Origin of the sequence: Arthrobacter sp. NPDC080031, from assembly GCF_040702485.1 — a bacterium.
Taxonomy (GTDB): domain Bacteria; phylum Actinomycetota; class Actinomycetes; order Actinomycetales; family Micrococcaceae; genus Arthrobacter.
Map to the genome: position 1 here is coordinate 110,877 of NZ_JBFBLA010000010.1, position 57,671 is coordinate 168,547.

Below are 57,671 nucleotides of genomic sequence, written 5' to 3' on the forward strand. Positions count from 1 at the left end.
AGGTCGGACTCGGCGTCGGAGTCGCGGTCGGACTCGGCGTCGGAGTCGCGGTCGGACTCGGCGTCGGAGTCGCGGTCGGACTCGGCGTCGGAGTCGGAGTTGGGCTCGGGGTGGCTGAGACTGCGGCGTAGCTGAGCGAACCGATTTTAGTCTCGTTCCCCACGGTGACTGAGACGGGCACGGCTGCGGCTTCGGTGGTGACTTGGCCGGAGTAGAGCGGTTTGTTCGGGTAGGCCGTGGTCTTCACGAGGTAGTGGCCAGTTGTCAGGCCTCCGATGGAGAAGTTTCCATTGCTGTCCGTGCTCCCGTCGCGGGTGACGAGGTTCCCGGCCGTGGTGTACGCCTGGATCTGCTTGTTGGCCAGCGGCTGACCGGTCGTACCAAGGAGCGTGCCGCTGATCGTTCCACCCGCGGCCAGGGTTGCGTTCAGGTTAGGGGTAGTCTGACCTGCAGTGACCGACACTGGCGTGCCTGCACCGATGCCGGTGGACTCAGGGACGCCCTTGTAGAACTGGGCCTCGGCGGTTGAGTAGCCGCTGGCTCGGTTGAATGCAACCTTGTATGTTCCTGTTCCCAAGCCCTGGACGCTGTACGTCCCATCGGAGCTTGTGCCGGATTCCTTGACGGTCTTTCCACTGGAGTCGATGACCTGCACGTCATAATAGCCAGCCGTTGCCGCGGGACTGGAAACCTTCCCGCTGACGGTTCCACCGAGAGCCATGGTGGCGTTGATCCCGGATACAGCCTGCCCGGTTGTCAGGGTGAGAGCCTTGGAGGTGCCCTGGCTTGGCTGGTTGCTGTACCACTGGTCCAGGGCTCCGCTGTAACCGCCGGAGAACTCGATGTTGTAGGTCCCCGCGGAGAGCCCCACTATCTTGTAGGTACCGTCGGAACCGACCCAAGCGTACCCATTGCTGTTGCTGGTGGATCCTTGGGCGGGAACTGCCGTGACCTCGATTCCTCTTTGGTTTACGCCGGCGGGCACGGTGACGGTGCCCGAAATGGAGGCGCCCATCAACATGGTGGCGTTGATCCCCGTGACGGCCTGGCCGATTGTCAGGGTGACGGCCTTGGAGGTGCTCTGGCTGGGCTGGTTGCTGTACCACTGGGTAAGGGCTCCGCTGTCATTTCCGGAGAACTCGATGTTGTAGGTCCCCGGGGAGAGCCCCACTATCTTGTAGGTCCCGTCGGGGCCGACTGTGGCGTAGCCGGCGTACCCGTAGCCGGCGGTGCTGGAGCCTTGGGGGGAAACCGCCATCACCGAGATCTGTGTCGGGTTGATTCCGGTGGGGACGGTGACGGTACCTGAAACGGTGGCGCCCAGTGCCATGGTGGCGTTGATCCCGGTCACTGCCTGGCCGGTTGTCAGGGTAAGGGCCTGGGAAGTGCTCTGGTCCGGCTGGTTGCTGTACCACTGGGTAAGGGCTCCGCTGTCATTGCCGGAGAACTCGATGTTGTAGGCACCCGCAGGCAGCCCAGTGATCTTGTATGTCCCATCCGCGGCGACCTGGGCGTGCCCGTAGCCTGTGGTGGCGGAGCCCTGCGCGGGAACTGCCGTCACGTAGGTCCGTGTCGGGTCGACGCCGGCCGGGACCGTGACGGTACCCGAAACGGTGGCGCCCAGGGCCATGGTGGCGTTGATCCCGGTCACTGCCTGGCCGGTTGTCAGGGTAAGGGCCTTCGAGGTGCTCTGGTCCGGCTGGTTGCTGTACCACTGGGTAAGGGCTCCGGTGTCATTGCCGGAGAACTCGATGTTGTAGGCACCCGCGGGCAGCCCCGTGATCTTGTATGTCCCGTCCGCGGCGACCTGGGCATACCCGTAGCCGGCGGTGGCGGAGCCCTGCGCGGGAACTGCCGTCACGTAGGTCCGTGTCGGGTCGACACCGGCCGGGACCGTGACGGTACCCGAAACGGTGGCCCCCAGCGCCATGGTGGCGTTGATCCCCGTGACGGCCTGCCCAGCTGCGACGGTGAGGGCCTGAGAAGTGCTCTGGCTCGGCTGGTTGCTGTACCACTGGGTGAGGGTTCCGCTGGAGCCGGCGGTGAACTCGATGTTGTAGGCACCCGCGGGCAGCCCCGTGATCTTGTATGTCCCGTCCGCGGCGACCTGGGCGTACCCGTAGCCTGCGGTGGTGGAGCCCTGCGCGGGAACTGCCGTCACGTAGGTCTGTGTCGGGTCAACGCCGGCCGGGACCGTGACGGTACCCGAAACGGTGGCCCCCAGCGCCATGGTGGCGTTGATCCCGGTCACTGCCTGCCCAGCTGCGAGGGTGAAGGTCTGGGAAGTGCTCTGGCTCGGCTGGTTGCTGTACCACTGGGTGAGGGCTCCACTGGAGCCGCCGGAGAACTCGATGTTGTAGGCACCCGCGGGAAGCCCCTGGATCTTGTACGTCCCGTCCGAGTGAGCCCAGGTGTACCCGTTTTCGGGGGTGTTGGACCCTTGGGCGGGAATTGCCGTCACCATGATCTGGGTTGGGTCAACTCCGGCCGGGGGAATGATGGTGCCTGAGACGGAGGCTCCCAGGGCCATCGTGGCGTTGACGCCCGTTACAGGGTGGCCGGCGGTAAGGGTGAAAGTCTGGGAGCTGCTCTGGTTCGGCTGGTTGCTGTACCACTGGGTGAGGGCTCCGCTGGAGCCACTGGAGAACTTGATGTTGTAGGCACCCGCGGGAAGCCCTTGGATTGTGTAGGTGCCATTGGCCGTGACCTGGGTAGAGGCGGAGCCTGCGGTACTCGAGCCCGCTGCCGGTACCGCCGTCACCGTGACCTGGGTCGGGTCCACACCGGCCGGGACGCTGACGGATCCGGAGGCCGAGGTGCCCAGTCCCATGGTGGCGTTGATCCCGGTCACAGCCTGCCGGGTCGCGAGCGTGAGGACTTGGGAGGTGCCCTGGTTAGGCTGGTTGGTGTACCACTGGTTGGCAGCTCCGCTTGAGCCACCCATGAATTCGATGGCGTAGGAGCCCTCGGGAAGACCAATGATCTTGTAACTGCCGTCGGCCGCCACCTGGGCTGTGCCGTAGCTGTAGGTTCCGCCGGAACTTGCGGCGAACGCCCCCACTTTGATCTGGGTTGGGTCCACTCCGGTGGGGACGGTGACGGTGCCGGAGACGGAGGCGCCGACAAGCATGGTGGCGTTGATCCCGGTCACTGCCTGCCCTGCGGTAAGGGTGAAAGTCTGGGAGCCGCTCTGGGTTGGCTGGTTGCTGTACCACTGGTCGGTAGCTCCGGTGGAACCACCTTGGAACTGGACATTGTAGGAACCCGCGGGAAGACCGGTGATCTTGTAGGTCCCGTCTGGGGCGACCGAGGCGTACCTGTACTCAGCGGTCGCGGAAGTTTGAGTGGGGACCGCAGTTACATAGGTCTGTGTCGGGTCAACGCCGGCCGGAACGGTGACTGTACCGGTGATTGAGGCGGCGCTGACGAGGTTCGCGTTGATGCCATTCACGGTCTGGCCCAGGGTGACGGGAACGGGCGGGGATGATGTCCGGCCGTGTCCTCCGTACCACTGGCTTGCAACGCTTGGAATGCTGCTTTGGAACTGGAGGACGTACGAATCGCCGTTTAGCCCGCCCAGACGGTATGTCCCATCGGAGTTGACCTGGACCCACGCAGAAGACACGGAGTAATTCGTGACATCCACTGCCGCGACCGAGATCTGCGTCAGGTCGCTGCCGGCAGGAGCGCTGACGGTACCGGTGATGGCGCCTCCAACGGTCATGGCGGCATTGACGTTCGCCACGTTCTGACCGTCACCGAGGCTGACCTGCTGCGCGGTATACGCCGAACCCGACCCGTTGAACCACTGCTGAGCCAGGCCGGCCGGCTGACCGTAGAAAGAAACGATGTAGGTCCCCGCCGAGACCCCGCTGATGGTATAGCTTCCATCGGCCCCTGCATTGACGGTCATATCCTGGTAGGAACCCGAACCGGCGATGGGAGAGGCATCGACACGCACCTGGGTGGCATCAGTTCCCGCTGGCACGGTGATTTTTCCGCTGATCGACCCGGGCGTGGCTGCCACTGCAGGCAGGGCGCCGGCGAGGATGATCATGGTCAGTAAAATGCCGAGGAATGAGATCCTCCGCTGCCGACGTCGCGTCGTTTGTTGGTCCATTTTCAGGGCCTTCCGTTACATAGTGACGGAAAGCCCGTCCCCCAATCGAGCGTCCGCAGAGCCGCGAACGAGAGGAGCGTATCACCTGCGTTACCGCTTTGATACTATTCAGCTCTCATATGAACTTATTTGGAAATACAAAGTCTTGGAGGACGTGGGTGGCGATTCCAGGACCACGAGCCATATCCCAGCTGTCCTCGCCCTTGGCTCTATCTCTGGTCGTTGCTTCGGTGCTCGTCTTCCTGCCTGGGGGATTGTTCCGCTTCGCGTGGCCGAAAGTCCTCATCCTGGTCGCCGCAGTCATCCCGGCAGCGTTAGCCAAGGCACAGGGCCGGCTTCCTGGCAGGTTCCTCATCGCGCTCGGCGTCGGGGCGGGCATCTTTGGGCTCGCCGTGCTCGAATCTCCGGACCCCGTGGGGGCCTTCTTCGGGCGGTGGCCCCGGTACGAGGGGCTTCCGATGCTGGTCGTGTACGGGGCGATGCTCTTCCTTGGGGCCAAGCTGCTGGGCGGCCCGGAGAACGAGGAGAATGCCAGCGCCCGCCTGCTGTGGCACCGTCTTCTCGCCGTTGCGTCCCTGATCGTCTTCGCCATCGGAGTCTTGGAGGCCTGTGGCCTGCGGCCCTTGGGCGGAGGTGCGGATGTCCGCCCGGGGGCCACCCTTGGCAACGCCACCGATGAGGGACTCTTCGGTGTCCTTGCCTTCGGCGCGTTGCTTGGACCCTCGTTTGCCGCGAAAAGCTGGTTCACGAGATGCGGCTGTGCGGCCGCCGCTGCTGTTGCCGTCCTGTCGGGGTCCCGAGCTGCTCTGCTCGGGCTGCTGGTCGTGCTGGTGGTGGCAGAACTCTCGGGAGCGCGCACGGGCCGGCGCTACAGCTGGCGCTCTCTGGCCTGGATCGCCGGGTCGGTGGTCGCGGTCGCCGCACTCGTAGCGCTCATCCCCGCCTCCAGCGACAGGCTGCTGACCACCGGCACGGTCAACGGCAGATGGCTCCTCTGGCAGGAGAGCCTGCAGCTCATAGCGGAGCACTTGTGGACCGGTGTGGGGCCGAGCGGATTCGTCGACGCCATCCCTGCGCACCACGACGCGGCCTGGGGGGCCCAGGTCGGCACCGGATTCCCGCCGGATTCCCCCCACATGTGGATCCTCCAGGCACTGGCCGCCGGAGGTATCCCCCTTCTCCTCGCTGCTGCCGTCCTGACAATATCGGTGGTGGCCCTTGGCGTGATCCGGCTCCGGCGGACCGACACTGTAGGGCAGCGACGGTTCCTCGGCTCTTGCCTGGCCGCAGTCGCAGCCTACGGGCTCTGCCTCCTGACTGCCTTCACGTCCCCGGGAACGACACCGCTGGCACTCTTTATGACCGGTGCGCTCATCTCGGTCCCCGCTGCTCCCGGCAGCGCACCGGCTCTGGGGAAGAGCGGGTCCTTGGCTGTGTGGAGGCGGCCCGGGCGGGTGGTCCCAGCAGTCGCTGCTGCTGTCGTCCTGCTGGTGCTGGCCCTTCCCGCCACGGTGGCCGAATGGCCCATGCGGGCCGGAACTGACGCGGCCGCCCAGGGAAGAATCGACGAGGCTGACCGGCAATTCGCTCTTGCCACCGCGTTACGGCCCTGGGACAGCGACACAGCCCTCCTCGCTGCTGAGGCGTTCGCAGGCAGGGCCGCGGACGGAGACCCGGCGGCCGCCAGCATGAGCATGAAATGGGCCCAATCCTCCCTTGCGCGAACCCCGGAATCGCTCGAAGCCGGCCTGGCCATGGCCATCGGGCAGCTGAACACCGGAGACCTTCTGGGAGCGAAACAAAGGCTCGACGAGATGCTCGCCAGAACACCCGTCGCCAGCGACCTCCATCTTCAGCGAGGCATCGCGGAGTTTGGCTTAGGCCAGCCCGCTTCTTCCATAGAGGACCTCCAAACCGCCGCCGCCCAGGACCCCCAATCCCCGTTGCCCTGGAACGTCCTGGCTAAGGTCTACAACCGCCTCGGGGACCAACCCCGCTCCCAAACAGCCCAACAACACGCAGACCGGCTGGCCTCTGAATGACCCGCGACCGACTGCTCGCACCGACCCCGGCACCATGACCCCGCGGGACCAAACCAGCAGGGGAAGCCAAAAACAACAGCTCCCAGTCAGGCAGGCGCAGTTCATGACGTCCAGAGCAGCCCCCGGTGATACACACCCCCACGGCCCCACCCAGACGTTACACTCAACACGGGGCTTGGCCCGACCCCGAAAAATGACTGATAGGGTTCGGCATCAAGGCCGCCCCTCACAATCCTCGTCGAAACAGGGGCAGCAAACGCTCAAGGGGGAAATAGCTTGAAGAAGGAAATCCTGGCTGTAGCCGGCGCCATGCTCGTCCTGACGGGATGCTCGACGCCCGCGACCACTGCAACTCCAGCAGCGGCCAACGTAGCATCAACGACCCCGCCGTCAAGCGGGCCGACGCCGGGAACCGCCGCACTAACACTCTTGGAAACGTGCATGGCAGTGAACAAGGCCCTGAACCCCCCGGCAGGCGAAACGGACACCCCCGGCTACTGGGCCAGCGTCCGAGACCAGCTCCGACCGCTGGGTGAGGACCAGAAGACCGCCCCCCTTCTAAAAGCAGACATACAAGGGGCCATCGTCTACACCACCATCCGAGCCAACACCTGGGCCCCCAAAGACATCTGGCAGAAGAACCCCGCGAACCAAGGGGTCGCAGACCTGGGTACACGCTCGATAAACAATCTCGACAGCAAATGCCCTGGCGGAAGAAACAGAAACCCGTGACGATCGCATCCGAGTTGAAAGACATAGGGGTGTCCCGGTAGTTATTGGTGCCGTTTTGACCGCATTACTTGCTTTGCCAGCAATGCAGTCAAAGATGGCAAATGTGGCTGAGGTACGTTTCGAGGACCTTCCGGGCAAGGTGCATGTGGTGGCGGTGTCGAGTATTTAGCCGGCTGCTCCCGTATGGTGATGTCGACTACCTGCCTTTGAGGGACCGAGCCGCATCGTTTCCGGGCTCATGGCTGCACCCAACAATGCCCTGCGCACCCGTGCCGGTGAAGTTCGGTCTGCATGATGCGCGGCAAGCGCCTGCAAAGTCAGGAAGCGTCCATACCTTCAGGAACCCTTATTTACTACTGGTAGATTGTCGTCCGGCAGGAGTATTTGTGGATTTGTCCCAAGGTAATCCGGCCGTCGGGGGATGAAATGTTGGTGACGACTCTTTGTGCCCTTTTCCTGTGGCACTACGAGAACGGACATCAATTACATGCGAGTTGGTATGACAACATTCCCCCGGACCGGAGACGGCCCGTCGGGGAGCACACGGCGTCGGAAGAAACCCGGCTCCATGGTGGCGGTTTCAGCGGCATTGGGGGCCGTCCTCGCGTCCGCGTCCGGCCTCTCACTGGCCCCGTCCGCCCGAGCAGATACCCCTCCCACACCCACCATCGCAGCGATCATCCCGGTCGGCGCGGGCCCGGCGGACCTCAAACTCAATCCGGCCGGCACCCGCGCCTACGTCTCCAGCACCGGTTCCTCGACGCTTTCCGTGATCGACACCGCCACGAAGGCCGTTGTGGCAACGATTCCTACCTCGCCATCGCCCCGTTCCATCGCCGTGAACCGGGCCGGCACGCGGGTCTACGTTGAAAGCGAAGACCCGAACCATGACGGCACAGTCACCGTCATCGACGCCACGACCAACACTGCCGCAGGAACATTCAAGGTCGGCCCGTACCCGGGAACGATGGCAACCAGCAAGGACGGCAAGACGCTCTACATAGGCCACCTTTTCGGAATGTCCATAGTGGACACGAGCACAAACACCGTCACCGCGGACATTGACCTTCCAGGGGTGCCGCGGGACGCCCTGATGAACGAGGCCGGCACCCGCCTGTACGCGAGCATGGTGAATGGCAACAGCGGCAATGTCCTGGTCATCGACACCTCAACCAATTCGCTGACCGCCGACATCGCCCTCACGGGCGCGCCCGGAAACATCGCACTGGATCCCTCCGGAACCCGCCTCTACGTCGGTGGAGGCGTGTGGAACGGTTTCGCTATCATCGATACCGCAACCAACACTGTGGCCCGGACCGTTCAATATGCAACGCTGGGCGCCAATAGCGACAAAATTGCCCTGGATTCGAGCGGGAAGCACCTCTACACCTGGACCGGTGGGTTCGATCTGCGGGAACGCCACACCATTACCTCCATCCAGGACGTGGATCCTGCCACCGGCAAGAGCAACCTCCCAGGAAATCTAGCCGAACTAACAGTCATGACCGGCATGGCGGGAAACATTGTGGCGAGCCCGGACGGGTCGGCCCTTTACGCACCCGGCACTGATTACAACACCGTGACCGTGATAGCGCTGCCCCCGGCAGCCTCCGGCTTCGCCGATATCGGCCCAAACAGCCCGTTCACCAAAGAGATCCAGTGGCTTACCACCAAGGGGATCACCACAGGGTGGACCGAACCCAACGGAACGAAAACGTTCCGACCCCTGGGCTCGGTGAACAGGGACGCCATGGCCGCGTTCATGTACCGGATGGCAGGCAGCCCCCCGTTCACAGCACCCGCCCAGTCTCCGTTCACCGACGTAGCCACGACCAACCAGTTCTACAAAGAAATCACCTGGCTCGCGAACCAAGGAATATCCACCGGCTGGACAGAGCCCGACGGCTCAAAGACCTACAGGCCCCTGGAACCGGTCAACCGGGACGCCATGGCAGCGTTCCTCTACCGCTTTGCCCACACCCCCGCCTTCACACCCACCACCACGTTCACCGACATCAGCCCGGACAACCCGTTCAAAACAGAAATAAGCTGGCTGGCGTCCACCGGCATCAGCACAGGATGGGATGAAGGAAACGGCATCAAAACCTTCCGCCCGCTCCAGCCGGTGGCCCGCAACGCCATGGCCGCCTTCATGTACCGCTTCAACACGACATACCCCGGCAGCTAGCACCCAAGCCGGGAGTGCCTGGATAACGGTGTGTGGAGAGACGGCCGGGTCAGAGTCCGCGAACACGACGCATTTTCGCCCCGGCAAGCCGGGGAGGGTGGCCGAAAACGGACACCGGGCCTGCGCCGGCACCATCGACGCCGTCACCCCCGACGCGTCCATCCTCCGGGTGCGGTTGACCGGCGTCGCCCCGCGCCGCATGTTCCTTCACACCGACCCCGTGGACATCCGATCCGCCCGCTCAAGCCCCACAGCCGTCAGTCCGGTTCAAACTCACGACGCGCCCTGCCGAACCGGAGTCCCCGCAATATCCTGAGCAGGGCGACGAGCCTGGTGCGGTGGCCGCCCCAACCCCTCACTGACCCGGTCGCGGTCAAGCGGGTCAGACAAAGGACCACCGCGGGCAAGCCGCGGTGGTCCTTTGTGGATTCGCGGGGATCCTTCTCTGGGTTGGCGCCACGCCCCCCATAAACCCGTGGCGACAACCCGGCAAGATACCCCTGGTCTCGTGTTCGCTAAATGCCAAACGATATGAAACTATCAGTCAGAGCGGATTAAATCCAAACCATGGCCTAACCGATGTCACCGTTCTGGAAACGACGGGAAATCTGCGAGCGACGGGACAACCTTGTCAGTTCCTCGGACCAATAAGTCCGCTAGGCTCCAGGATGTGCCCTCCACCTGGACCATCCTGATCTCACTCCACGCGCTGGCGCCAGCTACTCACTGATCTTCGGCGCCGTAAACCTGATCCGACGGACCAAGGGCGGCAAACTTCCATCGCATCGTGGGCAGAATCTGGGCCGCAGCCATGTACGTAGTGGTCCCGACCTCTTTCGGCATCCGCACTATCGATGGCGGTTTCAACTGGCTCCACGGCTTATCTGTGCTGACATTCTGCGCGCTTACCGCAGGCCTGTGGGCCGCACATAAAAGGAACATCCGGGCACACCGCAGCTTCATGACCGGCAGCTACTTCGGCCTGATCGGCTCCTTCGTCGGTGTGCTGGCCGTCCCGACGCGCCGTATTCCCCAACTCGCCATCAACGACTTTCCATTGCTGGCCCTCCTCATTCTCGTCCTCCTCGTTACAGCCGCACTCACGGTCACCGGCGGGGTCCAGATCAGCAAGTCCCGGACAGGCAACAAAACGCGCGCAAGCACCCGCTGAGCAGATCAACGGTCAACTCTTGCCCTTCAACCGAAGGTCCATCTGCGTGTCGACCCTCGCGAAACCCAAAGCACACTTGGACCGCTCGGGGCCTCCAGCGGACAGGACCATACCGAGAACTGTTCGGATGGGATATCGCCAACCGGTCTCGTAACTCACTCGGATACACCGATTCAACCCGAAGAATCCGAGACATCATTACGGGAATCGCCTGCCGCTGGCTATGTCAACCTGGTTCCTGAATCAAACTGCCATATTCATGCCGCCACGGAACATAGTTGATTCCGGGAAAATTGGTAGAAAACCGGAATAGCCGGCAGCAGGGCCAGCTATTCCGCTCTAAGGCCGTGCTCGCTCAGCCGCCGGCCCCTGCTAGGAAGCTGACCCCTCCAACTCGTGAGGGACAGAAACCTGCCCCAACCACTCCCTGGCGTCCTGAACGGAGGTGAAGTATCCATGCGGGCACTCCTGATTCCGCAGTAAAGCCCCGGCCATCACCCGGTCGACCACCGTGTCCCCGACCAGAGCGACGGCGGAGACAAACCGCGTCTCCAACAGCGTCTCCCTCGCCGCGGGACTCATGCGCACGTCCACGACTTCAACCAGTATGGGCTGAAGGCTAGCTCCGGTCACTCCCAGCACGGCCGCGACGACCGCATCAGCGTCCGCCGACGACACGTTGGAACCAGGTGCCCACCGCAGGTGGAAGATACCGTCCGTGCCCATTTTCAAAGTTGCGTTTGCGCAGGTCAGCGCGATTTCCAGCATGATTGCCCCCATCGGTCCTCAGACTGAGGCTAGCGGACTGCACGACATAAAAGTGGGTTATGGAACAAGTATGCGGCCAGAATCCCATGGGAAAGGACACGAAGACTTTCCGGGACTGCCCACAGTCGTTCCCGCACCGCATCCAACCCGGCTGCGTTCCGGGACCAAACGTGCGCCGGCTAGACGCCCGGACCGACGGCCCCACGGAGACCGAGGCCGGCCGCAGGGGACGCGACTGTTTCAGACTTCATCGTCCGGGCCACCATGCGCAAGGCGAAGCGCCTCAAAACGCGGACGGCCGTCTCCCTTGCCGCTTGGCCCCGGTTCCAAGACGGTTAGCATGAATGGCCCCTTGCGTGGCGCTGAATGGGGTGGAACCGGCTCTAGGCCTGGACGTCGGGCCGGGGTGCGGTATCGAGCAACCGGCCGATCCGGTCCAGGACCCTCAGGTCCTGGGCGGATTCAATGCCAGAACGCAGCAACTCAATCGAGGCAGCGGAGGACAAATGGCTGACACCAAAGGAGATTTGCGCACAGCTCCAAATCCCCGAGCAGACCTTCTACCAGTGGCGCGCGAAGAGAAGCGTCTCCCGGCGTCATCGATTTCTTCATTCGTAACGTCGCCGACTACACGGGACCATCTACGGCGAGGACCTGCGGAGCGGTGCTTTCCTGGATGTTCAAAATTGCCCTCCGACACGACGCCGTGTCCGTCAATCCCGTCCTTGGCCTGTCCATCCCAAGGACGCAAATGGCCAAGCCTCAAGCACTGGACGCTGCACAATTCCAAGAGCTCCGGGCCAAGTTGATCGCTTGGGAAAAGGAACCTTGCCCTGGGCCGGACCCGGACGCAAGAGCTCCACGAAATGGTCGATTTCCTCATTAGTACCGGGGTTAGACCTGGCGAACTCCTCGCGTTGCGCTGGGACGACCTCGACTTGGAATCCAATCCACCCACGATCTTCGTCAATGCAACGGTCATCAGGACGAGCAACGGGGGCGTCACCATCCAGAACCATCCGAAATCCCAGCATGGCATTCGCAGGTCTCCATGACGGCCAAGCACTACGTCGAGGAGTACAAAGAAGCTCTGGACACGCGCGCAGTCCTCGACGCGTTCAGGCCCCAGCCTGGTCCGTCGATGAGCTGAAAATCGCCCTCGCGGAGGCCGTTCCTGAAACTCAAAATGGTGAGTTTATGGTGAGTTAAGTCCGAATGAGCCCAGTTTGACGACCCCGCGGGAATAAAACCGCAGGTCAAACCCCCATTGAGAGCCCCCTGTCGGATTCGAACCGACGACCCCCGCTTTAGGCTCAGACACCTCAGCGCACCTGGAATCGGCGGTTTTCGCCCGGATTCTCGGGGTTTTTACAGTCAACGATGGGCGATGATTTGTCATTGGTTGCCGCTGATTAAGGTGAGTTAAAGGTGAGTCGGTTGCAATCACGGCCCCAGTAATGCCCGACCGCCGCGCGTCCGAAACCCCTCACAGCCGCTACTTCCTCCTGTCCGCCGAGAGGGATTCCGCAGCCTCGCCGGTTGGTCATTCATGGCTGACGATCTCCGATGCCGCATGCCGCCGGCTGGGCCTTAGGAACTTTTCGTCCAGCGAGTTTCAAGTGCTGAAGTGTAAGGCGAACGATCGTTACCGTACCCCATCCGACAATGGCTTAGCGCTACTTTTCGGCGCATTGGTCCCGGACCCCCTGATCTTGGGGATCGTCTCGTGCGAGAGTTCCGTGCCGAGGGTCGATTCCAGATGATGGGCGATCTCACGGACCGTCATCCCGTCGGCGTACAGGCTGATGATCATGTCATCCAGGCCGCCGATGCGGAGTGAACAACCCGTCACGGTCCCGTGGGACGGCCATGTCCACGTCACCGGCGGACGTGCCGAGGGTCTTCGGGTACGATCGGTTGCGCGCGTTCGGCAGGAAACGCCCGACCGGGTCTCCCTTGTCATACCCCAGATGCCCGGACAGCTCGGCCTGCAGCCCTCGTTCCAGCGAGGCCTTGATCAGCTGCTGGATAAAGCCGTCCCTGCCATCCGGCTCCAGCTGACCCGAATCTATCTGGGCCATCAGCTCATCAAAGGCGCCGGACGCCTTCAAAGCATCCATGCTCCCCGGTGCCTGCCCCGAACGAATACTACGCCCTGTCGCTGCTCTTCCTCACGCCATTAGCTCTGGTGATCACCCAGCTGGCCCACCCCTCAGAGCCCGGTCCCCTCCTCCTCGACCGCGGCCTTGAAACACTGATTGGCGCTCTAGCGGGCATCGCAGTGGTACTGGCCACACACGAGCCCGCGACCCTGGTGCCTAGCGCGGACGAGACATAGGACTAAGGGGACGCAGGCCCATTCGCCTGCGTCCCCCACAGGTACTTCATCTTTTGCGACCGCCGCGGCTAACACCGCGCACCTGCGACAGCCATACTCCATGGTGTTTAGCGGACGGTTATCTGGGCCACGGGGATCCGGTTGAGAGCAAGGTAAATGGCAACGCTGGAAACGACTCCGATGGGCCATGAAAACGGTGCGATGCTGCTCAGGCCTGGGATGATGGACACAGCGATCGTGATAATTCCAGCAGCAACGAGCGCCGTGACGGCCTTACTGTTGTATCCCTTGTTGTAGACGTACCGGCCGCGGGGAGACAAGTCGAAAAGACTTTCCGTATCGATTTTCTGTTTGTTGACGACGTAGTAGTCGGTCATGATGACTCCAAAGAGGGGCCCCATCAGCGCACCTACACCGCCGATGAACTGGTTGATCAGGACCGGGTTGGAGAAGAGGTTCCACGGTGTAATAACGATGGCCAGAACAGCGATTACGATTCCGGCTCGGTGGAAGGTAAACGTCTTTGGCCAGACGTTTATCATGTCGTAAACGGGTGATACGAAGTTCAGAATGATGTTGATGCCGGCCGTGGCGATTCCAATGGCGATGATGGCAACGAGCAGGATAAACACGCTGTCGATGTCGGCGAGCAATGCGATGGGGTCGTAGATGGCCTTTCCGTATACCTTCACCGACGCGAGGGCGATAACAACGGTGATGACGCAAAACGCTACGCCGTTGACGAGGAGCCCCCGGGCATTTCCCTTGCGTACGTCTCTCTCCGTAGGGGAGTTGCGCGTAAAGTCAGCGAAGTTCAGGATCGGGCCCGCGAAATATGCCACCGTGAGGAAGACGCCTGCCAGCATGGCCATCGTCTGTGCACCGAGTGGGTTTTGCGGGAGGGTGCTGTACGAGAAGTCGACTTGCCAGCCCGCCCTGTTGAGGACCCAGACCGCAAGAGCAATCATGGCTACCCAGATTGCCGGGCCTGCGAAGTCGGACAGCCGGCGGACAGCTTCCATGCCGCGCAGCAGGACGAGGAGCTGAAGGGCGGAGAGAACGAGGAAGCAAATCCAGCCGAGCGCCGAGAGGCCGAGGAAGTTGCTTTCACTGAGTCCCTTTGCAGCCGGAACCATTTTCAGCAGCAGCAGCATTCCCGCGGTCGATGCGAGGTAGGTTTGAATGCCGTACCAGGCAATCGCGACGATTGCCCTCAGTACCGCAGGGATGTTCGCTCCTAACACGCCGAAGCTGGCCCGAGCAAACACCGGAAATGGCACTTTCACCCGTTGTCCCGCGATGCCGCTGAGGTTGGCGGCGAAGAAGAGAATGACTGCGCCCACGGACAGGGAGACCATCATTTGCCAGCCGCTGAGGCCCAGGGTGAACAGGCCGATCGCCATCGTGTAGCCGCCCAGGCTGTGCCAGGAGGACATCCACCAGGCAAAAATGTTCCTGGTTTTCCACGTTCCGGTTGCGCTTTCCGGCGCGAGTTCGGCGTTAAAAAGGCGGGGGTGTCTTTCGGGCTTTAGTGCGGTGGGCTCAACCACGACTCCTGGGCCTGATTGGGATGTTGTCATGAGTACTCCTCTGTGGTTCCGCACATGTGCGGATCAAGGCTTTGGGGCAGCTTTCGCTGGCAGTTTGCGTTAGGGAAGGAAAAGGAATCAGGGGATGCGTGGGATAAAACGGCCCCGGCCGCTTTTGCCGACGTACTCGCCATTGCTGGCGATCAATTCGCCGCGCGAATAGACCGCGTCCATGGACCCCGGAAGGGTGAATCCTTCGTAGAGGGTGTAGTCCATGTTCTGCTTCTGCGTCCCGGCAGAGATGCGTGTGGTTCCCTTGGGGTCCAGAATGATGATGTCGGCATCGGCACCGGGTGTGATCTCGCCTTTTCGGGGATGCAGACCAAAGGTTTTCGCCGGGTTCAGCGCGGTTACTTCGACGTACTTCTCAAGTGTCATCCGGTTCTGTGCAACGCCGAGCCCGTACATCACGGACATTCGGTGTTCTACGCCGGGACCGCCGTTGGGTATTGACCGGAAATCATCGCCACCAAGACGCCGCTTCTCGTCAAAGCAGAACGGGCAGTGGTCGGAACTGACCACGCTGAGAGCACCCGTGTTGAGACCGCGCCAGAGCGCGTCGCGGTGCCGCTGTGTACGCAAAGGCGGCGTGAGAACGGCCTTGGCCGGTTCGAAGCCCGGCTGGTCGTAGATGGCGCGGTCCAGGGTGAGGTAGTGCGTGCACGTTTCCGCGCCGATTGGCCATCCCTCCGACTGAGCCCGGGCGACAGCCTCGACGGCGCCGTCGGTTGAGAGGTGGACAAAGTACAGAGGAACCTCTGCCATCTTCGAGATGCGAATTGCCCGCTCAACTGCTTCGATTTCGGTCGCAGGCGGCCGCGCCAGCTCATGATTGCCTGGCCCAACCTGGCCGTTCTCCACCAGATCGCGCGCCATGCGGTCGATGACGTCACCATTTTCCGCGTGAACGCAGAGTTTTGCTCCATACTTACCGGCCGTGCGAAGAATGTCGTACATTTCGCCGTCGTTCACCATAAGGCTGCCCCGGTAGGCCATGAAGATCTTGAAGCTGCTTACCCCTTCCTGGGTGAGCTCCCCCATGTGCGACTCAAATCCCGAGTAGAGATTGGTGATGCACATGTGGAAGCCGTAGTCGACGACTGCTTTCCCCTTGGCTTTTTCACGATGTTTCTCAAGGGAAGTGGCCAGATCTTCACCGGGCAGCTGCTGTGCGAAGTCAATGAGCGTTGTCGTGCCCCCGGTTGCGGCCGCAACGGTGCCGGAGACGAAGTCATCGGCCGTCGTTGTGCCCATGAGCGGGGAGTCGATGTGCGTGTGCACGTCCACGCCGCCGGGCAGCAAGAACTTTCCGCTGCAATCCACACGGGTGACGCTCTCTGGCAAATACTCATCGAGATCTCCGATGGCATCAATTTTTTCGTCTTTTATGAGTACGTCGGTCAGCTGCCGACCGCTTGCGCCGACAACTGTCGCGCCGCTTAGAAGCAAATAGCTCAATTCTTACGCCTTCCTGGGGATGGGGAAGTGAAACCCCTGCGGTTCTCTTGAGGCAGATCCTGGAACATCAGGTCGCCGGGACGGGCAGCGGTTCGCCGCGTCCTGTGCGGCTTACGATCAGCCCGTACTCTTCCGGCCTGCGGTGAGCGGCAAAATTGAACACGCTCTCCTGATACATGCGGCACATGTCGATGTCGACTTCTCCGAAGATGATCTCGTCACCCTCTGTAAACGCCTTTGCAACGACCTCGCCGCTGGGCGCGACCAGTGCGGAGCCGCCGATGAGATGATGTTCATCTTCAAAACCCGATTTGCCGGCGGCCGCTACCCAGACCGAATTCTGATAGGCGCCGGCCTGGAGGGAAAGGAGGTGGGAAAACATCTTGGCGTGGGGTTCCTCCTGCCATCCGGGTACGGAGTCCGGGGTGTTGTAGCCGAGGAGGACCAGGTCCGCGCCTTGCAGGGCAAGTACCCGATACACTTCGGGCCAGCGGCGATCATTGCACAGACACATCCCAATCTTGATGCCGTCAAAGTCGAACACACCGAAGCCGAGATCACCGACTTCGAAGTACCGCTTCTCCAGGTGCTGGTTCGGCTGATTTTCCACGAAATCCTTGTGGCCCGGCAGGTGGACTTTGCGGTACTTGCCGATGATTTCCCCGGATCGGTCTACCAGGATCGAGGCGTTGAAGCGCTGGCCAGACTCGGTCCGTTCGGCATAACCCAGGTAAAAACCGATTCCCAGTTCCTTGGCCCTGTCAAAAAGGGGCTGCACGTCGGCGTTCGGCATGGAGGCTTCGAAGTAGCTTTCGGCTTCCGTCTCGGAGTCGAACCAGTACCGTGGGAAAAAGGTCGTCAAGGTGAGTTCGGGAAATACGACGAGCGCCGCTTGCCTCTTGGCCGCTTGTTCGAGCAGGCCGATCAGGCGCTCGACGACCTCCGTGCGCGTTTCGTCCTTGCCGATGCCGCCTACCTGGGCGATCGCGATGCCGATTTTCTTAGTCATTCGTTGTGCTTCCTTTTCTATTATTGGCCCTGATAGGTCGATGAATGGTGCGGCTGTCAGCCGTAGACACCTGCAAGCACGGGATCAAGCGAGTCCGAGTCCTTGGAAGCGAGTGCCGCAAAGGTGACCGTCTTGCTTGTTGTGACCCCATAGTTGAGGCAGAGTTCCGCGAGCGGTATGGCACAGGCGACCCCGTCAACGACGGGCAAGCCCAAAGATTCTTGGAGTTCTTTATCAAGGGGCCCCATGCCGGCGCATCCCAGGACGATCGCCTCAGCGCCATCGTCGCGAATGGCAGCGCGGGCTTCGGCCTCGATCATTGCCCGCGCCCTCCCCCAGTCCTCCTCGATATCGAGAACCCCCAACTCCACTCCCCGTACCGAGGCGCATTTACTTTCGAGGCCGGCCCGCCGCACCACCTCGTGCACATGGTGGACTCCTCGTTTCAATACGGTGATGACCGAAAACTTCGGGGCGAGCAATGACGCGACGTGCATGGCAGCCTCCGCAATTCCGATGACCGGCACGTCCAGCAGCTCTTTGAGGGCTTCGACGCCCGGGTCGTAAAAGCATGCGACGACAACGGCGTCAAACTCTCCGGCTCGGGAGAGCACGGCGTCGAACATGTGATAGCTGGCGATGATGTCCTCGGCGAAACTTTCGATCGACGGCGCACCCCGCTCAGGTGAGATCGTCACCACCTGGGACGCCGGCGAAGCAGCCGCCTTCGCCACCAGTCCGATCTCATGCGTCATCTTGGCGCTGGTATTAGGGTTCACGACGAGAATCCGCAATTTCTGTCCTCAGCTTTTTATCCGGTGACGGAGTGGGGCACTCCGTCACCGCAAACGTTTGCAACTTTAGTCAGTGAGCCTAAGGGGCGGAGCGCCACATATCCAGAGTTTCGCCATATATTTACCGCCCAGAAATACGATGTTACATCGCGGAAACATGCGCTACCGAGGCCGTCGAGCGGGGCGGTTGCGGCGGAAGACGCTGCAGGCAGGGCTCGCGGCTCACTTGCAAACGTTTGCGATATGCTCACACTTATATGACAAAACGCCCCGCGCCGGCGGTCTCCGGCCAGACAATGGGTGCTCTCCGGAGCCCAACACAGATGAGGTGACCAACCAGTGAAGAGTCCTGAGCCCGTTTTGGAGCGCATCCAGAACCAATTGCTTGCTCTTGCAAGATTTTCCGACGACGCCAGACCGGGCTGGACACGCCAGGTATTCACGCCGGTGTACCGTGCGGAACGAGACTGGATGCTTCGCCAGTTCTCAGAGGCCGGCCTCAGCGACGTCCATACTGACGTGGCTGGAAACATCGTCGGCGTTCTCGTCGGACGGAACCCGCTGGCTGCTCCCATCGTCATCGGATCCCACACCGACACTGTGGACGGAGGCGGGCGATTCGACGGGATCGTGGGGGTATTGGGAAGCCTGGAGATCATCCGTCTAATCCGGGAAAACGGGATGCATCTCTACCGTTCCCTCGTCGTCATGGACTTCCTGGGTGAGGAGCCCAACAATTTCGGAATCGGCTGTCTGGGCAGCAGGGCACTCGTGGGTCAGCTGAAACCGGAGGACCTCGAGCGTAAAAACTTCGAGGGAGCTACGCTCGGCCAGGCCTATGAGCGCTTCGGGCTAGACCCTGGTGCCATGCTCGGCGCTACCGTTAGGCCAGGTTCCTGGCATTCATACGTGGAGCTGCACATCGAGCAGGGCAGCGAGCTTGAGAAGGCGGGCAAAGACATCGGCGTCGTGACGGGTATCGCCGGCATTCAGCGTCTGCTTTTGGACTTTCGGGGCCGGCCGGACCATGCAGGTACCCGGCGAATGGAGGAACGCAGCGACGCCCTTGTGGCCGCGGCAGAGGCTGTGCTCGCGATCCGCCATGAAACCTGCGGAGCGCCGGCCGGGTCGGTCGGAACGACGACCCATTTGATCTCACAACAGGACTCCCTCAACGTCGTACCAGGCAGGGTGGAGCTGAGGGGAGAGATCAGAAGTACCAGCCAGGACTGGCTTACGACGGCCGAACGGCGCTTGACGGCTCAGATCCGCGCCAGTGCTGCCCAATATGGTGTTGACGTGGAGGCGATGTGGTGGCCGGACAACGAAGTCGCGCTGGCAGATCGAACCATCCAGGATGTCATCTCCCGTTCCGCCGAGTCGCTCGGCTTCAGCTGGGAAGCAATTCCCAGTGGCGCCACACACGATGCCGCGCATCTGAGCCACATCTCGCCGATGGGGATGGTGTTCGTTCCCTCGCAGGCCGGACGCAGTCATTGTCCCGAGGAATGGACGGACCTCATCGACATCGGCCGCGGCATACAGACCTTCTTCGCGTTGATACAGGAACTCGATCGAACCGAGATCACCCGGTAGGCACTCTCACCCCGCCCGCGCTCTCACATTTCGGGGTGCCTTGCCTCCGGAATTCAGGAATCAGGCTTGCATCGCCTAACGAGGCGTCCACAACGAGGTCGACTCCCGGACGCGCAGCTGGGGAGATATCTTGATGGAATGAACCTCTTCGCCCTGCATCCGTGAAAGCAAGGTGGAGAAACTCAATTCACCAATCTTGCCAAGCGGAGAATGGATTGTAGTCAACGGCACGGGCAGCTGCGCGGCCAGCTCGACGTCGTTGTAACCGACGACGGCGACGTCTTCGCCGACGCGCAAACCGGCGTGGCGCAAGGCTGCCATTACCCCGACGGCTGTGAAGTCGTTTGAGGCGAAGATCGCCGTGGGGGTTTCTGCGAGGCCCAAGAGGCGATCGGCGGCTTCCCTGCCGGAAGCAAGGCTGAACCCTGCTTCGATAATATTCGCCGGAGGGATCTCGATGCCCGCACGCCGAAAAGCGAGGAGGAAGCCCTCAAGGCGATCCCTGCCGGTACTCACGGCGAGATCGCCGCTAATAACCGCCACCTTCTTGTGCCCGCAATCAATGAGGTACTCGCCCGCCAGACGACCGCCTTCGACATCATCGACGGAAACCGACAATTCTCCAGGCAACGTGCGGATGGCCAAAAGGTAAGGGATCTGTTTCTTCTTGAGGATACGAGTCACCTCACTTCCCAGCCGGGCGTCCTGGACAATAATTCCCTCCACCCGCCTATTCAGCAGCGTGGCGAGGCACGTTAACTGCAGAGCGCTTTGATCACGCGAGATGGACACCACAGTGTTATACCCCGCGCTTACGGCCGCCTTGTCGATTCCCTCGTAAATAGAGGCATGGACAACATCAGTGAACCGAGGGACCAAGACCCCGATTGTCCGGGCTTTGCCGGTTCTGAGCGCCGAGGCGTAACCGTCTTGCTGATACCCAAGGGAGTCGGCAATCTCTCGGATTGCGGTCGTGGTTTTGCTCTTTGTCGGGCGCCTCGGTTCCTTAAGCGCCCGCGACACGGTGGAAATGTGCACTCCAGCCCGACTTGCAATCTCCTTCAAAGTCAGCCTGGGTCCATCGTCAAGTAACGACATGGCTCCCTTCGGAACTTATTGGGGAGCGGCATGCCCCCAGCCGGTTGCGGCCTATAGTCCGCTCTTGATACAGGGCGAACCACCCAGCCTAGTTGTGCTTTCACAATAGCCCAACGACTCACAGTCGTGTTGACCGGCCGCTTCCAAGTCTGAAACGCGGGCGGGAACGTCAAGTCGCTGATGCATTCGCCCCCAATTAAGTTTCCACTGGGCGGGAAGCCCCTTTGGTCGTAGTCGATCGACCTCCACGCGCTCACCGTAGCCACAGTCTGCACCGCCGATCATGAGTGGAGAGTACTTGTTTGTTGCTTGAGGATGTCCTTGGTCAGGCCGTCTCAGTGGTCCTTAATCCGGTTGGCATTCGCAGACATCGATCGATTTGACGTCTATAGGAGCAACAGGGGCACGGCAAAACCTATCTCCTCGCAGGTGATTGAGGCTGGATTGGGGGCGTTGTAGGCTCTCGACCAACCGAGGGGTGCCTGGTATGGCTAAAAGCTAAACGCTGGACCTTGCGTCACGGCTCCGAAGGAATGGCCGCCCGGACACCCCGCGATGGCACGACCGCTCATTGAGAAAAGCGACCCGATCGCAATGTAAGGACACGACGGCGTGGCCATCCGTTTGGGCCCCACAACAGGACACCGCGATGGAGGGATACATGCCTGAACTCTGGGCCGGCATCGACGCCGGGAAAGCTCATCACCACAGGGTACTGATCGACGATGAAGGAAACCGGCTGCTCTCCCGCAATGTAGCCAACGACGAAGCCGCACTCACCGAACTTCTCACCGACGTCCAGTCCCTCGCGGCAGCCCGGGAAATCCTCTGGGCCACCGATCTGAACCGAGGCGGCGCCGCGCTCCTGATCGGCCTGCTCGAAGCCCCCAACCAGACACTGATCTACATCCCAGGAAGAACCGTCTACCACGCCGCCCGCACCTACCGGGGCGACGGCAAAACAGATGTCTCCGACGCTGCCTGGCTGGCCGATCTGGGAACCCAAGGGCTGGTGAGGGCCTCCTTCCTGCCCCCGCCGCCGATCCGTGAACTGCGGGACCTGACCCGGGCGAGGACCATCATCACCAGTGAATGCACCCTGGAAATCCAGCGGCTGGAGAAGCTGCTCGAGGACGCGTGCATCGAGCTGTCCTGGGTGGCCTCGGACATCACCGGGCTCTCCGGGCGCCTGATGTTGCAGGGCCTGATCGAGGGGCAGAACGACCCAGCCGTCCTGGCCGAGCTGGCCCACGGACGGATGCGAGCGAAGATCCCCGAGCTGGCCGCAGCGCTCACCGGCAGGTTCAGCGACCGCCACCGCTACATGGCGGAACTGTATCTGCACCGCATCGACGCCCACACTGCCGACATCGATGCCCTCAGCGCCAGGATCGAGGAGGCGACCGCACCCTTTCGTCTCGCTCTCCCGTCGCTCCCTTTTCTACTTTTTCGAGAATGAAGAACTCCACTTGGGTGAGCGTATACGCGCCCTGAGAACGCGCAGAGCGCTGGAGCTCCTCCTGCAGGCAGACGCTCAAAAAATCACCTACTCAGAAATTGCGACATCGTGCGGATTCACCAACGTCCAAAGCATGCGCCGTGCGGTCAAAGAGTTCACCGGGATGAACGTGAGGGAGATCCACCGATCCGAGACCGTAGTTCGTGCTGCCCTGCAACAGCTGCGGGAGTCGCTGATCCCCTAGCGCCTGAGCAAACAAGCATTGACAGGTGCCATGCTGCATCGGCTGGATCGTCTTGTATCTGGAGACCTTACGGACATGGCCTCAGCACATGAGGGGCAGCCGCAGACTACCTCCGGACATCGCTGTGGTCCGATTCGCCATTGGACCGATCATTTGTGGCCCTGTCAGGCCTGCCGGGGCCGCACACGTGAGGCGCAACGCCGTTTGTCGCCATCCAACAACAGTGCCTGCGCGGGGAAGGAGCATTTCACGTTGCGATCTCTCGAAGTCCTTACCGGCTTGCGGTCGAACTCTGTACTGGGGCGCGCATTGTTGAGGCGCCGCGGTGCACGACGTACTCCCTGACGCATCCACAGCTGTGGGAGCTTCTGGGTGTCTAGAATCTGTGGGTTTTCGCCCGGATTCCGGTCGTGCCAGTTCGAGCGCGGCCTCGGAGAAGGTCATCCCTGTCGGGCGGAAAAGGACTTCTTTCACTCGCTTCAGATAGGTGCGTGCGTGGGACTCCCACCACTGTTCCGGGTCTTCGGCAAATTTGAAGCCTGTAGGCAGTTCCATGACGATTCCCATCGTCAGGGTGCATCCTGTTGGCGTCGGTTCAAGCGTGTAGGTGGATCGGCTGTTTGTCTTGTCGGGTGTGACAGGCCTTGTCGCGGCCCATCTAGGGGTCTCCTCACCAATGACTTCGATGATGGACACGGTGCCGTCGCGTCCGATGATGCATTGCTGTTCTCCTACACCGGTTGGTGTTCCGGGGACGGTGAAGGCGCGCTGGGCGTCTGAGAGCAGGATGGCGCTCTCGGCGGCCCGTATGAGCGCCCACACCGTTTCGGGGTCGTGATCAAAGGTCTCTGTCGTTTGCGCGCTGTACGTCCATAAGTTCTTGCGACCGTCAGGTTCGGCCTGCGCGTCTGGCGTTAATTCATAGTCGTTAGCCGGTCCATCAGGGGGATGCGGCGCTCCCGTGTTCACGCAGCAAAGCGCTGGAGTGGCGCGAGACCGACGGGTTCTCACCCGCCAGCTGGTTACGACCGTACAGCGATCGAGGTCCCGCCGTCCCAGTCGAGCGCGGAACATTGTCTTTTCGCCGAATTCGCGCTCGATGGGCTCTCCGGCACTCATGTCGGACATTAGTTTCCCTGCGGGGGCGCGGACCCGATGTCGTGCCGGGCCGCACGCCGTTGACGACGGACTGCCAGGGAATCTTCGCTGTTTGTCGTTCTGATGTTCGATCATCGCTGGGCGGGTCCTCCGCTCAACCAGGGCGTTTCGCGCCGACCTCAATCCAAAACTTCGCTCGGCGCTCCGCTTATTTCCTCACGAACTTTTGAATCGTTGCCGGTTCCCCAAGTTGCACTCCGGCCCCTCCTGCCCAGCAGCGGTCCCCGTATCAGAACGACGCCGAAGCCTAACGACCACGACCGACGCCGCCCCTGCAAGAGAAAGACCATGGAAACGCTCAGCAGCAAAACCCCCGCCGATGTCCTCAGCTTCATCGGCCACACCCTAGGCTTCTGGCCCCAGAAAAGCCTCGTGTGCATTAGCCTGGACACCAACCACATCGGCGTGACGCTCCGCGTGGACCTCCCCAAGCACGACGGCGGCGAACGCGCTTATGCGCGAACAGTCGCCCGGACATTAGGCTGTTCCGGGCCGATGAACGAGTTTTCACTGCCATGCTCGATGGGCGGCGGGCGCAGATGCTCGCACGCAGCCTCACGACAGAGACCATCAAGCAGCGCTGCCAGCTTCCGGAACGCTTTCAGCGCTTCACGGGTAAATTTCCGTGGCAATAGGCGCCCGGTCGACGTTGATGACTCCCTGGCCGACCTGCGTTCGGGCGAGAAACCGATCAGCCTGAAGACGTTGCGCTCGTAAAGCAAGGCCGTGGCAATCTTCTGCTCCTACCTGACGCACCCTGGCTATGGGTGGGGCGAGTTCTGCGAACAGACTTTCGGCGATATCTCGAGCCAGATCTGCTTCGAGTGGAACATGCCACGGCACACCACTGATGATGCCGTCCTGGCCAAGAAGCGCTCGTTCACCAAGGCGAAACTGCATCGGCTTTTCGGCTACATCGATGACCTTGGCGACTGGGAATACGCCGCCGGCAGCAAACAGACGAGGAGGACTACATCGACTAAGTCCATCCTGCATATTCCTACGAAAATTGACCCCTCCCGAGAAATCAGGACTGGATGGTTCAACTTAGATGAGACAGGACGGGTAGGCCGGTGCCGGCCTGGCGCCCCTTAGACGAGGCCTGATTCCGAGATGAGCTGCGCACGGCCTTCTTCGAGTCGGTACGCTACGGCAATCACGGCCGTGGAGGAATCGCTCACAGCGGAGGCAATCACTTGGGAGCTTTCCAGCAACCGGTCCACAGTCTGCTTGGCGTGTTCGACGACCATGTCGTTAACGTCCGTTTTATCTTCCCGGAGGGACGTCAGCACCGAGGGGGTAATGCGTTCGACAAGATCCCGGATGAACCGCGGGGGCATCTGTCCGGTCTCCACTGCGTCCTTGGTGGCGGTCACGGCGCCGCAGCTGTCGTGTCCCAGGACAACGATCAGCGGGACATTGAGCACCGAAACGCTGTACTCGAGGGATCCGAGGACCGCGTCGTCGAGCACATGCCCGGCTGTGCGGACCACGAAGGCGTCACCGAGGCCAAGGTCGAAGATGATCTCCGCGGCCAGGCGGGAGTCTGAGCAGCCGAAGATGACTGCAAAGGGATTTTGGGTGTTCACCAGTTCGCTGCGCCGCGACGCGCCCTGGTTCGGGTGAAGTGCGCCTCCGGAGACGAAACGCGCGTTGCCTTCACGCAGGCGATGCCATGCCTCCGACGGGCTGATCGGATTAGTCACCCTACTTACTTTACGACGCCGCGCAGACGTGCATGGACACTGTCCCGCGCAGGGAGCCGCCAGCCGAGACCACGTCGTCACCGGCGGGACGGCAAGCAACTTGGCCCTCGTCCCAGCAGAAGGCCTGCAGCCCCACGCGCCGCTGATGAGATAGATTCGAATAGTGCCAAGCCTGCCGGAGACCGCCTCCCTTTAGAAGAAAAACGACCCGGACCATGTTGAGGCGCTGGCCCGGGGTTTGTCCGTGCTGAAGACCTTCAGCGCGCGGGCCATCTGGGACTCCCTGTACGTCGAGGCTCGGACCATGGCCACCGTCGTCCTCGGACACGTTGACCTCCATGTGGGACAACTCCATTGAGCCGGTAGCTCTAAGGACCGATCTCGATCGCCCAACCTGATGCTCTGTAGGCAGCGGCCGTTTGCGGATCTAGTCGACTGTCAGTAATGACCTTTTCAATTCGTCCGGGCGGGACCATCTGTATGAGGGCTGTTGTCCCGAATTTGGAGGCGTCAATCACGGCGATACTCCGACTGGCCCTTTCAACTGCGGTCGTCGCTACATCAGCCAGGTCCCGCTGGGTCGTGACGAGTCCTGCGCTTGGTGTAATTCCTGCGGCCGAGACCACGGCCATTGAAAAGGACAGCTTTGACAAGAATTCAACTGTCCATGGGCCGGTCACGGCTTTGAGGGACGGGTTGAGGTCGCCGGGCGCCATGATGATATGCAGGAGTGCAGAGATTGATTCGTAGGCGATCGCCGGTGAGTTTGTCACGATCGTGAGTCGGCGTTGTTCTTTCTCGAGCTCCCGTGCAACGGCCAATGCTGTAGTGGATGAGTCGAGGAAGACCGTGGCACCGTCTTCAATTTCAGACGTTGCGCGCTGCGCGATTTCCTTTTTGGCCTCCGCCGATTGCTGGAGGCGGAGGGTGAAGTCGGTACGGATGGAGTGGTCGGTTGAGGGCGGGCGCCTGGCGCCGCCCCGGACCCGTTCAATGGCGCCGGTCCCGGCCAGGTATTCGAGGTCGCGGTGCACCGTCGCCGGGGCGACACCCAGCTCGTCGATGAGGGTTCCCAGCGGGAGATATTCGGCGCTCTGAAGCATGTCCAAGATTTTGTTGCGCCTGCCGAAAGTGTCCACGGAATATACCTTAGGATCGCTCGGGCTGATTGACATCTTTGACAGTCCGAGGTCGGCCGTGATCCGGGCAGCCTTCAGCGTACTTGTCATGCCCGTTCCTGGAGCAGTGGACGCCTCCCGAGGCCGGTGCGGGCCATGAGACCGAGAAATCTTTCCGCTGCGAGCTTTCCGAAGGCTGCATCGTTGATGTCCATGTCCGCGCGCTCGACCGGGATGGACGCTGGGAGGTTGTGCTCGAGGGATTCGATAAGGCGGAGGTCGGCTTGCGGGTCCGCGATGGGTCCGTCCATAACGCCTATGAGGGAGAATCCTTTGGTTGGCGCGAGGACCGCGGTGGGTGCGGTTGCGGTGCGAATTCTGTTGGCAATGATCTTGCCCAGTTCCTTCATTTCATCGGTTTGGATGCGGACCAGGGTGGCTACTGGGTTATGCCTGTACATGGGGCGTTGGCTATAGGCGGGTTCGACGGTATTGATCGGGCCTTGGTTGAAGAAATCGGCCGCTCCGGGCACGACAAGGAGGGGTATGTCTGATTCGGGAGCGGCGGTCATCCTCCGATCGTCGGTGCTGTGGATCCCGTTGAACATGCTGTTGGCCGGCTCTGACAGTGTGAAATCTATGACTCCCGCCAGGACCTTTTCGCGTGCGAGGGCATCCATGGCGGGTCCGCCCACCCCATTGGCGTGGAAGATGATGGGCTCGTAGCCGGCATCTTCGAGGATCCGGACGAGGACCATCGCGCCGGGAGTTGTTTGTCCAAGCATCGTGACGCCCACCGCAGGGCGGTCGCTGTGCGGGGTTTTGCCCGCCCAGGTGGCCATTCCAACGATCGCTGCCGCGGCGTTGTCGAAAATGCTGCGCGCGATGGCGTTGAGTCCAAGGATGTCGATGACTGAATGCATGACGGTCACATCGGAACTGCCCATGAAGGGACCGAATTCTCTGCGCCCCGATGCGCTGGGCGACACAATGAATTTCGGCACGCCCACAGGTAGTGCCTGCATAGCCGCGGCACCCATCAGGCCGCCCTCAGCTCCGCCGAGACAGAGCACACCGTGCAGCTTCCCTGCCTGGTAGAGGTCGCGGGCGATGGCCGCGAGTCCGACTTCCATCAGTTCCACCGCTGCGGACCTGCTTCCGGCCTGCTGCACTTCGCCGAGGGTTTTTCCTGCCGCAGTTGCCACGGCTGTGCGGTCGATGTCTGCAGGGATCGTCGGCGTGCCCAGTATGCCGCTGTCGATGACCAGGGCACGGGCGCCGAGGCCGATAATCTTGTCGCGGACGTAGGCAATCTCATTGCTCTTGGTGTCCAGTGTTCCGATGACGGCGATGACGGGCACGTGCGGCATGGCTATTTGTCCTTTCCTGAAAGCGCGATTTCAATTGTCCATCCGGCGTGCTTGTATTTGTCGCGTGTTTCTGCCGTGAGACGGTCATCTGTGACCACGACGTCTATCTGATCGTGCGTGGCCAACTGGATTAGCGCCTGGCCGCCGAACTTGGTGGCGTCGACGAGAGCCACGCGCTTGTCGGCCCGGTTCAGGACGGCGGAGGCAATGTCCGCCAGTTCCCGGTAGCCGGTAAGTAGGCCCCGGTCCACCATGATCCCTGCGGCGGACAGGAACGCTGCCGAAAAACTGAGCTGTTCCAGGAACTCGACCGTCCACCGGCCGCTGATGCACTTCATTGGCTGGTTGATTTCTCCGGGGGTGGCGATGACATGGATGTTGCTGGTGTTCATTTCGTACAGAATGGCCGGGGAGTTGGTCACCAGAGTCAGCGCCGCAGGGGGCCGCTGCTGGAGGACCCGGGCCAGAGCCAGACATGTGGTCGAGGAATCAAGGAAGATCGTCGAGCCCTCCGGGATGCTATCCCGCGCATGCTCAGCCATTGCGGTCTTCGCTTCTGCCGATTCGTTCAGGCGCAGGGAGAATTCGGCATGGACGCTGTGGTTAGCCGCTTCGCGTTTGCGGGCTCCGCCTCTTATACGTTCCACAGCGCCAATTTGCTCGAGGTGCTCCAGGTCCCTGTGGATTGTTACCGGCGCGACGCCCAGCTCGTGGCTGAGCGCGCGCAGGTTTACAACTCCATCACGTTCGATGGATTCCAGGATGGTGGATCTTCGGGTGAAAGTGTTCACCTCAAGCACCTAGAGCCGTGTTCCTACCCAGAAGCCTGACTGCGTCGCCTGGAACAACCGGCCGCCCTTGGCGCGCGCGCCCGCGTTTGTCACTTTTAGTCCTTCAGGGAGGCTCCAGGACGATTCGTCGGCAATCCAGTCCGGCGCCCAAAGCTTCGAACCCCCGGCTGGTTCATCGTCATCGAAGACAACACCCATGCCCGTCAGTAGTTTGACCGTATGTGCGGACAACAGGGGGTTCATGTCATAGCCGGGGTCCTTGCCGTAGGTGACCACAGTGGTTCTGCGGCCCTCTTGGGCGGCGTAGGCGGCAGCATTCAGACCGATTTCATTGGATCCGAGGACCACGATGTCCCCTTCCGGAAGCTCCCCTGTCTCCAGTGCTGCAACGGCGTCGAATGCACCGGCGGGCGGTTCGCTGGGAACGGCTCCGGTCGCAAGAATGACCTCGTCCGCTCCCTGGAGTGCCGGATGCTCAGGAGAAGCCCAGGACTTCAGTTGTATATCGACCCCGAGATGCTCCAGTTCGGCTTCGAAGTACTTGACGTAGGCTTCCATTTCGGTGTGCTTGAAGTCGACGTTGGCCGCCGTGAGCACCTGGCCGCCGATCCGGGAACGGCCTTCAAGGAGGGTTACCTCGTGGCCGCGGTGGGCGGCGACTCGTGCCGCCTCGAAACCTGCCGGGCCCCCGCCAACAACGACGACGCGCTTTTTGCGCGGCTGAATCGAGAGCAGTTGCGGCAGCCTGCCTTCATTGCCGAGTTCGGGATTGATGACGCAGTGCACCCTCCATCCCTTGAACAGGAAGCCACCGACGCATTCGTTGCAAGCTATGCAGCGGCGAACCCTGTCCGGTTCTCCGTTGCGCGTCTTGGTCACGAGTTCGGGGTCGGTCAGCTGGGTGCGGGCCAGGGCAACGAAGTCGATCTCTCCGGCGCGTACGGACTCAGCTGCGGTATCCAGCGCCCACCCGAGCCGGCTGACACCGATGACAGGTTTGGCCACTTGGGCCTTGACCCTGGCGGCCAGGGGCAACAACTCTGCGGGCCGGACGCCTTGCATCATGAAGATGGAATCCATGGACTCGTAGGTGGCGGCTGTGACATTGAAGACGTCGACGTATTCTTCGATCAGCTTGCAGAACGCCAGCCCGTCTTCGGAGTCCATGCCCCTCGGCACCCTTTCTTCCAGGCTGATGCGGTAGCTGACTGGGAAGTCCGGTCCAACCGCGTCACGGACGGCGCGGACCACTTCGAGCGGGAAACGTGCCCGGTTTTCAAAGGATCCTCCATACTCGTCGGTCCGCAGATTCGATTGCGGCGAGAGGAACTGCGTGAGCAGGTAGCCGTGGGATCCATGAATTTCGACCATATCGAATCCTGCTGCGACTGCGCGGCGGGCTCCGTCGGCGAACTGGTCGATGATCATCTTGATTTCCGGGATTTCCAGGGCACGGGGCTCGTCGCCGATTGCCGTGGAAGTGACCGCGGACGGGCCGACTGGACCGACATGACCCTCTGTGTTCGCGGCGCCATTTTGCCTGCCGGCGTGGTGGAGTTGCACTGCGATGAGGGTGTCCTCACGGTGCACGGCTTCCGTGAGGTCACTCAGACCTGAAATGAAGACATCTTCGTCGATGCGGACTGGGTTGCCGGCTGCACGTCCGACGTTCCAGTCAACGGCTGTGTTCTCAAGGATGATCATCGACACTCCGCCGCGCGCCCGTTCGACGAGGTAGTCGATGATCTGCTGGGACACTTCGCCGAATTCGGAGGCAAATCGGGTGTGCATCGGAGACTGGATGAAGCGGTTGCGCAGTTTCAGCCGGCCAATCATTGCCGGTTCGTACAGGACGTCTAGCTTTCCCATGGTTTGTGTGTCCTTCATCTAGTCGCGGGCGACTTTGGTCCACTGCCCGGTGCGGGCTGATTCCATCACTGCTTCCTCGACCAGTGTGGAGCGCAGTCCGTCCCGGAACGTCGTCTGAGGGGCAGCTTTTTCTCCCGAGACCGCCTGAATGAAGTCGAGGATCTGGATTACCTTCGTGTCCGAGTAGCTGATCTGGTAGCCCGGTACCGGCCAGAAGTGTTCGCCGTACGGGTGCGGGGGCCCTACCAGGATGGTCCGATAGCCTTGGCGGTCCGCGGCGTCGCGGCCGTCGTAGAAACGCAGTTCGGACATCCGCTCCCATGTGAAGCTGAGGCTACCGGTGGAGCCGGTGATTTCAAACCCGGCATCGGATTTGTGTCCCGGCGCGGCCCATGAACTTTCGATGTAGCCTGTTGCGCCGCTTTCGAAGCGGACCATGAAGGCCGTCGCGTCGTCGACTTCCACGACTCCGGTACCTGTTCCGCCGGGCAGCGGGCGTTCCTTGATGAAGTGTTGCTGCACGCCTTGCACCTCTGTGATTTCCCCGGCCAGGAACCGTGAAAAGTCGATGGCATGGCTGCCGATGTCACCCAGGGCTCCTGACCCGGCCTGTTCCTTCTGGAACCGCCAGACCAATGGCACGGAAGGATCGTTGAAGAACTCACCGAGCCAGAAGGAGCGCACAGACCGGATTTCCCCGATGGCACCTTCATCGATCAATTTCTTGGCGAGCTGGATGGCCGGGGTGAGCCGCCAGTTGAATCCGACCTGGTTGACGATCCCGGCAGCTTCAGCAGCGTCGGCCATTCGTCTGGCCTTGTCGCCGTCCAGCGCCAGCGGCTTTTCGCAGATCACGTGCTTTCCCGCCTCAATGGCGGCCATGACTACGTCGTAGTGCAGCACGTTCGGGACGAGCACATCGATGACGTCGATCTCGGGGTCTTCGACGGCCTGGCGCCAGTCTGTGCCCGCGCGATTGAATCCGAAACGCTGGCCCGACTCCGCGGCGAGCATGTCGTTGATCTCAACGATGAGTTCTCGCTGGGGATAATAAGGGGTCGGCCAGACGTACATGGGGTAGGTTGCCAGAGCGATGCTGTGGGCCTTGCCCATGAAACCGCCACCGATGACGGCAAATTTCAGGTCCTTCATTGGAGCTCCTTCTTGAATATTGCGGATGGTGACTGACGGGAGTGGGAAGCTAACGCGCTGCCCGCTTGAGGATGTAAGCGTCCAGGCCCAGTGCGACGACCAGGATCGCGCCTTTGATGACGAGCTGGGAGAAGGACGAGATATTCAGGATGCTCATGCCGTTGTTGATGGTGGTCAGGAGCAGGGCTCCCATCACAGCACCGACTACGGTGCCGATGCCCCCGCGCAAGGACACGCCACCGATTACGGCTGCGGCGATGGCGTCCAGTTCCATGAACTCACCGGCTCCGGGTGTCGATGAACCGAGGCGTGCGGTCAACAGGACACCGGCGACGCCGTAAAGGACCCCCATGATGACGAATCCGAGGAACACCGTCCGCTTGACGTTGATGCCGGAATAGACGGCAGCTTCTTTGTTGGCTCCGAGCAGGTACGCATTTCGGCCGTAGGTGGTTCTGGCCATGACCACTGTCAGGACGGCGATTATCACGGCCACCCAGACCAGGGCGTTCGGTATTCCGAGGAATCCGCCGACGATCCAGGCCAGGATCGCCAGAGGGAGCGCGATCATCACGATTTCTGCGGCCAGGCGTGCAGTGAATGTGCGTGGTCTTTCACCGGTGCCGAGGGCCAGACCGACGACCCGAGACCGGGAGCGTCCACGGAGGATGACCAGTGCCAGCCCGATGACGAAGACTGCGGCCAGGATTAGGAAGGACGCCTGCTGGGGGATGAAGCTTTCACTCAGGGCTGTGAAGCCCGGCTGAACCGGCCCGACCGTGCTGGCGTTGGTCCACAGCAGGCCCAGACCGCGGAAGGCAAGCAGGCCGGCCAGCGTCGCGATGAATGACGGAATACCGAGAAAGACGACCCACGATCCCTGGAGCACCCCAAGCAACAGGCCGGTGCCGATCGTGGCGAGAACCGCCAACGGCAGAGGTACACTCGGGTCACTGCCGAGTGTGGCGGCCACGACCCCGCAGAGAAATACTGAGCTGCCGATCGACAGGTCAATTTCGGACATGATCATCAGCACTGCAACGCCGCCGGCAATGACGGCCAGGATTGCGCCCTGCCGGAGAAGGAGCGAGAGGTTGCGCGGGGTCAGGAACAGGCCGCGTGACTGCAGGTGGAAAAGGGCAGCGAGGACGACGAAGATGCCGATGAAGATCAGCGTTCGCTTGCTGAGCAGGGCGGCGAGTTCCTTGCGGGCCTGGTTCTGGACCTTTGCCCGCAGCGGACCTTCCGCGGTGGGGGTGCTGGTATCGATGGACATTTATTCTCCTCCGGTCGCCGCTGCCATCAGGGCATGGCGGGTGGGGACACGGGGCAGCGTTGCCGTGATGTGTCCCTTGTACATGACATGTGTTTGGTCGCAGAGGCGTATGACTTCATCAAGGTCACTGGAAATTACCAGCACCCCGCAACCGTGCTCCGCCAACACTTCGATCCGGCCGTAGATTTCTTCCCTGGCACCGACGTCAACTCCGGCCGTCGGTTCATCAAGGATCAACAGCTTTGGGTGAGTGGCGAGCCACCTTCCGAGAAGGACCTTCTGCTGGTTGCCGCCGCTGAGCGTTTCGATGTGTTGGGTGACCGTGCGGGCCCTGACGTCCAGAAGTCGCATCAGCTGATCCGCCCGGGAATCGTCCAGGGTGGACTTGATGAACCCTAATCGTGACACCGCCTTCGAAGAAGCGGCGTCGAAGTTCGAAAGCAGCGAGTGGCCGGCAAAGATTCCGGTCTGTTTCCGGTCTTCTGTGAGCAGACCGATCCCGCTGGCGATCGCGTGGGCGGGATTTCTGGGGCGGTACTCACGGCCATACAACTCCATCCGGCCCCGAACACGTCCCTTCCACGTACCAAATATTGCCTTGGCAAGCTCGGTGCGGCCCGCACCGACCAGTCCAAACAGTCCGACGATTTCGCCCCGGTTCACAGTAAGGTTCAGTCTCTCGACGCGTAGCCTCTGGGCGTCGATCGGGTCGGCCACGGACACGTCGTGGATAGTGAGAACGGGCTCGGAACTCTTTGGCCTTTCCGGAGCGACCTGGACCTCGGAGGGGTCACGTCCGATCATGGCTGCTACGATTTCCCGGCGTGGGGCATTGCCTGTGTTGAAGTACTCCACCCGCTTCCCGTTTCGCATCACCAGGAGCTCGTCACAGATCTGGGCGATGTCATCCAGACGATGGGAGATGAAGAGGATCCCGATGCCCTCGTCCCTCAGACGCATGACATGTTTGAACAACGTCTGCGCCTCTCCCTCAGACAGGGAGGCTGTGGGTTCGTCCAGGATGAGGACTTTGGCGTCCCGGGAGAGGGCGCCGGCGATGAGTGTCAGCCGCTGTTCCGATGGGGATAGTACCGACGCGGGGCTCAGCGGATCGACATCCAGCCCGAAGAACGTGAGCCAGCGGTTCGCCTGGGCGGCCAGCTCCCCCGGGTCCGTCATCCCTCGGTGCCTCGGAAGATCGCCGGCAAACATGTTCTCGGCAATGGACAGGGAAGGCGCGATGTGCAGTTCCTGGGGGATCAAGACGATTCCGTGCTGCCGTGCCTCACGGACGCTGCGGAAGGAGCATTCGCGGCCTTCCAGCCGGAACGTCCCGCCGTACGAACCTGACGGGTAGACGCCCGCCAGGACCTTCATGAGGGTTGACTTGCCCGCCCCGTTCTCGCCAATGACTCCCAGGACGCGCCCACGCAGAAGCGTGAAGGAGGCATCGGAGAGGGCCGCCACACCGCCGAAGGTCTTGGTAATGCCTTCGGCGGTCAGGACGACGTCGCTGTCACCGCCGAGGAGCGGCGCGGCTACGCCGCCCTCGGGGGTTTCTGATGGTTCCATGACTGACGCTCCGGTCACTCTCAGGATGCCGGGCACGTCGAGGGGTCGGCGAAGACGTCCTTCGCGGTGACCCAACCCTTGGGTGCGATCTTGTTGACAAAGTCGCACAGGTTGTTTTTCGTCACCGAGACGACCGGCACGAGCATGGTCGGGATCGGATTCGCGGAGCCGTTGTCCGTAAGTTTTTGCGGCTGCGGCTTCTGGCCCTTGGCCAGCTTGGCGGCTACGTCCACGGCGATGGCGCCCTGCTGGTCGATCTGTGTCCAGACGGACATGGTCTGGACACCCTCGTCAATCAGCTTCAGGTTGGCCGGGTCGGCGTCGAGGCCTGAAACAAAGACCTTGCCGGCCAGTCCGCGGCCCCGCAACGCCTGGACTGCTGAGGAGGCCATGCCATCGTTGGCTGTAAGGAAGGCAGAGACATTGTCGTTGTTCGAGCTGAGGACATTTTCGGCGGTGCTGAGCGCCGTCGAAGGATCCCAATTCTTGGTGAACTGGTCGTAAACGATTTTGGCGGGTTTGCCCTGCAGGGTTGAGAGGTGGTTCTTGTGAATCGCCTGGGCCACGTCGTTGGCGGGATCGCCCTCGATCAACGCGTAGTTTCCTTCGGGTTTGAAAGCCTGGGCCGCCTCGGCCTGCAGGACTCCGACCTTGTCATTGTCGCGGACCACAAAGTAATCCACAGGGACGCCCTGGATACCGACGTCGTACGAGATCACGGGAACGCCCTGGGCTTTAGCTTGGTTCACGCTGGAGCCGGCGGCCTTGTCGTCCACCGGCGTGACGATGAGTGCCTTGACGCCCTGGCTGAGGAGGTTTTCGATCTGGCTGGACTGGGTGTTTGCGTCATCGTTGGCGTACTGGACGATGAGTTTGACGCCGATCTCATCTGCCTTCTTCTGCATCGCGGCGACGTCGAATCCCCACCGCCGCTGCTGCTGGGTTTTCATGGCGACGCCGATGACGATCTGTTCACCCCCGCCGCTGGCGGTGCTTCCCCCGGCCCCCGAGGTACCGGAGCAGGCGGACAACAGGAACATTGAACCCACTGCGGCTATCGCAGCGGTAAGTTGCATGGCTCGCCGCCTGAAAGGACTGGGGGCGGGACGGGGGGAACGCGACATTGGTGGCTCCTTGCTCGGCTACGTCGACGAGATGGTGGAAAATAGAATGAAATATCCATCAAGTTATTTCTTTTTGTGAAAGATATCTATCACCCTGGGTGGGGGTCAATGGCGGCGGCAGTTTCACGTACTCCCGCCACCCCTGCTCCTGTCGGGCTTAGATTGTGCGGTCAGTGAACTCGCGGTGGTGGACTTCCACGGGTACTTTTTCCAGCTCGAGGATGCCGCGCGCTACATGCTCGCTCAGGCGGCGGAAGGCCTCTTCGCCTTTTTCTGCGGTGGCACGCATCGGGTTGCCGATGATGCCGTTCTCCACGAATTCATGGTGGTCCATCGGGAAGCTGAAGTACTGGTAGCCCTCGAATTCCGCGTCGGGCATGCCATCGTCCTTACTGAAGGCCTTGGGAAGGAAATCGGGGATGTGAGCCCGGGTGTCCACGGCCCGTTCCATGCGTACGAGATTGGGGTTCCAGGCTAAATCCTGGGAGGTTTCCAGTTCGCTGGAGTGCCAGCCCGGCGTTTCCTCGGGAGGGTTCTCCATGAGGCCCTCGAGGATTCCCTCGTAGCGTTCCATGTAGGGCTTGACGAAGGAAATCAACGCTCCGGTTTCGTATCGGAGTTTCCGCAGGACGGGGTCAACTACCTTGATGTTGGAACCGTGACCGTTGATGAAGATGATGCGGTTGAACCCGTGGTGGATGAGGCTCCGTGCAACGTCGTTCATGAAGTTTAGAAGCGTCGAGCTGCGCAAGGTCACGGTCCCGCGGCCCTCGCCGACACCGTACATGTGCTGGGGCGAGTAGCCGGCCCAGATGGGCGGTGTGTGCAGCACGCCGATGGCTTCTGAGATGCGCTCGGAGATCTCCACCGCGGTGATCGTGTCGGTGTAGAGGGGCAGGTGTGGGCCATGCTGTTCCGTGCTGGCCATCGGGACCAGGATGGTGTCCTTGGTCTTGAGGTATTCGGCGATGTCCACGTATGAGAGGTAGGCGTGGTTCCAGGATCGGAATTTCGAGCGGAACTCATCATCCCCCTCGGTAAGGCGGTTGATCACCCGGTTGGGCCGTTCGGTCATTGCGTTCTCCTTGTTGATGAAGCAGTGGTGAAGCTGTCAAAGCAGTGGCGGAAAAGGTCGAGTATGTCTGGTGTTACAGCCTTTGACCGCGTGGCGGCCCGAAGCCCAGCTTTCCGGGGTTCATGATGCCGTCGGGGTCCCAGGCGTCCTTGATGCCGCGCATGAGGTCAAATCCGTGGCCGTATTGGGGCCGCATGAAGCGGCCGAGCTTCAGGCCAACTCCGTGGTGCTCGTTCAGTGCGCCTCCGTTGTCAAGACTGGCCTTGACTCCGACGTCCCAGAGCCTGTCGTGCAGGGCGATGGCCTCTGCCGGGTCTGCGGGAGGATTGTCGACGTAGAAGCGGTCGTAAATCATTCCGCCCCAGGGGAACCAGTGCGAGAAGTGGGCCGTGTACCGTGCGCCTTCGGCCGCAAACTGTGTTTCGATGGCTTCCTTTTTGGCCCGGTAGATGCGTCCCAGATCGGAGAACCGGGCGACGGTGTCAAACGTGCCGTACATCTGCGGCGGGGCGGGCAGCTTGCCCTTGGCGTATGGCTCGTATTTGCCCTCCCACCAAGTGCGCCCGACGTCCGGCCCGAGCGACGTTCCACTGGCCTTCTCTGCCAGAGTGGTGATGGCTTTCGTTTCATAGTCCACCAGGTCCTGGGTGCCGTCGCACATGATCACCATCAGGGTGCCGGTAAACGGGGTTCCCACCCAGTCCTGCAACTTTCGGCTATCGGCCTCATCGTAAAGGCGGATAACGGCGGGTCGCAGCCTGTTGGTCATGATCAGCCGTGCGGCTTCGATGCCCGCAAAGATGTCCGGGAAGCTAAAGGAAAGGAACCCCCGGGCCTCGGGAAGTGGGTCCAGCCTCATGGACAGTTTCGTAATGACCCCCAGGGTCCCCTCCGAACCGACCAGTGTCTGCAGGAGGTCGGGGCCGGCGGCGTGGCTGGGAACCCTCAGCGTGTTGATGGTCTTCCCTGGTGGCACGACAGCCTCCACTTGGAGAACCTGGTCTTCGGCCTTCCCATACTTGGTGGACACAACGCCGGATCCGCGTGCGGCCACATACCCGCCAAGGGTTGCCCCCAGATGGTACGAGCCCGGGTAGTGGGCCAGGGTCAGCCCTTTCTTGTTCAGCTCCTCTTCCAGAACCGGACCCTCAAGCCCGGCCTCGGCGGTGACGACCAGGCTGTCTTCATCGATATCGATGATCCGGTTCATTCGGCCCAGATCTAGGGCAATTCCGCCGTACGGGGCGAACGTCCCGCCTTGCGTGCCTGATCCGCCGCCGCGCGGAACTACCGGAATCCGGTAATCCGAGGCGATCTGCACGATTCGTTCGACCTCTTCGGTCGTCTCGGGACGTACCGCGAAGTCCGCGGCCGGAACCGTTAGGTCTTTGTACGTCAGGTATTTACTCACCCATGACCAGTCGGAAGCCTGCGCCTGAAGATCTGCTGGATCCCGGCTCACGTTGCTTTCACCGACAGCCCCGATAAGTTCACGTTCGATCTGTCCTGCAAGGAATCCGGGCCCGCTGACCCCGTCAGCTGTTCCTGAACCGCTCATAAGTTCCTCCTCCAAGCGCCGCGCCGTCGCGGGCTTGTCCGTTCCAACGATCTCTACAGGACTCGATCGTAGGCGTGGTTCGCATCGCAGGTCAATAGATTTTTGAAAGACTATGCAAGAAATTGAAAGATAATGATAGATGAGCTGTGGGGAGGGGCCTGGAGTGGATACATACACAACAAGGCGAACGCAGACTTCTCGACATTCACGAACATTCGATCACGAGACTGGGCCAACTATAGGAACCGCCGGCGCTGCTTGGTTTTGTCTCCTAACGCTGCACGGTTCCTTCACCCCGCCCGACACGTTGATCCAGCCCATTTCAAGGGAGGCCTCGGGCGGATAGTCCAAAGAGCTCTGGACTATTGCCGGAGGCTGGCCAGGCCGGCCGAAATGAATGAACCTTCCAATTGTCCAGAGCGCTTTGGACAATGGGGCACCGCTACGCACGAGATCGGGTCTGATCCAACGACTAAGGCGGGTGCGTGTCCAAAATCGAGCCTGACCTGCCCAGCGGCTACAGCGGAATCGTCACCTCCCTGAAGGAGCTTCGTTGCATCAGCGCAGCTACGAGCCCAGCAGGCGGCAATCAGCGCGATGGTCGAATGTAGTGAGCAACCGGGGCTACGATCCTGGAGCGCCAGACACAGGAACCGCGGGGTAGCAAAGTCCTGCAGCGCCTCGCCGCAGGCCTCAAAACTGCGTTCAAACCTCTTCTACATGCGCGCGTTCGCCGCTGCTTGGGACTGGTCCGAAGCAGCGCGTGGGCGCACTCCCGTGGGGCCACATCATCGAACTGCTCAGGCTGAAGGATCCCGCGGTCCGCGACTGGTACGCACAACAGACGCTCGAAAAAAACTGGAAGCTTCAGGTTCTCGAGCACCAAATCACCTGCATAGTTCCCGCATCGCGGCCGACTCCACGGCCGCCGACCCGGTCCCGGTATCCTTGCGATCGGCGGTGGCGATCCAGCGTTTCAAGGTCGTGACCGCGAGCCGGAAATCCTTCAATCTGCGCCAGCGGCGCGTCGCCCCTACGGGTCACATCAGTAACATCCTGGCGGAACTCCGCCCCATAAGCCGCCGGCATCGTCAACATCCTTCCACGAGCACTCGCTCGCTACGTCAAGGATTCACCAGGTCCGGGGGGCAGTCACCTCCCATACTGCGAGGAAGGGAGACGCCTTGCGGTTTGGGGTGTAAGTCAGCCGGTGTAGGGGTCGGCGATGCCGATGTACTGGGTGTAGAGGTATTCCTCGATGCCCTCGAGGCCGCCTTCGCGACCCAGGCCCGACTGCTTGACCCCGCCGAAGGGGGCGGCCGCGTTGGACACAACACCAGTGTTCAGGCCGAGCATGCCGGTCTCGAGGCGTTCGCCCATCCGGATCCCACGGTTGAGGTCCCTGGTGAAGACGTAGGCTACCAGACCGTACTCGGTGTTGTTCGCGAGCCGGACGGCCTCGTCCTCGGTGTTAAAGGTGATGATCGGCGCGACGGGTCCGAAGATTTCCTCGGACAGGATCCGGGTGCCCTCGGGGACGTCGAGGAGAAGGGTGGGTTGATAGAAGGAGCCTGGCCCGTCTACCGGCGCTCCGCCCATGATGAGGACGGCGCCTTCGCTCACGGCGTCAGTGACGAGCTCGTGGACTTTGTCCCGGCTCTTGGCGTCGATCAGCGGACCGACCTTGGATTCGGGTTCGGTGCCGCGGGCGGTGGTCATATCCGCCATCTTGGAGGTGAACTTCCTCGCGAACTCCTGTGCGACGGACTCGTGGACGATGAACCGGTTTGCCGCGGTGCAGGCCTCGCCCATGTTTCGCAGCTTCGCCAGCATCGCGCCGGCCACGGCCGCGTCAATATCGGCGTCCTCGAACACTACGAACGGGGCGTTGCCACCGAGCTCCATCGAAGTCCGCAGGACGGTCTCGGACGCGTCAGAGAGCAGCCGGCGGCCAACCTCGGTGGAACCGGTGAAGGACAGCTTCCTCAGCCGGGAATCTTTGATCAGCGGACCCGTGGTGGCGCCGGCCGTGGAGGTGGGGATGACGTTCAGGACACCGGCGGGCAGGCCCGCTTCCTGCATCACGGCAGCGAACAGCTGGGACGTCAGCGGGGTCAGGTTCGCGGACTTGAGCACCATCGTGCAGCCGGCGGCGACGGCCGGGGCGATCTTGCGGGTGGCCATGGCCAGCGGGAAGTTCCACGGCGTGATCAGCAGGCACGGGCCCACGGGCTTCTTGGTCACCAGCAGCCGGGACTTGCCGTCCGGGGAGACCGAGTAGCGGCCGAACGCACGGACGGCTTCCTCGGAGAACCAGCGCAGGAATTCCGCGCCGTAGGTGACCTCGCCGCGGGCCTCGACCAGCGGCTTGCCCATCTCCAGGGTCATCAGCAGCGCGAAGTCCTCCGCGCGCTCCGTCACCATCTCGAAGGCGCGGCGCAGGATTTCCCCACGTTCGCGGGGCGGGACCTTGGCCCAGGACTCCTGCGCGGCAGCGGCCGCGTCCAGGGCAGCCATGCCGTCCTCGGGACCGGCGTCGGCAATGCTGAGCAGGACCTTCCCGGTGGCGGGGTCCTCGACGTCGAAGGTCTTCCCGGACGCGGCCGGACGCCATTCGCCGTTGATCAGCAGGTTCCTCGGCACGGAGGCCAGCAGCGCGCCTTCAGGCTGGGCGTATATTGACATCGTTTCTATCTCCAAGTGGTTTGAAGGAAGTCGTAGCGGCGGCAGCCCGACCTTCAGCAGTTTTGATGCGGTTCGGCTGCCAAGGCATCAGGACGTTAGCTCTTCTGTGCTTCTTCACCATTGAGGCGGCGGGGTCGATGCTGACCCTCCTGGGCCGGCACCGACCCCTCAGGTGCGAATCGGTTAGGCCCGGACGCTTGTCTTGCTGCGGATCAGGTCCAAAGCCCGAACGAGGTATCCCTTGAAGACCGGGTAGTTCTCGCTCATCGGGAAGTGCCCGATGGCTTTCATCTCGATGAACTCTGCATCCGGGATCTGGCTCGCGGTGCGGGCTCCATCTTCAGGGGTCGTGAGGTAGTCGTACTCGCCGGTCATCAGAACCACCGCGCACTTATCGGTCTGGATTTCGCCCAGTTTCCCGCGCAGATCGTGGTCCACCGAGTAGAAGTACAGGTCGCCCTTGAAGGCCTCGGAACCCTGGGTGTAGTAGAACCACGTTTTCCAGCGGTCCGCCTCAGGCGATTGCGGGGCCATGAGGTCCCAGGTGCCGCTGCCGCACACCTGCGCGGCGTTGGCGTGGGGGTGCTGCCACCAGTCGAGGTAGAACCCCGGTGAGTAGTCCGCTCCCTCCACGGGGATGACGGCGTCGAACCTCTCCGGGAAGCGGTGGGCGAGCTGCAGCGCTATGTTGCCGCCGAAGGAGGATCCCATGAAGATGGGGTCAACCAGTTCCAGTGCATCCACGAGGGCGACGATGAAGTTGGCGTAGTGGTCCGCGCTGAGCTGGTACTCCTCGGTCCACCACTGGGTGTTTTCCGGCGGGTCTGATTTGCCGTGGCGGGGGAGGTCGTAGGCGATGACGCGGTAGTTGGCGGTAATCTCCGGGTCCTCCAGCAGGCCGCGCCATTGGTGGTTGTGGGCTCCTGCGGTGTGCTGGCAGACGAGGGGCTGGCCCTGGCCGTTTTCGAGGTAGAAAACCTTGTATTCGAGGCCGTCCACGTCGACGGTGACGTAGTGGCCGGTGACGGAGGAAATTTTGCTCATGTCAGGAACTCCTATGGTCTAGACGGGTGCGCCGGTGGAGCGCAGCAGTTCGATCTGGCGGGTGATGCAGCGAAGGTTCTGCATCAGGACCAGGACGTCGCCCTCCAGTTTCATGTCGCGCTGGAAAGTGGCGGCCCAGATGCCGTGGTACATGGGAGCCGGGACCGGCTTGCCAAATTCACCCCAGGTGTGGGCGCTGGCCCGGATGGCGAACTGGTAGGGCACGTCGATGGGTCCCGGGTCCACGGAAATCTGGGCGATGGTGCCCGACTCCACCCGGACAACAAAGGTGTGCGCCTCCATGTCCAGCAGGTAGGAGCACGTGAAGTACTTGCCGTGGGCCTGAATTTCCGGGTCCTGATTGTTGGCCTCAGTGAAGCTCTGAACCCAGGCTGCTACAGAAGGGGCACGTGTTGCGACCGTCATTTCGTTGTTCCTCTCGTTGGTCTGGCGGAGGGTAGGGCTTCTCTGTCCGAGCCTCTAAAGCGGGTCTCTGGAGTGCCTTTGCGGCTGTCTCCGTTTGCAACCCTTCGCTGTTTCCATTGCAGTCCCCGTTGCCCCGAACGGTCCAATACCTGTCCCCTATCCACCGATAGCCTGAAACTATTGGACCCCGATCGTGGCCGAGCTTAGAGTTGAACGATGCAGCAGCCACAGCTTGACCTGCGCGTCCTGCAGTACTTCGTCGCCGTCGCGGAAGAGCTGCATTTCGGGCGAGCCGCTGCCCGGCTTCACATCGCCCAGCCATCCCTTAGCGTCCAAATACGGAAGTTTGAACACTCTTTGGGCACTCCCCTGCTGATACGGACCAGCCGGAGCGTCTCCCTGACGAGCGCGGGAGATGTTCTGCTGGGTGAAGCAAAACGCCTTATATCCGCTGCGCAGCGCGCCGTTTCGTTGACGCGCGAGGCTGCCAACGGCGTGAGGGGCACCCTGATAGTCGGCTTTCAGGCCAACGCGGCAGCTGAACTGACGCCACGGATCCTTGCCGCCTTCAAGAACAACCATCCGGAAATCCACGTCCAGATGAGGTCCTTCGATTTCGCAGACCCTACCGCCGGGCTTGCCGACGGAAGCGCTGACGTGGCATTTGTGCGGCCTCCGCTGCCGGCGGCTGACTGGCTCGCCATGGAGACCCTCTTCATTGAGCCACGGGTCCTTGTAGTTGCCAGCAGTTCCCGCTTTGCCGGACTGTCCGAGGTCTCGGTGGAACAAGTCGTCGATGAGCCCTTCGTCGCCCGCAAGGCTCCGGATAAATGGCGGGATTTCTGGCTCGCAACCCAGGCCCGCGGCGGGGCGCCGGTCCGTCTGGGCACTCAGGTAGCCACCGTCGACGAGTGTTTCGAAGCCATCATGGGTGAGCGGGGAATTGCGTTCACTCAAGCCTCCACCCAGCGTTTCTATGACCGTCCGGGACTGTCGTTCATCCCGGTCAGAGACGTCCCGCCCTCTCCGCTGTCGATTGCCTGGCGCACTGACGTCAACGACGAGCTGGCACGCGAGTTCGTCGAGACCGCCCGGACCCTGGCCTCCTTCGGAGGCGTCCCGAACCTCGTCGACTCCCGTCGGGCTGCCTCGCTATCCTCTTCACTCCGGGCCCATTAGCGCCGCTGACGGGCGCAGTGCAGTCAAGAAGTGCCGCCGATATCGTCTCTGTGTACTGGTTGCCCGCCAAGGCATCGGTTGAGGGGCTCCCTGACATTGACCGCAACGCCGGGCAGGCGGATGGCCTTGTGGTTCTGCCCTGCCGCCAACGATCACCTGGGCGACCTTGCCGGCCCGGACTGTGGTCGCGGAAGTTGCGCTTGAGGAGCCGGTTTCCCTGGTTCTTTGCCCGCGCTCGGCGCCGTTAACACCGATCGCCGGGTCCGCGCTGCCGTCGCCGACCTCGGCTGGGCGATGCACCGCCACTTCGATCCCGGGGATGACGCCGGGGAACTCGGTCCGCCAGCAAGCCGTGGTCGAACTGGTGTGGAATAGCCTAGATGCCGAGGCACACGACGTTGCCGTCAACCTCTTGCGGAATGATGGGGGCGTGGTTGGTGTCACCGTCGAGGACAGCCAAAATGCTTACAGAAGAGACCGGCGGCGATGTCGAGATCGCCGCCGTCCGTGAGTCGATAGCATCGCGGTTTAAATCCTCGTGACCGTGACGTCCTTGTGGACCTTCGAAGCCGTCCGCACGGACCCACGACGCTGCGTATCATGAGCCGCCAGCGGCACCTTATTGTTCGTCGTCGCCCACATGGGCGACAAGATCGTGGTCGCCGCCAAGCAACGGACATTTCACGTTCACCTGCCCCCACAGATAGCCGCTACAGCGCTGTCATACTTGATGGTGGACGGTGTGGATACTCGTTGGCCCAGCCGCTCCTTTAGCCGGCTCCCCTTTTGTGGGCCGGACCAGCGACGACACCAGCGGGGGAACGGATGTTGAGGACCTGGGGGCCGTCATGGTCCGGGAAGCTTGTCACTGGTTCCGGCAGTTGGGAGCTGGTCGTTGTTGATGATGTTCTGACGGTCCACGAAGACGGGACGTCATTTCGTGTCGGTCTGGAGGCACTGACTTCGCCGATAGTGCTGCCGGGCTTGTTGTGGTCCAGCGTTGTAGTGCCGTACGAGGGGCGGTGCATTCTGCTGCGGGGTATCCCTTCCCGATCCGCCCGGGAACTGGGGCGGGCCGTTGACCTGATGCTGAGGGTGGCGGCTCTCAAGGCTTCATTTGACCGGAGGATCGCTAGCGTTCAAGTCTGGGCGGCAGGGTTCTTCAATGCAGCCCTGCCCTCTGCGGCTGGGCGGCGATGGCTGAGCCGGGACTTTCGGCTGCGGTGGGAAGGACTGAAACCTGGAAACGGGTTCGGGGATCTCCTGCGCGAACCGCTCCTGGCCGACCACATAGCCGCTCTGGACAATACTGTCCAGGAAGCAATCCGGTTATGGAGCGCGGACCTTGGCCAGTACATTGCTGGGTTGAACGCGGATTATATGAAGTCCGAGTTGGCATCCTGTGCTGACTTGTTTGACAGGGTTGAGCATTCACCGTTGACCCTGGAGCAGGCCCGCGCCGTGATCTGTTTCGATAACAGGGTGCAGGTCATAGCCTCGGCCGGTTCCGGGAAGACCTCCACCATGGTCGCCAAAACCGCGTACGCCTTGCACCGTAACCTCGTCCCGGCGGAAAAGATCCTGCTGCTGGCTTTCAACAAGGACGCGGCCGAGGAACTCCAACAGCGCGTCAAGGACCGTCTGCATCCGCTCGGACTCGACGGTGAGCAGGTTGCCGCCCGCACCTTCCACGCGTTCGGGCTGGAGGTCATTGGTCAGGCCACCGGCCGGAAACCTGCCCTGGCCCCGTGGCTGGACAGTGGACAGGACAATGATCATTTGATGCGCTTGGTTGACGGGCTCAGGGATACCGCTCCCCGGTTCCGGACGTGGTGGGACCTTTTCCGTATCGTGTTCGGCAGTGACCTGCCCGAATTCGGGCAGGAACAGGAGAACCCCGAAGACTGGGACACCGCCACGAAGGCTTCGGGATTTCGGACCCTGCAAGGCGAAGTCGTCAAAAGCCAGGGCGAACGGATGATTGCTGACTGGCTGTTCTACAACGGGGTCAAGTACCGGTACGAAGCACGGTACGATCACGACACCACCGATGCTGAACATCGCCAGTACTGCCCCGATTTCTACTACCCCGACGTTGACCTTTACCACGAGCATTTCGCTCTGGATGCAAACGGGCGCCCGCCCCGCACCGGGTTCGAAGGGTACCTCGAGGGGGTCAAATGGAAACGAGCAACCCACCAGCGGTACGGGACAACCCTGCTGGAGACCAGCATGGCAGGAATCTGGGACGGAACCGCGTTCAGCTACCTGGAAAAGGAACTCACCAGCCGCGGCATCGCCCTGGACCCCAACCCCGACAGGGCCGTTCCCCGGCGCCCGGTGATCGAGAACGCGGACCTGGTACGGACGTTTCGGACCTTCCTGATCCACGCGAAAAGCAACCGGCTCGATGACGCGGCGCTCCGGGACAGTCTCCAATCCCGGCCCGGGCTCAGGAACCGGTTCCGGCATTCGATCTTCCTGACCCTGTTCGAGGCGATCCGCAACAGATGGGAGCAGGAACTCGCTGCGGAGAACTACATCGATTTCGAGGACATGCTCAACCTCGCCGCGGACCATATCGAAGCCGGCTGGTGGACCAGCGGATACGAACTGGTCATGGTCGATGAAATGCAGGACGCCAGCCACGCCAGGGCCCGGCTCGTGCGGGCCCTGGTCAATCAGTCCGACAGGTACCTGTTCGCGGTCGGGGACGACTGGCAAAGCATCAACAGGTTCGCCGGCGCGGACCTGTCCGTCATGACGGACTTCCACCGCTGGTTCGGCCCCGGTCAGACCCTGCGCCTGGAACGAACGTTCCGGTCCCCGCAAACCCTCTGCGACATCTCCAGTGACTTCATCCAGAAAAACCCCCGACAACTGCCCAAGAAGGTCAAATCCCTGACCCCGGAAACCGGGACTCCGGTCAGCATCGTCGCGGTGAGCGACGCGAACCGGTTCGCTAACAACGGCGATAGGTTCGCCGGAGCCGTGACCACCTATCTGGACCAACTGAATCGTGAGGTAGGTGCCGGAACCGGAGGAATAGTCCAGGTCCGTATCCTCGCCCGGTACCGTCACCTGCTCCAGAGCATCCCCCGCGGCTACGGAAACGGGTGGGAGCACCTGAAAATCCAGATCGGGACCGTCCACGGCGCAAAAGGCCTCGAAGCTGATGACATCGTGGTTCTGGGAATGACCCAAGGCAGATACGGATTTCCCAGCACCATCACCGATGATCCCGTGCTCGAACTTGCGATGCCCCACGGCGACGTTTGTCCCTTGGCCGAGGAAGGGCGCCTCTTCTACGTCACCCTGACCCGGGCCAAACGATCCGTGCTGCTCCTAACCGTCGAGCACCAGGAATCCGCCTTCATCAAGGAACTGATCAGGGATCACGGCCTCACCGTGCAAAACCCCAACGGACAAACCATGCACACGGTCATCTGCCCCACATGCGGCAACGGATTCACGACCCAACGCTCCGGCAAATACGGCACCTTCTACGGCTGTAGCGAATACCCCGCCTGCACAGGAACCATGAACACCACGACCTATGCCGAAACCACCAACACCTCCCCCAGCACGAACAAGCTGAGAGTTCCACAGGCAGGGCCGGAATCTTCAAGGTGAAATGAAGGGACTGTGGAGTTAACGGCATATCCGACTCGACACGCAGAATGGCAAGCCTGGTGGCAAGGAGCCCGATATGGCCGCAACACCTGAGGCCACCCGTTAGCCAATGACGGGCAGCGCCGGGCTTCCACTCATGGGTTGATGGACAACCAGCGCTCCGGGGCAGTCCGTGTCTCGGCGATCAGCGCGTCCTGCGCGGTGGATTTCCCGGCCCCCCGGCAAGGACGATGGCTTTGCGGTTCCGGAGCACTTCCGGATGCGCTGCGACGACGGCTGCAAGGATCTCGTTGTGCAGACTGCGTCGTTCGTGGCGCGGTTGCTGCCGTTTCACGTTGAACGATCCCGGATTCTGGGTTGTAGCGTACCGGGAATGGGCCGTCAGCGGTCGGCCATCAGCGCACAGGCGTTCCAGATGGGCACGGTGCGCGGCGGCCTGATCGTCGGTAGTCACGCTCTACAGCGTAGTCACGGCACGTCGGGAGCGTCTTCGGCCGCGTCCAGGATGATGTCGTAAGCGTCACCGTCGATCAGACCCTTGTCGAAAGCTTCCCCCACTTCTTCGAATGTTCCGGGAGGGTCCGGGGGAAGGATCGCCTTCCACTCCATGGACACCTGTTCAGTGTGATCCGGGGCTTTCACATAGGGCCACGCGGAGAGCTGGCGGATCATCTCGTTGCGGTCAATGTCCCCGGAGACGTAACGCTCCGCGATTTCGTAGGGGCTGGCTCCGCTGAACCCTTCCGGAATCGCCTTCACGCCCCTGGATTCAGCTTTCGTCAGCGCCTGGCTGATCGCGGACTGCGTGATGTGCAGGGCTTTGGCTATGTCGCGCTGCGGCAATCCTTGCTGCACCGCTTCCCGTAAGGCCCGCAAATAGTCCAGACGGCCCAGATCCTCTCGGGCCAACGCGCGGCGTGCCAGATCGATTGCGTGGTCGGCGCTGGTGATCGTCATCTCGGCCCCCTATATTAGTAAGCTTATCAGCCCCGGCCGATTGGTTATGCGGCGGCTCGTTAGGTTGAAGTCCGGGCGGCCTCGGCTCAGTGCTGCTATCTGCGGATCTCATCGCACAATTCGTCGTGCTAAGCCAGGAAACGGTCTCGCACCTTGAAAATTCGGTTACCTCGCCCTCGACGCCTTCTACGCTCGCGCCGCATCTGCGTCCATCTAAGCCGCAACGCAAAGCGGTTAACAATCCTCATCCCTCGACCCGCTGAAGGAGCATGTGCATCATTTGAACATCCGCATCATGCACACCTCTGGCACCCAAGGCTCGAGCCGTGAGCATCGGCTCACGGGCTGTCATGTAGCAGGCGGGCTCGTCGTTGATGAACCGACGTGAATGGGAAGACTTGCGGTGAATGTGGTCAAGACTTCGAACAGTCTCTCACCTCCCAGCGATTCTGCTCTACGAGCTGCAGCGACGGGCAGCGAAACCGCCGACGGCGGACACGGAGACGGCCATGACCATGTCCATCGCCCGGCTCTCCGCGCTGTCGGGTCTGAGGTACCTGTTCAAGACCACGATGATGGATGATTTGTCGCCGACTCCTCCGGACGCGACAAGCTACTACATGAAGGCCGGGACACCGCAGGGGCGCTGGCTCGGTAGCGGCCTGGGCGGCATCACCCGAGCCTGCGGCGACCCAGTCACCGAAACCGATGCCAAAGCCATCTTCGACGAAACTGTCCATCCGGACACCGGCGCTCCCCTGGGCCGACCCCACGGCCAACCCACACTCGTCCAAAACAGCCAGGGACAGGCCGGCACGCGGCGCGCGGTCGCCGGTTTCGACCTGACCTTCAGCGTTCCCAAGTCGGTGTCCGTGCTCTGGGCGCTAAGCCCCAGGTCAGTCCAGGACCAGATCCTGCAGACCCACCACGACGCCGTCACCGCCGCACTGAACTGGCTCGAGGAATCGGCCATCCACACCCGGGGCGGGCGCAACGGCGTCGCGCGTATCGGCACCCACGGCGCCATCGCCGCCGCCTTCGACCACTGGGAGTCACGTTCAGGGGACCCGCAACTGCACACGCATCTGGTCATCGCCAACCGCGTCCAGCGGATCACCGACGGCGCCTGGGTCACCCTCGACTCAAGGACGCTCTACAAGGCTGCGGTTGCCGCCAGTGAGCACTATAACGGACTGCTCTTCGACTCCCTCCACTGCCGCCTCGGGACCGACATCGACATCCGGGGACCCGCAGCCAGCACCCATAACCCCAGCCCGCAGCTTACCGGGATCCACGACACATTGATCCGCGAATTCTCCCACCGCTCCCGCCTCATCGATCAAGAAACCGACCGCCTCGTAGCCGCATGGACCGAGGCCCACGGCAAACCCCCAACAGCGACAACCACCATCAAGCTCCGCCAGCAGGCAACTCTCTCCACACGAACCCCCAAAGCCGAAACCATCGCGCCCCTGCACCAACTCTCCGTACAGTGGCGGGCACGCGCTGAAGCCACGGGCTTCGACCCCCGACTCGTGCTGGCCAACACCGTCCGGAGGTCGCGGACTGCCCCTTTCCGCTCGTCAGACTTCACCGCCGACTGGGTGGACGCCGTCGCGTCGCTCACCCGGGAGCGGGTCGCCACCAAGCGCGCCACCTGGAACCGCTGGAACCTCCTCGCCGAGACCGAACGGGTCTGCGTCGCGATCCGCTGCCACACACCGGAGGACCGCAACGCCTTGATCGACGCGGTCACCACCGCTGCCGAAGCCCAATCGCTGCCCCTAAACGACTACCGGTACAGCGTCCCAGCGGACGCGCAGCCCGATCTCCGGCTCGGCAAGCGGAGCGTCTTCGACTTCCACGGTTCCCGTCTCTACACCGACACCACGACCCTCGCCTGCGAGGAGACCGTCATGGAAGCAAGGAACGACGACGGCGGCCCCGCCGTCCGGCCAATGGTCGCCATGGATGAACTCGCCGGCTACCAGCACCACGGCAAATTCGGGCTGCACGACGACCAGCGGGCCGCCGCTGCAGAGATCCTGCTAAGCGGGAACCGGCTCGACGCCGTCGTCGGACCGGCAGGCACCGGCAAGACCACCACCCTCGGCGCAATCAAGACCTCCTGGGAAGCAGAGTTTGGTCCCGGCAGCGTAGTCGGATTGGCGCCCGCGGCGGCGAGCGCCGAGGTTCTCGGGCGGGAACTGTCCATGGTCGCGGAGAATGTCGCGAAGTGGCTGTACGAGTCCGCCGGCGAGGGGGCCAGTCGCCGGGCTGGGCGGTTCTTCGATGCAGAGCGGCGGCTCACCAATCCTGTGGCTAAGTCAAGGCCGCAGACCGCCCTGCTCGCACAGAAAGCCGCTTGGCTCGCCGCCGAGCAGGACCGGTGGCGGTTCCATCAGAACCAGCTGGTAGTCGTCGACGAGGCCTCAATGGTGTCCACTCTTCAGCTGTCGGCCCTGGTGCACCAGGCCAGGGATGCCGGGGCGAAGGTCCTGTTGGTGGGCGATCCCGGGCAGCTCGACGCGATCGACGCCGGCGGTGTCCTGGGTTGGCTGGACCGCCAGGGCAAGACCGCCCGGTTGAGCACCATCTGGCGCTTCGAGAATGTCTGGGAACGGGATGCCTCGTTGAAGCTCCGCGCCGGGGACGTCGCAGCCATCAGCGACTACGAGCAGCATCAACGGATCCGGCATGGAACCTATCTGGACATGGTCGGTCAGGCATATCGGCAGTGGCAGTCCGACATCCTGGCCGGAAGGTCGTCCATCCTTATTGCCGCCGACAACGACACCGTCGGCATGCTCAACGAACGAGCCCGGGCGGACCGCGTGATCCAGGGTGTTGTGGACGCCGAACAGACAGCACTCCTGGCGGACACGCTGTGTGCCGGCCGCGGTGACACTGTCATCGCGCGCCGCAACGACCGCACCGTTGCCGACAGCAACGGTGACTTCATCCGCAACGGCGCCCTGCTCGACGTCGTGCGTGTCGGCAGGCGCGACGGCTCCCTGGTGGCGGTCCGGAGGGACACCGGCGCCATCGTCACGCTGCACCGCGAGTATGTCGAGTCGGCCGTGGAGTTGGGATACGCGACCACGGCCCACCGCTCCGAAGGAATCACGGTCGACACCGGCCACACCGTCGTCATCCAGGAACGTCTCACACGCGAGCTTCTCTACGTCAGCATGACGCGCGGACGCGGCGGCAATTATGCGTACGTCAGCGAAAACGACCCCACCGGCCACGAACCGCTGGACCCCTCCTTGCAACCGCAATGGCAGGAGATCCTCGCCGAAGTGCTCGCGGCAGAAGGCGCCGAACGGACTGCTCACGAAGTCCGCGACGCCGAACGGTCAAGCGCCGACACGTTCGACCAGCTCAGCGCGGAATACGACTACCTCGCCCAGATCGCAGCCGCCGAAGATCTGACAAGGTTCATCAAGGCGCGCACTCCGGAGATTGCTGAGGTGTTGCAACAATCCCCCTCGTGGGGCGCGGCCGTCGCAGCCTGGCGCCGAGCGACCGCGGCCAGCCGGCCCGGGGCTCAGCGGATTGTCACTGCCGCTTGGGAAACAAGCGGCGGTGCAAAGGACGTCGCAGCGGCTCTGCACGCCCGGCTCGTCGACTTCTCATCCCGCGTGCCAGCCGGCGATCGTGCCGTCCTCCCCGAACCACTTCATACCAACCGGCCCGACCTCGCTGACATGGTCACCCAAGTAACCCATAAGATCAGGCAGCGGGCCAAGCAAGTCGCGTCGGCCGCTTTGACGCAGGACACTGAATGGAAACGAAAACTCGTCGAAACGCTCCCGCCGAACGTGACCGCGACAGACACCGTCCGCCTGGTCGCCAGGGTTGCCATCTATAGGGACCGCTGGGGTATCGACGACTCACCCCTCCCTCTGGGGCCTGTACCGGCAGACCACGATTGGGAACAGTCATCGCAGTACGAACACCTCAAGCGCGTTACCGACCGGGCTTCGTCCCAAGCCAACCGGCAACAACAACCCGGCCCGTGGCTGGAAGATTCGATCTCCCAACAGATCAGCCCCATTACTGTCGGTTGGCAGCTCTGACATCAAGATCACGCTGCTCCTCCGCACGGTCATGCCGTCTGCACCTTTGTCCCCCATGAAGTTGGAACAGAGCCTGACAGTATGTCAGGTGACCAAGACCACGGAGACTCCAATGACGACGACGCCAAATCGCAACCAGCCCGTCGAGGTTGACCAACAGTGGCTCACCCCGAAGGAGATCTGCGCACAGCTACAGATCCCCGAACAGACCTTCTACCAGTGGCGAGCCAAGCACGTCGGGCCGCACGCATACCGCATCGGCAGGCACCTGCGAATCAGGCAAAGCGACTTCGTTGCCTGGCTGTCGCTGCACGCAGAGCCGTAACCGGCCCAAAACCTGCACGGGATAATGAGCAGGTACCCACTGCCCCTCGGAACATGGGGTCTCATCCGTACTGACCGGGCAACAGCAAGAAGCTGGCGTGCGCGGGCCAGATACCGGGACCTCGACGGGCAAACGCGGAAAATCGAAGCCCGCGGACCATCCGCCGCTGCGGCGCGGCGAAATCTCCAAATCAAACTGCAGAAAAGGCAGACCCAAGGCAACGCCCTCATCAGCGCAACAGATCAGATCCGCGACCTCTCAGAGGTCTACCTGGCAGAGCTGCAACGCTCGGACAAGGCATCGCGGACCAAAGACAAGTACGCGTTCACCCTCAAGAAGTACATTCTGCCTGGAATCGGCTCTGTCCGCATTGGAGAGACCACGCCAGGCGTCGTGGATCACTTCATTCGAAATGTTGTCGACGCGGCCGGCCCGGCTACGGCCCGCACTTGCGGGGCCGTGTTGTCGTCGATGTTCAAAATTGCGCTGCGCCACGACGCTGTGAGCATCAATCCGGTCCTAGGAATCTCTATCCCGAGAAGTCGGGCGGCAAAGCCTCAAGCTCTGGATCCGGAACAGTTTCTGGATCTGAGGACCAAGCTCATTGCTTGGGAACAGGGATCGGTGCTTGGTCGCACGAGGTCCCAGGAACTCCACCAAATCGCCGACGTCCTCATCACCACAGGCCTACGCCCAGGCGAACTGTTCGCACTGTCCTGGGCTGATGTCGACCTCGACGCAGACCCGCCGACCGTCCATGTCCACGCCACAGTCATCCGTACTTCCACCGGGGGTGTCACCATTCAAGACCACCCAAAATCCGAGCACGGATTCCGCTACGTGACCATACCGCCAAATCTCGCCGAGTCGCTTCGAAGGCGACAGCTCACGCAACGCAGCAACGCCACTGGGAATCCCTTGGACTTGGTCTTTCCCTCATCCACAGGAACGGTGTGCGATCCGAACAATGTCGGCAAGACCTGGCGCAAAGCGGCAGACGAAATCGGATACTCGTGGGTGACGTTCAAAACGTTCCGCAAGGCCAACGCGACTCTCATCGCACGGACCATGGGCGCCGAAACGGCCGCCTACCAGGCAGGGCACTCCAAGGTGTCAATGACCCGAAAGCACTACGTCGAGGAATACAAAGAAGCGATCGACACACGGGCCGTGCTCGGCGCCTTCGACGCAGCCAACGGGGGACCAAAAGCGCCTGGCAAAGCCGGCCTCCAAATCTGATTCAGGTGAGTTAAAGGTGAGTCCGGCGCCAAAAAGTTCAAATGGCTCTGACCAGAATCAACATACCCGCAGGTCAGAGCCAAACTAAGAGCCCCCTGTCGGATTCGAACCGACGACCCCCGCTTTACAAGAGCGGTGCTCTGGCCAACTGAGCTAAGGAGGCGCGCCCCGGCGGACCGGAGCTGGTTGCCCCGGCAAACCGGAGCTAGTGCGCACGAGCGCTAGATAAGGGTAGCCCAAGACCTCCCGCCCACGGAAATTCCGTGGGCTCCTGCCGGTCCGCCACCCGCCGTCGTACGACGGCGGGTGCCGGCGGGCGGCGGCACCGCCTCGCCGGGCCGCGCGTGCCGCCTTCCGCCAGGCGTCCGTGAAAGTCCCGGAACTACTTCTTCGCCGCGATAGCCGCGTTCAGGACGGTCATGAAGTCCGACTTGTTGTCCCACTGCTGGCCGTCGATGAAGACGGTGGGCGTGCCGGAGATCCCAATGTTCTTGGCCTCCTGGGTGACCACCTTGACGAACGGCCGGTAGGTCTTGTTGTCGATGCAAGAGTCGATGTTCGCCGATCCCGCCTGGGTGGCCAACTTCTTGAGGTCGTTGTCCGAAATGCCTGCACTGCCCTCGGCGGGCTGCTGAGCGTACAGCAGGTCCACGAGTGCGGAGTACTTATCCGGGGACGTGTTCGCCACGCACGCGGCGGCGTTGGCTGCGCGAGAGGAGTAGTTGGTGCTGGAGCTGGCGTCCAGGAAGCCGAACGGACGGTACTCCAAGGTGATCTTGCCGTCGTTGCGCAACTGGGTCAGCTGCTGGCTGTACGTGGTCTCGAAGTTCTTGCAAATGGGGCAGATGAAGTCGATGTAGGCCACAACCTTGACCGGTTTTCCAGCTTCAGCCTCGGCGCCGGGAGCGGTCACGGTGGCGGCCGCGGTGGCCGGGGCAGACGGCAGGGACGCAAGGCTAACGGTGCCGGCGGCCACCTTCGCCACATCGGTGCCCTTCAGGAGCGTCACGCCGCCGTGTACGTTGGCGTTCGCCGGCGTCGGGCCCTGATCGGCGATCGGGGCGTTGTTGGCAATGTTCTGGGTGACCACGAGGGCAATGACCGCGAGGATCGCCACGACGGCAACCACAATGCCCCATCCGATGAGCAACTTGTTGCGCTTGTCTTTCTTCTGCTGAGCTTCGCGGATCGCGCGGGCCTTTTCGCGGGCCTGGGCGGTGCGCTCTGCCTTGGACAGGCGTGGTTCGTTTGCGGGGCTCATCAGTTCCTCGTGATTGATCGACGGCGTTGGTTGTAGCAATGGCAACGGGGCCAGTTTACGGGAGAAGAGTGGCAGCTTTGCTGGGGTCTTCGACTCCAGTCTGAGGAACGAGCAAGTGTCCTTGATGATTCCCGCCGGTAGGGTGGGAGATGAGTCACAAGCAACTCCAAGGGGCAGCAATGCAAGAAACGGCAAGCGAAAAAATCGACGGCGCACCCGAAGGCAATGAGGCCCCAAGGGCCCGGAAACACGATTTCATGGTGGTCTCCAACCGCCTTCCAGTCGACCGGTACACGAGCGATGAAGGGGAAAACGGCGAGGAAGGTTGGCGCCGCTCTCCGGGCGGCCTGGTGACTGCCCTCGCGCCGATGATGACCAAGACCGACGGCGCGTGGGTGGGCTGGCACGGCGCCCCGGACGAAGCGTTGGAGCCCTTCAGCCACGGCGGCATGGACCTGATTCCCGTGGACCTCAGCACGGACGATGTTGAGCTCTATTACGAAGGCTTCTCCAACGCCACCCTCTGGCCGCTTTACCACGACGTCATTGCCCCTCCGGAGTTCCACCGAACGTGGTGGGACAGCTACCGCCGGGTCAACCGGCGGTTCGCCGACGCCGTTATCCAGCACGCGGACCACGGAGCCACTGTCTGGGTTCAGGACTACCAACTCCAGCTCGTGCCGAGCATCCTCCGCCAGGCACGCCCGGACCTGCGCATCGGTTTCTTCAACCACATCCCGTTCCCGCCGCCGGAGATCTTCGCCCAATTGCCGTGGCGCCAGGCCATCATCGAAGGCCTGCTCGGCGCTGATCTAGTGGGCTTCCAGCGTCCCAGTGACGCGGCGAACTTCATGCGCTCGGCACGCCGCTTCATCGGCGCAAGCGTCAAACAGCAACAGATCCACGTCAAGGGTCCGGATGGCCGGATCACCCATATTGCCCGAGCACAGGCCTTCCCGATCTCCATCGCCGTGGATCAGATCAGCGAACTCGCGGCGCGCCCGGACATCGTCGAGCGTGCCCGGCAGATCCGCCAGGACCTCGGCAACCCGAAAACGATCCTCCTGGGCGTGGACCGCCTGGATTACACCAAGGGCATCCCCCACCGCTTGAAGGCCTTCGAGGAACTCCTCCAGGAAGGCCGGCTCACCGTAGAGGACGCCACGCTGATCCAGGTGGCGAGCCCGAGCCGCGAGCGCGTGCGGCAGTACAGGCTCTTGCGTGAGGAAATTGAAGGCACCGTGGGCCACATCAACGGCAGCTACGACACGATGCAGAACACTGCCGTCCGCTACCTCCACCACAGCTACCCGATCGAGGAGATGGTGGCCCTGTACCTTGCGGCCGACGTCATGCTGGTGACGGCGTTGCGCGACGGCATGAACCTAGTGGCCAAGGAATATGTCACAGCCCGGACCAACAACACGGGTGCCTTGGTCCTCAGTGAGTTCACTGGCGCGGCCGATCAACTCAAGCAAGCACTCCTGATGAATCCGCACGACATCGACGGGCTCAAGAACACCATCATGAGGGCCGTGCACCTGCCTCCGAACGAATCCCGGCGCCGGATGAGGTCCATGCGCAAGCAAATCCTCGACCACGACGTCGATCATTGGTCCGCCGACTTCCTCTCGGCGCTGGCAGAGATCGTGGTGCGCGATGACTCCTGAGACAGCCGCCACTCCCCCGCTGAGCCTGCCGCCCGAACTGCTCGACGCCGTCCACAGGATCGCGGGCACCGACCACCTTCTGGTGGCCATGGACTTTGACGGCACCATCTCCCCGATCGTGGACCATGCCGACGCCGCGCGCCCGCTCCAGCGTTCAGCCGCCGCTTTCGCTGAACTCGCCAAACTTCCGAGGACGACGACGGCGCTCATCTCCGGGCGGGCACTGGACAGCCTCCGGGCGGTCGCCTCCCCGCCTGAGGCAACGCTGCTGATAGGCAGCCATGGCGCGGAGGCCTGGATGGGGCCCGGCTCGGCGGAGCTTCGGCTCGATGAAGCCCAAAGGGAGCTCCTCGCCGAGGTGCGCGAGGTCCTGGCCGGAATCTCGCAGGAAGCTCCGGGGACCGTCCTCGAGGACAAGCCCGCCGGCGTCGTACTCCACACCCGGCGTGCCGCCGATGACGTGGCGGAGGACGCTGTCGCGGCCGCGCGGGCGGTCCTTGAAGGCCGACCGGGGGTCTTCCTCAAGAACGGCAAACGGGTTCTCGAGACGTCCGTGGTGCATTCCTCCAAGGGCGAGGCCGTCGAGTTCCTGCGCCAAGCCACCTCCGCCACCGGAATCCTTTTTGCCGGCGACGACGTGACGGACGAGGACGCGATCGCCAGGCTCGGCGCCGGCGACGTCGGGGTGAAAGTCGGGCTGGATTTCACCCAGGCCGAGTTCCGCGTTGAGGCCCCCGTCCACGTCGCCGAGCTCCTGGAGGCGGTCCTTCGCGAGCGTCGCCGCGCAGTCTCGGG

General features: G+C 62.2%; 44 protein-coding genes, 1 tRNA gene and 4 pseudogenes (1 of these 49 only partly in view). 20 read left to right on the forward strand and 29 right to left on the reverse strand.

What is annotated here, in order from left to right; genetic code table 11:
* On the reverse strand, nucleotides 1-4,057 hold a 4,057-nt coding region (locus tag AB0323_RS10480; RefSeq protein WP_366177260.1), incomplete at its 3' end, for a carboxypeptidase-like regulatory domain-containing protein.
* A 221-nt stretch (nucleotides 4,058-4,278) separates the two neighbouring features.
* On the opposite strand from AB0323_RS10480, the gene AB0323_RS10485 reads away from it, so the two are divergent.
* The 4 genes from AB0323_RS10485 to AB0323_RS10500 all read left to right on the forward strand — a co-directional run bounded on the left by AB0323_RS10485 (nucleotide 4,279) and on the right by AB0323_RS10500 (nucleotide 10,253).
* Entirely contained in the window at nucleotides 4,279-6,162 is a 1,884-nt protein-coding gene (locus tag AB0323_RS10485; protein WP_366177261.1) for an O-antigen ligase family protein, read from the forward strand.
* Nucleotides 6,163-6,438: 276 nt separating this feature from the next.
* A complete protein-coding gene (locus AB0323_RS10490) occupies nucleotides 6,439-6,894 on the forward strand; it encodes a hypothetical protein (protein WP_366177262.1) in 456 nt (151 codons plus the stop codon).
* 499 nt (nucleotides 6,895-7,393) lie between these two features.
* The gene (locus AB0323_RS10495) at nucleotides 7,394-9,082 is read left to right on the forward strand and encodes an S-layer homology domain-containing protein (protein WP_366177263.1); all 1,689 of its coding nucleotides are present in this window, start codon (nucleotides 7,394-7,396) and stop codon (nucleotides 9,080-9,082) included.
* A 787-nt stretch (nucleotides 9,083-9,869) separates the two neighbouring features.
* Nucleotides 9,870-10,253 carry a DUF2306 domain-containing protein gene (locus tag AB0323_RS10500; protein ID WP_366177264.1) on the forward strand — a complete coding sequence of 128 codons (384 nt, stop codon included), beginning with the start codon at nucleotides 9,870-9,872 and terminating at the stop codon, nucleotides 10,251-10,253.
* A 372-nt stretch (nucleotides 10,254-10,625) separates the two neighbouring features.
* Here the strand turns inward: AB0323_RS10500 and AB0323_RS10505 are convergent, their stop codons facing one another.
* On the reverse strand, nucleotides 10,626-11,021 hold the full coding sequence (locus AB0323_RS10505) for an STAS/SEC14 domain-containing protein (protein WP_366177265.1): 396 nt from the start codon (nucleotides 11,019-11,021) through the stop codon (nucleotides 10,626-10,628).
* Between the two features lie 222 nt (nucleotides 11,022-11,243).
* Here AB0323_RS10505 and AB0323_RS10510 point away from each other — a divergent pair.
* Nucleotides 11,244-11,360: pseudogene (locus AB0323_RS10510) on the forward strand (hypothetical protein); the annotation flags it as partial.
* Between the two features lie 44 nt (nucleotides 11,361-11,404).
* On the opposite strand, the gene AB0323_RS10515 reads toward AB0323_RS10510, so the two are convergent.
* Nucleotides 11,405-11,527, reverse strand: coding sequence for a hypothetical protein (locus AB0323_RS10515; protein WP_366177266.1), 123 nt, complete (start codon nucleotides 11,525-11,527; stop codon nucleotides 11,405-11,407).
* A 1,202-nt stretch (nucleotides 11,528-12,729) separates the two neighbouring features.
* A pseudogene (locus tag AB0323_RS10520) lies at nucleotides 12,730-13,141 on the reverse strand (transposase); the annotation flags it as partial.
* Nucleotides 13,142-13,149: 8 nt separating this feature from the next.
* On the opposite strand from AB0323_RS10520, the gene AB0323_RS10525 reads away from it, so the two are divergent.
* Entirely contained in the window at nucleotides 13,150-13,359 is a 210-nt protein-coding gene (locus AB0323_RS10525; RefSeq protein WP_366177267.1) for an FUSC family protein, read from the forward strand.
* Nucleotides 13,360-13,466: 107 nt separating this feature from the next.
* Here the strand turns inward: AB0323_RS10525 and AB0323_RS10530 are convergent, their stop codons facing one another.
* The 4 genes from AB0323_RS10530 to AB0323_RS10545 form a co-directional block, all read right to left on the reverse strand.
* The gene (locus AB0323_RS10530; protein ID WP_366177268.1) at nucleotides 13,467-14,939 is read right to left on the reverse strand and encodes an NCS1 family nucleobase:cation symporter-1; all 1,473 of its coding nucleotides are present in this window, start codon (nucleotides 14,937-14,939) and stop codon (nucleotides 13,467-13,469) included.
* Nucleotides 14,940-15,026: 87 nt separating this feature from the next.
* Nucleotides 15,027-16,406, reverse strand: coding sequence for a dihydropyrimidinase (gene hydA / locus AB0323_RS10535; protein ID WP_366177269.1), 1,380 nt, complete (start codon nucleotides 16,404-16,406; stop codon nucleotides 15,027-15,029).
* A gap of 67 nt (nucleotides 16,407-16,473) precedes the next feature.
* Nucleotides 16,474-17,415 (reverse strand): N-carbamoyl-D-amino-acid hydrolase, encoded by a 942-nt coding sequence (locus AB0323_RS10540; protein ID WP_366177270.1) that lies wholly within the window; start codon nucleotides 17,413-17,415, stop codon nucleotides 16,474-16,476.
* 56 nt (nucleotides 17,416-17,471) lie between these two features.
* Complete coding sequence (locus tag AB0323_RS10545; protein ID WP_366177271.1) at nucleotides 17,472-18,194, reverse strand: aspartate/glutamate racemase family protein; 723 nt, start codon at nucleotides 18,192-18,194, stop codon at nucleotides 17,472-17,474.
* A 354-nt stretch (nucleotides 18,195-18,548) separates the two neighbouring features.
* On the opposite strand from AB0323_RS10545, the gene AB0323_RS10550 reads away from it, so the two are divergent.
* The gene (locus AB0323_RS10550; RefSeq protein ID WP_366177272.1) at nucleotides 18,549-19,805 is read left to right on the forward strand and encodes a M20 family metallo-hydrolase; all 1,257 of its coding nucleotides are present in this window, start codon (nucleotides 18,549-18,551) and stop codon (nucleotides 19,803-19,805) included.
* Between the two features lie 75 nt (nucleotides 19,806-19,880).
* Here the strand turns inward: AB0323_RS10550 and AB0323_RS10555 are convergent, their stop codons facing one another.
* The gene (locus tag AB0323_RS10555) at nucleotides 19,881-20,903 is read right to left on the reverse strand and encodes a LacI family DNA-binding transcriptional regulator (RefSeq protein WP_366177273.1); all 1,023 of its coding nucleotides are present in this window, start codon (nucleotides 20,901-20,903) and stop codon (nucleotides 19,881-19,883) included.
* 661 nt (nucleotides 20,904-21,564) lie between these two features.
* Here AB0323_RS10555 and AB0323_RS10560 point away from each other — a divergent pair.
* The 3 genes and pseudogenes from AB0323_RS10560 to AB0323_RS10570 all read left to right on the forward strand — a co-directional run.
* Nucleotides 21,565-22,341, forward strand: a pseudogene (locus AB0323_RS10560) (IS110 family transposase); the annotation flags it as partial.
* On the forward strand, nucleotides 22,277-22,606 hold the full coding sequence (locus AB0323_RS10565; RefSeq protein ID WP_366177274.1) for a helix-turn-helix domain-containing protein: 330 nt from the start codon (nucleotides 22,277-22,279) through the stop codon (nucleotides 22,604-22,606). The pseudogene AB0323_RS10560 and the gene AB0323_RS10565, both read left to right, overlap by 65 nt.
* Nucleotides 22,607-24,052: 1,446 nt before the next feature.
* Nucleotides 24,053-24,481: a DUF4192 family protein gene (locus tag AB0323_RS10570; protein WP_366177275.1), complete on the forward strand. Its 429-nt coding sequence runs from the start codon at nucleotides 24,053-24,055 to the stop codon at nucleotides 24,479-24,481.
* On the opposite strand, the gene AB0323_RS10575 is transcribed toward AB0323_RS10570, so the two are convergent.
* From AB0323_RS10575 to AB0323_RS10630, 12 genes are all read right to left on the reverse strand, one after another.
* A complete protein-coding gene (locus AB0323_RS10575; RefSeq protein WP_366177313.1) occupies nucleotides 24,374-24,760 on the reverse strand; it encodes a hypothetical protein in 387 nt (128 codons plus the stop codon). The genes AB0323_RS10570 and AB0323_RS10575 overlap by 108 nt on opposite strands.
* Nucleotides 24,761-24,855: 95 nt before the next feature.
* On the reverse strand, nucleotides 24,856-25,470 hold the full coding sequence (locus AB0323_RS10580; RefSeq protein WP_366177276.1) for a carbonic anhydrase: 615 nt from the start codon (nucleotides 25,468-25,470) through the stop codon (nucleotides 24,856-24,858).
* Nucleotides 25,471-25,838: 368 nt separating this feature from the next.
* Nucleotides 25,839-26,699 (reverse strand): DeoR/GlpR family DNA-binding transcription regulator, encoded by an 861-nt coding sequence (locus AB0323_RS10585; protein ID WP_366177277.1) that lies wholly within the window; start codon nucleotides 26,697-26,699, stop codon nucleotides 25,839-25,841.
* Nucleotides 26,696-27,958 carry a Tm-1-like ATP-binding domain-containing protein gene (locus tag AB0323_RS10590; protein ID WP_366177278.1) on the reverse strand — a complete coding sequence of 421 codons (1,263 nt, stop codon included), beginning with the start codon at nucleotides 27,956-27,958 and terminating at the stop codon, nucleotides 26,696-26,698. Before AB0323_RS10590 ends, AB0323_RS10585 begins: the two co-directional genes overlap by 4 nt.
* Before the next feature lie 2 nt (nucleotides 27,959-27,960).
* Nucleotides 27,961-28,749, reverse strand: a complete 789-nt coding sequence (locus AB0323_RS10595) for a DeoR/GlpR family DNA-binding transcription regulator (protein WP_366177279.1) — start codon at nucleotides 28,747-28,749, stop codon at nucleotides 27,961-27,963.
* 9 nt (nucleotides 28,750-28,758) lie between these two features.
* Nucleotides 28,759-30,618, reverse strand: coding sequence for an FAD-dependent oxidoreductase (locus AB0323_RS10600; RefSeq protein WP_366177280.1), 1,860 nt, complete (start codon nucleotides 30,616-30,618; stop codon nucleotides 28,759-28,761).
* Nucleotides 30,619-30,636: 18 nt separating this feature from the next.
* Complete coding sequence (locus tag AB0323_RS10605) at nucleotides 30,637-31,770, reverse strand: Gfo/Idh/MocA family oxidoreductase (RefSeq protein WP_366177281.1); 1,134 nt, start codon at nucleotides 31,768-31,770, stop codon at nucleotides 30,637-30,639.
* Nucleotides 31,771-31,819: 49 nt separating this feature from the next.
* Nucleotides 31,820-33,046 (reverse strand): hypothetical protein, encoded by a 1,227-nt coding sequence (locus tag AB0323_RS10610; protein WP_366177282.1) that lies wholly within the window; start codon nucleotides 33,044-33,046, stop codon nucleotides 31,820-31,822.
* Nucleotides 33,047-34,618 carry a sugar ABC transporter ATP-binding protein gene (locus AB0323_RS10615; protein ID WP_366177283.1) on the reverse strand — a complete coding sequence of 524 codons (1,572 nt, stop codon included), beginning with the start codon at nucleotides 34,616-34,618 and terminating at the stop codon, nucleotides 33,047-33,049.
* A gap of 20 nt (nucleotides 34,619-34,638) precedes the next feature.
* Complete coding sequence (locus AB0323_RS10620; protein ID WP_366177284.1) at nucleotides 34,639-35,694, reverse strand: substrate-binding domain-containing protein; 1,056 nt, start codon at nucleotides 35,692-35,694, stop codon at nucleotides 34,639-34,641.
* 205 nt (nucleotides 35,695-35,899) lie between these two features.
* Nucleotides 35,900-36,817, reverse strand: coding sequence for a creatininase family protein (locus tag AB0323_RS10625; RefSeq protein WP_366177285.1), 918 nt, complete (start codon nucleotides 36,815-36,817; stop codon nucleotides 35,900-35,902).
* 73 nt (nucleotides 36,818-36,890) lie between these two features.
* Entirely contained in the window at nucleotides 36,891-38,375 is a 1,485-nt protein-coding gene (locus AB0323_RS10630) for an FAD-binding oxidoreductase (RefSeq protein WP_366177286.1), read from the reverse strand.
* Nucleotides 38,376-38,860: 485 nt separating this feature from the next.
* Here AB0323_RS10630 and AB0323_RS10635 point away from each other — a divergent pair, with 485 nt between their 5' ends.
* Both AB0323_RS10635 and AB0323_RS10640 read left to right on the forward strand, forming a co-directional pair.
* The gene (locus tag AB0323_RS10635) at nucleotides 38,861-38,986 is read left to right on the forward strand and encodes a hypothetical protein (RefSeq protein ID WP_366177287.1); all 126 of its coding nucleotides are present in this window, start codon (nucleotides 38,861-38,863) and stop codon (nucleotides 38,984-38,986) included.
* A 152-nt stretch (nucleotides 38,987-39,138) separates the two neighbouring features.
* The gene (locus AB0323_RS10640; RefSeq protein WP_366177288.1) at nucleotides 39,139-39,363 is read left to right on the forward strand and encodes a DUF1016 N-terminal domain-containing protein; all 225 of its coding nucleotides are present in this window, start codon (nucleotides 39,139-39,141) and stop codon (nucleotides 39,361-39,363) included.
* Here AB0323_RS10640 and AB0323_RS10645 read toward each other — a convergent pair.
* From AB0323_RS10645 to AB0323_RS10660, 4 genes and pseudogenes are all read right to left on the reverse strand, one after another.
* A pseudogene (locus AB0323_RS10645) lies at nucleotides 39,272-39,464 on the reverse strand (IS3 family transposase); the annotation flags it as partial. The gene AB0323_RS10640 and the pseudogene AB0323_RS10645 overlap by 92 nt on opposite strands.
* Nucleotides 39,465-39,578: 114 nt before the next feature.
* Complete coding sequence (locus AB0323_RS10650; RefSeq protein WP_366177289.1) at nucleotides 39,579-41,060, reverse strand: NAD-dependent succinate-semialdehyde dehydrogenase; 1,482 nt, start codon at nucleotides 41,058-41,060, stop codon at nucleotides 39,579-39,581.
* Nucleotides 41,061-41,243: 183 nt separating this feature from the next.
* Nucleotides 41,244-42,104 carry an alpha/beta hydrolase gene (locus tag AB0323_RS10655; protein ID WP_366177290.1) on the reverse strand — a complete coding sequence of 287 codons (861 nt, stop codon included), beginning with the start codon at nucleotides 42,102-42,104 and terminating at the stop codon, nucleotides 41,244-41,246.
* An 18-nt stretch (nucleotides 42,105-42,122) separates the two neighbouring features.
* Entirely contained in the window at nucleotides 42,123-42,530 is a 408-nt protein-coding gene (locus AB0323_RS10660) for a hypothetical protein (RefSeq protein WP_366177291.1), read from the reverse strand.
* Nucleotides 42,531-42,746: 216 nt separating this feature from the next.
* On the opposite strand from AB0323_RS10660, the gene AB0323_RS10665 reads away from it, so the two are divergent.
* The 3 genes from AB0323_RS10665 to AB0323_RS10675 all read left to right on the forward strand — a co-directional run bounded on the left by AB0323_RS10665 (nucleotide 42,747) and on the right by AB0323_RS10675 (nucleotide 47,342).
* Entirely contained in the window at nucleotides 42,747-43,709 is a 963-nt protein-coding gene (locus AB0323_RS10665; RefSeq protein ID WP_366177292.1) for a LysR family transcriptional regulator, read from the forward strand.
* A gap of 319 nt (nucleotides 43,710-44,028) precedes the next feature.
* Nucleotides 44,029-44,220: an ATP-binding protein gene (locus AB0323_RS10670; protein ID WP_366177293.1), complete on the forward strand. Its 192-nt coding sequence runs from the start codon at nucleotides 44,029-44,031 to the stop codon at nucleotides 44,218-44,220.
* Nucleotides 44,221-45,146: 926 nt separating this feature from the next.
* A complete protein-coding gene (locus AB0323_RS10675) occupies nucleotides 45,147-47,342 on the forward strand; it encodes a UvrD-helicase domain-containing protein (RefSeq protein WP_366177294.1) in 2,196 nt (731 codons plus the stop codon).
* A gap of 184 nt (nucleotides 47,343-47,526) precedes the next feature.
* Here the strand turns inward: AB0323_RS10675 and AB0323_RS10680 are convergent, their stop codons facing one another.
* Complete coding sequence (locus tag AB0323_RS10680; RefSeq protein ID WP_366177295.1) at nucleotides 47,527-47,796, reverse strand: hypothetical protein; 270 nt, start codon at nucleotides 47,794-47,796, stop codon at nucleotides 47,527-47,529.
* Between the two features lie 14 nt (nucleotides 47,797-47,810).
* Nucleotides 47,811-48,299, reverse strand: a complete 489-nt coding sequence (locus tag AB0323_RS10685) for a helix-turn-helix domain-containing protein (protein WP_366177296.1) — start codon at nucleotides 48,297-48,299, stop codon at nucleotides 47,811-47,813.
* A gap of 509 nt (nucleotides 48,300-48,808) precedes the next feature.
* On the opposite strand from AB0323_RS10685, the gene mobF reads away from it, so the two are divergent.
* The 3 genes from mobF to AB0323_RS10700 all read left to right on the forward strand — a co-directional run bounded on the left by mobF (nucleotide 48,809) and on the right by AB0323_RS10700 (nucleotide 53,945).
* Complete coding sequence (gene mobF / locus AB0323_RS10690) at nucleotides 48,809-52,381, forward strand: MobF family relaxase (RefSeq protein WP_366177297.1); 3,573 nt, start codon at nucleotides 48,809-48,811, stop codon at nucleotides 52,379-52,381.
* 112 nt (nucleotides 52,382-52,493) lie between these two features.
* The gene (locus tag AB0323_RS10695; RefSeq protein ID WP_269998578.1) at nucleotides 52,494-52,706 is read left to right on the forward strand and encodes a helix-turn-helix domain-containing protein; all 213 of its coding nucleotides are present in this window, start codon (nucleotides 52,494-52,496) and stop codon (nucleotides 52,704-52,706) included.
* A 24-nt stretch (nucleotides 52,707-52,730) separates the two neighbouring features.
* Complete coding sequence (locus AB0323_RS10700) at nucleotides 52,731-53,945, forward strand: tyrosine-type recombinase/integrase (RefSeq protein WP_366177298.1); 1,215 nt, start codon at nucleotides 52,731-52,733, stop codon at nucleotides 53,943-53,945.
* Nucleotides 53,946-54,034: 89 nt separating this feature from the next.
* Here the strand turns inward: AB0323_RS10700 and AB0323_RS10705 are convergent.
* Nucleotides 54,035-54,108: transfer RNA gene (locus AB0323_RS10705), tRNA-Thr, on the reverse strand.
* A 219-nt stretch (nucleotides 54,109-54,327) separates the two neighbouring features.
* Nucleotides 54,328-55,206, reverse strand: a complete 879-nt coding sequence (locus AB0323_RS10710; protein ID WP_366177299.1) for a thioredoxin domain-containing protein — start codon at nucleotides 55,204-55,206, stop codon at nucleotides 54,328-54,330.
* Nucleotides 55,207-55,385: 179 nt separating this feature from the next.
* On the opposite strand from AB0323_RS10710, the gene AB0323_RS10715 reads away from it, so the two are divergent.
* Both AB0323_RS10715 and otsB read left to right on the forward strand, forming a co-directional pair.
* Nucleotides 55,386-56,876, forward strand: coding sequence for a trehalose-6-phosphate synthase (locus tag AB0323_RS10715; RefSeq protein ID WP_366177300.1), 1,491 nt, complete (start codon nucleotides 55,386-55,388; stop codon nucleotides 56,874-56,876).
* A protein-coding gene (gene otsB, locus AB0323_RS10720; protein ID WP_366177301.1) for a trehalose-phosphatase crosses the window boundary here: on the forward strand, nucleotides 56,866-57,671 show its 5' portion. Its footprint extends 19 nt past the window's final position; only the first 806 of its 825 coding nucleotides appear in the window; it begins with the start codon at nucleotides 56,866-56,868; the stop codon falls past the right edge of the window. The genes AB0323_RS10715 and otsB overlap by 11 nt, the downstream gene beginning before the upstream one ends.

Excerpts from the sequence above, each read along its gene's own strand:
- AB0323_RS10495 (WP_366177263.1), top strand. The coding sequence starts at position 7,394 with ATGACAACATTCCCCCGGACCGGAGACGGCCCGTCGGGGAGCACACGG.
- AB0323_RS10505 (WP_366177265.1), bottom strand. The coding sequence starts at position 11,021 with ATGCTGGAAATCGCGCTGACCTGCGCAAACGCAACTTTGAAAATGGGC.
- AB0323_RS10530 (WP_366177268.1), bottom strand. The coding sequence starts at position 14,939 with ATGACAACATCCCAATCAGGCCCAGGAGTCGTGGTTGAGCCCACCGCA.
- AB0323_RS10540 (WP_366177270.1), bottom strand. The coding sequence starts at position 17,415 with ATGACTAAGAAAATCGGCATCGCGATCGCCCAGGTAGGCGGCATCGGC.
- AB0323_RS10555 (WP_366177273.1), bottom strand. The coding sequence starts at position 20,903 with ATGTCGTTACTTGACGATGGACCCAGGCTGACTTTGAAGGAGATTGCA.
- AB0323_RS10565 (WP_366177274.1), top strand. The coding sequence starts at position 22,277 with ATGCCCTCAGCGCCAGGATCGAGGAGGCGACCGCACCCTTTCGTCTCG.
- AB0323_RS10570 (WP_366177275.1), top strand. The coding sequence starts at position 24,053 with ATGGAAACGCTCAGCAGCAAAACCCCCGCCGATGTCCTCAGCTTCATC.
- AB0323_RS10575 (WP_366177313.1), bottom strand. The coding sequence starts at position 24,760 with ATGCAGGATGGACTTAGTCGATGTAGTCCTCCTCGTCTGTTTGCTGCC.
- AB0323_RS10585 (WP_366177277.1), bottom strand. The coding sequence starts at position 26,699 with ATGACAAGTACGCTGAAGGCTGCCCGGATCACGGCCGACCTCGGACTG.
- AB0323_RS10590 (WP_366177278.1), bottom strand. The coding sequence starts at position 27,958 with ATGCCGCACGTGCCCGTCATCGCCGTCATCGGAACACTGGACACCAAG.
- AB0323_RS10600 (WP_366177280.1), bottom strand. The coding sequence starts at position 30,618 with ATGGGAAAGCTAGACGTCCTGTACGAACCGGCAATGATTGGCCGGCTG.
- AB0323_RS10605 (WP_366177281.1), bottom strand. The coding sequence starts at position 31,770 with ATGAAGGACCTGAAATTTGCCGTCATCGGTGGCGGTTTCATGGGCAAG.
- AB0323_RS10610 (WP_366177282.1), bottom strand. The coding sequence starts at position 33,046 with ATGTCCATCGATACCAGCACCCCCACCGCGGAAGGTCCGCTGCGGGCA.
- AB0323_RS10615 (WP_366177283.1), bottom strand. The coding sequence starts at position 34,618 with ATGGAACCATCAGAAACCCCCGAGGGCGGCGTAGCCGCGCCGCTCCTC.
- AB0323_RS10620 (WP_366177284.1), bottom strand. The coding sequence starts at position 35,694 with ATGCAACTTACCGCTGCGATAGCCGCAGTGGGTTCAATGTTCCTGTTG.
- AB0323_RS10625 (WP_366177285.1), bottom strand. The coding sequence starts at position 36,817 with ATGACCGAACGGCCCAACCGGGTGATCAACCGCCTTACCGAGGGGGAT.
- AB0323_RS10630 (WP_366177286.1), bottom strand. The coding sequence starts at position 38,375 with ATGAGCGGTTCAGGAACAGCTGACGGGGTCAGCGGGCCCGGATTCCTT.
- AB0323_RS10650 (WP_366177289.1), bottom strand. The coding sequence starts at position 41,060 with ATGTCAATATACGCCCAGCCTGAAGGCGCGCTGCTGGCCTCCGTGCCG.
- AB0323_RS10655 (WP_366177290.1), bottom strand. The coding sequence starts at position 42,104 with ATGAGCAAAATTTCCTCCGTCACCGGCCACTACGTCACCGTCGACGTG.
- AB0323_RS10660 (WP_366177291.1), bottom strand. The coding sequence starts at position 42,530 with ATGACGGTCGCAACACGTGCCCCTTCTGTAGCAGCCTGGGTTCAGAGC.
- AB0323_RS10665 (WP_366177292.1), top strand. The coding sequence starts at position 42,747 with ATGCAGCAGCCACAGCTTGACCTGCGCGTCCTGCAGTACTTCGTCGCC.
- AB0323_RS10670 (WP_366177293.1), top strand. The coding sequence starts at position 44,029 with ATGACGCCGGGGAACTCGGTCCGCCAGCAAGCCGTGGTCGAACTGGTG.
- AB0323_RS10685 (WP_366177296.1), bottom strand. The coding sequence starts at position 48,299 with ATGACGATCACCAGCGCCGACCACGCAATCGATCTGGCACGCCGCGCG.
- mobF (WP_366177297.1), top strand. The coding sequence starts at position 48,809 with ATGACCATGTCCATCGCCCGGCTCTCCGCGCTGTCGGGTCTGAGGTAC.
- AB0323_RS10695 (WP_269998578.1), top strand. The coding sequence starts at position 52,494 with ATGACGACGACGCCAAATCGCAACCAGCCCGTCGAGGTTGACCAACAG.
- AB0323_RS10700 (WP_366177298.1), top strand. The coding sequence starts at position 52,731 with ATGAGCAGGTACCCACTGCCCCTCGGAACATGGGGTCTCATCCGTACT.
- AB0323_RS10710 (WP_366177299.1), bottom strand. The coding sequence starts at position 55,206 with ATGAGCCCCGCAAACGAACCACGCCTGTCCAAGGCAGAGCGCACCGCC.
- AB0323_RS10715 (WP_366177300.1), top strand. The coding sequence starts at position 55,386 with ATGCAAGAAACGGCAAGCGAAAAAATCGACGGCGCACCCGAAGGCAAT.